Origin of the sequence: Psychrobacter nivimaris (genome assembly GCF_904846365.1) — a bacterium.
Taxonomy (GTDB): domain Bacteria; phylum Pseudomonadota; class Gammaproteobacteria; order Pseudomonadales; family Moraxellaceae; genus Psychrobacter; species Psychrobacter nivimaris_B.
The window spans coordinates 115,343-173,013 of sequence record NZ_CAJHAL010000003.1 but is presented as its reverse complement, the minus strand read 5'-3'; the positions used below and the strand labels follow the sequence as shown (position 1 = coordinate 173,013).

Annotated in this window: 52 protein-coding genes and 1 pseudogene (2 of these 53 running past the window's edge); 27 read left to right on the top strand and 26 right to left on the bottom strand. The window is 42.7% G+C overall.

Annotated elements, in window-relative coordinates:
- Positions 1 to 587, bottom strand: the 5' portion of a protein-coding gene (locus JMX63_RS02750) for a hypothetical protein (protein WP_227673216.1). It extends 523 nt beyond the left edge of the window; only the first 587 of its 1,110 coding nucleotides appear in the window; it begins with the start codon at positions 585 to 587; its stop codon lies beyond the left edge, outside the window.
- A 162-nt stretch (positions 588 to 749) separates the two neighbouring features.
- Here JMX63_RS02750 and ccmA point away from each other — a divergent pair, with 162 nt between their 5' ends.
- From ccmA to ccmE, 5 genes are all read left to right on the top strand, one after another.
- Positions 750 to 1,379, top strand: coding sequence for a heme ABC exporter ATP-binding protein CcmA (gene ccmA, locus JMX63_RS02745; protein ID WP_201570718.1), 630 nt, complete (start codon positions 750 to 752; stop codon positions 1,377 to 1,379).
- A gap of 84 nt (positions 1,380 to 1,463) precedes the next feature.
- Complete coding sequence (locus JMX63_RS02740; RefSeq protein WP_227673217.1) at positions 1,464 to 2,171, top strand: heme exporter protein CcmB; 708 nt, start codon at positions 1,464 to 1,466, stop codon at positions 2,169 to 2,171.
- Positions 2,172 to 2,457: 286 nt separating this feature from the next.
- Positions 2,458 to 3,246: a heme ABC transporter permease CcmC gene (gene ccmC, locus JMX63_RS02735; RefSeq protein ID WP_201570717.1), complete on the top strand. Its 789-nt coding sequence runs from the start codon at positions 2,458 to 2,460 to the stop codon at positions 3,244 to 3,246.
- A gap of 16 nt (positions 3,247 to 3,262) precedes the next feature.
- Complete coding sequence (gene ccmD / locus JMX63_RS02730) at positions 3,263 to 3,484, top strand: heme exporter protein CcmD (protein WP_160023571.1); 222 nt, start codon at positions 3,263 to 3,265, stop codon at positions 3,482 to 3,484.
- A gap of 243 nt (positions 3,485 to 3,727) precedes the next feature.
- On the top strand, positions 3,728 to 4,228 hold the full coding sequence (ccmE, locus tag JMX63_RS02725; protein WP_191114215.1) for a cytochrome c maturation protein CcmE: 501 nt from the start codon (positions 3,728 to 3,730) through the stop codon (positions 4,226 to 4,228).
- A 100-nt stretch (positions 4,229 to 4,328) separates the two neighbouring features.
- Here the strand turns inward: ccmE and JMX63_RS02720 are convergent, their stop codons facing one another.
- The 7 genes from JMX63_RS02720 to JMX63_RS02690 all read right to left on the bottom strand — a co-directional run bounded on the left by JMX63_RS02720 (position 4,329) and on the right by JMX63_RS02690 (position 12,821).
- Entirely contained in the window at positions 4,329 to 5,177 is an 849-nt protein-coding gene (locus tag JMX63_RS02720; protein WP_201570710.1) for an aldo/keto reductase, read from the bottom strand.
- Between the two features lie 326 nt (positions 5,178 to 5,503).
- Positions 5,504 to 6,481: a MetQ/NlpA family ABC transporter substrate-binding protein gene (locus tag JMX63_RS02715; protein ID WP_201570706.1), complete on the bottom strand. Its 978-nt coding sequence runs from the start codon at positions 6,479 to 6,481 to the stop codon at positions 5,504 to 5,506.
- A gap of 170 nt (positions 6,482 to 6,651) precedes the next feature.
- Positions 6,652 to 7,338: a methionine ABC transporter permease gene (locus JMX63_RS02710; RefSeq protein WP_114701591.1), complete on the bottom strand. Its 687-nt coding sequence runs from the start codon at positions 7,336 to 7,338 to the stop codon at positions 6,652 to 6,654.
- Between the two features lie 19 nt (positions 7,339 to 7,357).
- A complete protein-coding gene (locus JMX63_RS02705) occupies positions 7,358 to 8,128 on the bottom strand; it encodes a methionine ABC transporter ATP-binding protein (protein ID WP_057761581.1) in 771 nt (256 codons plus the stop codon).
- A gap of 256 nt (positions 8,129 to 8,384) precedes the next feature.
- The gene (locus tag JMX63_RS02700; protein WP_201570705.1) at positions 8,385 to 10,523 is read right to left on the bottom strand and encodes a sensor histidine kinase; all 2,139 of its coding nucleotides are present in this window, start codon (positions 10,521 to 10,523) and stop codon (positions 8,385 to 8,387) included.
- An 85-nt stretch (positions 10,524 to 10,608) separates the two neighbouring features.
- Positions 10,609 to 11,331 carry a response regulator transcription factor gene (locus tag JMX63_RS02695; protein WP_057761578.1) on the bottom strand — a complete coding sequence of 241 codons (723 nt, stop codon included), beginning with the start codon at positions 11,329 to 11,331 and terminating at the stop codon, positions 10,609 to 10,611.
- A 260-nt stretch (positions 11,332 to 11,591) separates the two neighbouring features.
- Entirely contained in the window at positions 11,592 to 12,821 is a 1,230-nt protein-coding gene (locus JMX63_RS02690) for an efflux RND transporter periplasmic adaptor subunit (protein WP_201570704.1), read from the bottom strand.
- Between the two features lie 686 nt (positions 12,822 to 13,507).
- On the opposite strand from JMX63_RS02690, the gene pilG reads away from it, so the two are divergent.
- The 9 genes and pseudogenes from pilG to JMX63_RS02645 all read left to right on the top strand — a co-directional run bounded on the left by pilG (position 13,508) and on the right by JMX63_RS02645 (position 26,665).
- The gene (pilG, locus tag JMX63_RS02685; RefSeq protein WP_057761576.1) at positions 13,508 to 13,885 is read left to right on the top strand and encodes a twitching motility response regulator PilG; all 378 of its coding nucleotides are present in this window, start codon (positions 13,508 to 13,510) and stop codon (positions 13,883 to 13,885) included.
- 179 nt (positions 13,886 to 14,064) lie between these two features.
- Positions 14,065 to 14,427 carry a response regulator gene (locus JMX63_RS02680; RefSeq protein ID WP_057761573.1) on the top strand — a complete coding sequence of 121 codons (363 nt, stop codon included), beginning with the start codon at positions 14,065 to 14,067 and terminating at the stop codon, positions 14,425 to 14,427.
- Positions 14,428 to 14,430: 3 nt separating this feature from the next.
- Entirely contained in the window at positions 14,431 to 14,961 is a 531-nt protein-coding gene (locus JMX63_RS02675; protein WP_160022438.1) for a chemotaxis protein CheW, read from the top strand.
- A 303-nt stretch (positions 14,962 to 15,264) separates the two neighbouring features.
- Positions 15,265 to 16,551 (top strand): annotated as a pseudogene (locus tag JMX63_RS02670) (methyl-accepting chemotaxis protein); the annotation flags it as partial.
- A 184-nt stretch (positions 16,552 to 16,735) separates the two neighbouring features.
- The gene (locus JMX63_RS02665) at positions 16,736 to 17,593 is read left to right on the top strand and encodes a CheR family methyltransferase (protein ID WP_201570696.1); all 858 of its coding nucleotides are present in this window, start codon (positions 16,736 to 16,738) and stop codon (positions 17,591 to 17,593) included.
- Between the two features lie 30 nt (positions 17,594 to 17,623).
- A complete protein-coding gene (locus JMX63_RS02660; protein ID WP_201570694.1) occupies positions 17,624 to 24,499 on the top strand; it encodes an Hpt domain-containing protein in 6,876 nt (2,291 codons plus the stop codon).
- Complete coding sequence (locus JMX63_RS02655; protein WP_201570692.1) at positions 24,489 to 25,484, top strand: chemotaxis protein CheB; 996 nt, start codon at positions 24,489 to 24,491, stop codon at positions 25,482 to 25,484. Before JMX63_RS02660 ends, JMX63_RS02655 begins: the two co-directional genes overlap by 11 nt.
- A 17-nt stretch (positions 25,485 to 25,501) precedes the next feature.
- On the top strand, positions 25,502 to 25,999 hold the full coding sequence (locus tag JMX63_RS02650; protein ID WP_201548093.1) for a hypothetical protein: 498 nt from the start codon (positions 25,502 to 25,504) through the stop codon (positions 25,997 to 25,999).
- A 138-nt stretch (positions 26,000 to 26,137) separates the two neighbouring features.
- The gene (locus JMX63_RS02645; RefSeq protein WP_201570691.1) at positions 26,138 to 26,665 is read left to right on the top strand and encodes a cytochrome b; all 528 of its coding nucleotides are present in this window, start codon (positions 26,138 to 26,140) and stop codon (positions 26,663 to 26,665) included.
- A gap of 85 nt (positions 26,666 to 26,750) precedes the next feature.
- Here JMX63_RS02645 and minE read toward each other — a convergent pair whose 3' ends face one another.
- The 5 genes from minE to JMX63_RS02620 all read right to left on the bottom strand — a co-directional run bounded on the left by minE (position 26,751) and on the right by JMX63_RS02620 (position 31,495).
- Positions 26,751 to 27,041 (bottom strand): cell division topological specificity factor MinE, encoded by a 291-nt coding sequence (gene minE / locus JMX63_RS02640; RefSeq protein ID WP_201570690.1) that lies wholly within the window; start codon positions 27,039 to 27,041, stop codon positions 26,751 to 26,753.
- Positions 27,042 to 27,043: 2 nt separating this feature from the next.
- A complete protein-coding gene (minD, locus tag JMX63_RS02635; protein ID WP_057761560.1) occupies positions 27,044 to 27,856 on the bottom strand; it encodes a septum site-determining protein MinD in 813 nt (270 codons plus the stop codon).
- Between the two features lie 289 nt (positions 27,857 to 28,145).
- Positions 28,146 to 28,970, bottom strand: coding sequence for a septum site-determining protein MinC (gene minC, locus JMX63_RS02630; RefSeq protein ID WP_201570689.1), 825 nt, complete (start codon positions 28,968 to 28,970; stop codon positions 28,146 to 28,148).
- An 83-nt stretch (positions 28,971 to 29,053) separates the two neighbouring features.
- Complete coding sequence (locus tag JMX63_RS02625; protein ID WP_224737783.1) at positions 29,054 to 30,151, bottom strand: hypothetical protein; 1,098 nt, start codon at positions 30,149 to 30,151, stop codon at positions 29,054 to 29,056.
- 390 nt (positions 30,152 to 30,541) lie between these two features.
- Positions 30,542 to 31,495 (bottom strand): acyltransferase, encoded by a 954-nt coding sequence (locus JMX63_RS02620; RefSeq protein ID WP_201570688.1) that lies wholly within the window; start codon positions 31,493 to 31,495, stop codon positions 30,542 to 30,544.
- A gap of 374 nt (positions 31,496 to 31,869) precedes the next feature.
- Between JMX63_RS02620 and JMX63_RS02615 the strand changes: the two genes are divergently transcribed.
- From JMX63_RS02615 to JMX63_RS02585, 7 genes are all read left to right on the top strand, one after another.
- On the top strand, positions 31,870 to 32,526 hold the full coding sequence (locus tag JMX63_RS02615) for an OmpA family protein (RefSeq protein ID WP_057761553.1): 657 nt from the start codon (positions 31,870 to 31,872) through the stop codon (positions 32,524 to 32,526).
- A gap of 355 nt (positions 32,527 to 32,881) precedes the next feature.
- Positions 32,882 to 34,342, top strand: a complete 1,461-nt coding sequence (locus tag JMX63_RS02610; RefSeq protein ID WP_160022417.1) for an imelysin family protein — start codon at positions 32,882 to 32,884, stop codon at positions 34,340 to 34,342.
- Between the two features lie 286 nt (positions 34,343 to 34,628).
- Positions 34,629 to 36,281 (top strand): di-heme oxidoreductase family protein, encoded by a 1,653-nt coding sequence (locus JMX63_RS02605; protein WP_406947808.1) that lies wholly within the window; start codon positions 34,629 to 34,631, stop codon positions 36,279 to 36,281.
- 69 nt (positions 36,282 to 36,350) lie between these two features.
- On the top strand, positions 36,351 to 37,502 hold the full coding sequence (locus JMX63_RS02600; RefSeq protein WP_102091839.1) for an imelysin family protein: 1,152 nt from the start codon (positions 36,351 to 36,353) through the stop codon (positions 37,500 to 37,502).
- 3 nt (positions 37,503 to 37,505) lie between these two features.
- Complete coding sequence (locus tag JMX63_RS02595) at positions 37,506 to 39,062, top strand: DUF1513 domain-containing protein (RefSeq protein WP_102091840.1); 1,557 nt, start codon at positions 37,506 to 37,508, stop codon at positions 39,060 to 39,062.
- A gap of 216 nt (positions 39,063 to 39,278) precedes the next feature.
- The gene (locus JMX63_RS02590) at positions 39,279 to 39,812 is read left to right on the top strand and encodes a M48 family metallopeptidase (RefSeq protein ID WP_320157859.1); all 534 of its coding nucleotides are present in this window, start codon (positions 39,279 to 39,281) and stop codon (positions 39,810 to 39,812) included.
- A 204-nt stretch (positions 39,813 to 40,016) separates the two neighbouring features.
- Entirely contained in the window at positions 40,017 to 40,619 is a 603-nt protein-coding gene (locus JMX63_RS02585) for a methyltransferase domain-containing protein (protein ID WP_201570686.1), read from the top strand.
- Here the strand turns inward: JMX63_RS02585 and JMX63_RS02580 are convergent.
- The gene (locus JMX63_RS02580; protein WP_102091843.1) at positions 40,597 to 41,268 is read right to left on the bottom strand and encodes an HD domain-containing protein; all 672 of its coding nucleotides are present in this window, start codon (positions 41,266 to 41,268) and stop codon (positions 40,597 to 40,599) included. The genes JMX63_RS02585 and JMX63_RS02580 overlap by 23 nt on opposite strands.
- Before the next feature lie 40 nt (positions 41,269 to 41,308).
- Positions 41,309 to 42,220 (bottom strand): hydrogen peroxide-inducible genes activator, encoded by a 912-nt coding sequence (locus JMX63_RS02575; protein WP_102091844.1) that lies wholly within the window; start codon positions 42,218 to 42,220, stop codon positions 41,309 to 41,311.
- 268 nt (positions 42,221 to 42,488) lie between these two features.
- Here JMX63_RS02575 and ahpC point away from each other — a divergent pair, with 268 nt between their 5' ends.
- Entirely contained in the window at positions 42,489 to 43,055 is a 567-nt protein-coding gene (gene ahpC, locus JMX63_RS02570) for an alkyl hydroperoxide reductase subunit C (RefSeq protein ID WP_057761534.1), read from the top strand.
- 169 nt (positions 43,056 to 43,224) lie between these two features.
- On the opposite strand, the gene JMX63_RS02565 is transcribed toward ahpC, so the two are convergent.
- Positions 43,225 to 43,473: a YdcH family protein gene (locus JMX63_RS02565; protein ID WP_057761532.1), complete on the bottom strand. Its 249-nt coding sequence runs from the start codon at positions 43,471 to 43,473 to the stop codon at positions 43,225 to 43,227.
- Between the two features lie 439 nt (positions 43,474 to 43,912).
- Here JMX63_RS02565 and ahpF point away from each other — a divergent pair, with 439 nt between their 5' ends.
- Positions 43,913 to 45,490 (top strand): alkyl hydroperoxide reductase subunit F, encoded by a 1,578-nt coding sequence (gene ahpF / locus JMX63_RS02560; protein ID WP_201570685.1) that lies wholly within the window; start codon positions 43,913 to 43,915, stop codon positions 45,488 to 45,490.
- A gap of 258 nt (positions 45,491 to 45,748) precedes the next feature.
- Complete coding sequence (locus JMX63_RS02555) at positions 45,749 to 47,197, top strand: alanine/glycine:cation symporter family protein (protein WP_102091846.1); 1,449 nt, start codon at positions 45,749 to 45,751, stop codon at positions 47,195 to 47,197.
- Between the two features lie 77 nt (positions 47,198 to 47,274).
- On the opposite strand, the gene JMX63_RS02550 is transcribed toward JMX63_RS02555, so the two are convergent.
- The 6 genes from JMX63_RS02550 to JMX63_RS02525 all read right to left on the bottom strand — a co-directional run bounded on the left by JMX63_RS02550 (position 47,275) and on the right by JMX63_RS02525 (position 52,437).
- On the bottom strand, positions 47,275 to 48,012 hold the full coding sequence (locus JMX63_RS02550; protein ID WP_102091847.1) for a glutathione S-transferase family protein: 738 nt from the start codon (positions 48,010 to 48,012) through the stop codon (positions 47,275 to 47,277).
- A 181-nt stretch (positions 48,013 to 48,193) separates the two neighbouring features.
- Positions 48,194 to 49,051, bottom strand: coding sequence for a bile acid:sodium symporter family protein (locus JMX63_RS02545; RefSeq protein ID WP_102091848.1), 858 nt, complete (start codon positions 49,049 to 49,051; stop codon positions 48,194 to 48,196).
- 375 nt (positions 49,052 to 49,426) lie between these two features.
- Entirely contained in the window at positions 49,427 to 49,759 is a 333-nt protein-coding gene (locus JMX63_RS02540) for a TIGR01244 family sulfur transferase (protein ID WP_057761521.1), read from the bottom strand.
- A gap of 67 nt (positions 49,760 to 49,826) precedes the next feature.
- Positions 49,827 to 50,153 (bottom strand): beta-lactamase hydrolase domain-containing protein, encoded by a 327-nt coding sequence (locus JMX63_RS02535; protein ID WP_057761519.1) that lies wholly within the window; start codon positions 50,151 to 50,153, stop codon positions 49,827 to 49,829.
- A gap of 246 nt (positions 50,154 to 50,399) precedes the next feature.
- The gene (locus JMX63_RS02530; protein WP_201570684.1) at positions 50,400 to 52,103 is read right to left on the bottom strand and encodes a SulP family inorganic anion transporter; all 1,704 of its coding nucleotides are present in this window, start codon (positions 52,101 to 52,103) and stop codon (positions 50,400 to 50,402) included.
- Positions 52,104 to 52,149: 46 nt separating this feature from the next.
- Positions 52,150 to 52,437 (bottom strand): ArsR/SmtB family transcription factor, encoded by a 288-nt coding sequence (locus JMX63_RS02525; protein ID WP_057761516.1) that lies wholly within the window; start codon positions 52,435 to 52,437, stop codon positions 52,150 to 52,152.
- A gap of 379 nt (positions 52,438 to 52,816) precedes the next feature.
- Here JMX63_RS02525 and JMX63_RS02520 point away from each other — a divergent pair, with 379 nt between their 5' ends.
- From JMX63_RS02520 to trxC, 3 genes are all read left to right on the top strand, one after another.
- The gene (locus JMX63_RS02520; protein ID WP_201570682.1) at positions 52,817 to 53,689 is read left to right on the top strand and encodes an MBL fold metallo-hydrolase; all 873 of its coding nucleotides are present in this window, start codon (positions 52,817 to 52,819) and stop codon (positions 53,687 to 53,689) included.
- A gap of 159 nt (positions 53,690 to 53,848) precedes the next feature.
- Entirely contained in the window at positions 53,849 to 54,469 is a 621-nt protein-coding gene (locus JMX63_RS02515; RefSeq protein ID WP_102091851.1) for a class I SAM-dependent methyltransferase, read from the top strand.
- A 159-nt stretch (positions 54,470 to 54,628) separates the two neighbouring features.
- Positions 54,629 to 55,066 (top strand): thioredoxin TrxC, encoded by a 438-nt coding sequence (gene trxC / locus JMX63_RS02510; protein WP_102091852.1) that lies wholly within the window; start codon positions 54,629 to 54,631, stop codon positions 55,064 to 55,066.
- A gap of 203 nt (positions 55,067 to 55,269) precedes the next feature.
- Here trxC and JMX63_RS02505 read toward each other — a convergent pair whose 3' ends face one another.
- The 4 genes from JMX63_RS02505 to JMX63_RS02490 form a co-directional block, all read right to left on the bottom strand.
- Positions 55,270 to 55,665, bottom strand: coding sequence for a hypothetical protein (locus tag JMX63_RS02505; protein ID WP_102091853.1), 396 nt, complete (start codon positions 55,663 to 55,665; stop codon positions 55,270 to 55,272).
- A gap of 165 nt (positions 55,666 to 55,830) precedes the next feature.
- On the bottom strand, positions 55,831 to 56,190 hold the full coding sequence (locus tag JMX63_RS02500) for a SirB2 family protein (protein ID WP_101205742.1): 360 nt from the start codon (positions 56,188 to 56,190) through the stop codon (positions 55,831 to 55,833).
- Positions 56,191 to 56,264: 74 nt separating this feature from the next.
- On the bottom strand, positions 56,265 to 56,585 hold the full coding sequence (locus JMX63_RS02495; RefSeq protein WP_201570681.1) for a BolA family protein: 321 nt from the start codon (positions 56,583 to 56,585) through the stop codon (positions 56,265 to 56,267).
- A gap of 316 nt (positions 56,586 to 56,901) precedes the next feature.
- Positions 56,902 to 57,671, bottom strand: the 3' portion of a protein-coding gene (locus JMX63_RS02490; protein ID WP_102091855.1) for a M48 family metallopeptidase. 43 nt of this gene lie beyond the right edge of the window; only the last 770 of its 813 coding nucleotides appear in the window; the start codon falls outside the window, past its right edge — the gene reads right to left on this strand; it ends in the stop codon at positions 56,902 to 56,904.

The following is a 57,671-nucleotide window of genomic DNA, read 5'->3' as shown; positions in this document are numbered from 1 at the left end:
GAGCTACGCCCAAGCTTCATCAATTTACCAACGCCACCTGCTTTATCGAGGGTGCTTTCCATAAAGTCATTGATAGCGTGATAAAGTGTTTGGGTCAATAAATTTGCAAAGGTTTCGTTACCGACCAACGTATGAATCAATATGTTACGCTGCTGCTCATGGCTACCGATATAGTTGGCCAGAGTTTCGACTTGGGCATCATCGACCAGCTCAGACAAAGGCACGTTGTCATTAACTGGGTGATAAATAATAGTATGCAAAATATCACGGATGTCGGTACGCATGACTTCGGTCATCGGCTGATTTAATAGCCAGTCTTTCATCAGCTGCTGTAAATGGTCACAGGTGATGTATTTGCTTAAGGGCTGCGCACCAAACCATTGCCAAGCTTCCATCGCTAGTGGCTCAGCTTGATTGTGCAACCACTGCTGCATAAAGTTGACTTGAGCATCAATCAAGCTATCTACTGTCAAACAGCTGGCTGATGGCTGTTTTGACAAGTTAGTGTCTGCGTTGTCATTTTTAGTTTCTGCAGCAGTATTAGGTTTTTGGCTATCTTGTGAAGTCGGCATAGGTTTTGAAGTCATATTTTAAAGTCGTATTTTTTTGAGGTCGTACTTTTTGAAGTCAGAGTAATCGACAATTTGTTATACTGTGTGTTTGTAGCGAGCATAGGGTATTATGCCATGAACATTGCCTTTGTTTGTGATGAATATTGACTACTGCTTGATAAATAACCAGAGGTTTTGATGACGGTTTTGGATACGCCTTTACTTGCACTTGATGAGCTGACAGTTCAGCGCGGTGAGATACCGCTGTGCGAAGGCGTTACGTTGCAGCTATCTGCGGGTAGTATTTGCCATCTAATCGGGGCAAATGGGACGGGAAAGACCACGTTACTCATGCAGTTGGCTGGATTGTTACCTGTTTTGTCAGGTGAAGTTACTTATCAACGACAATCGTGCCTGCCCATCCAGCCTTTATATGTCTCGCACCAGTTGGGCATTCATCCGAATTTGACAGTGGCACAAAACCTAACGTTTCTACTGAACTTATATGGCATCACGCCAAGCGCTGCTGATATTGACGATGCGCTCACATGGGTTGGGCTGCAAGGGTTTGAGACGATCAGCTCAAGTCATCTGTCCGCTGGGCAAACGCGGCGCATCACGTTGGCGCGATTGTACCTACTAACTCCTGATGTGACACCGCTCTGGTTACTTGATGAGCCTTTCACGGCACTGGATGTCGATATGGTGGCACGTATGGAAGAGCGGTTATGCGAGTTTGCACAGGCTGGCGGGTCGATACTAATGACCAGCCATCAGGCAGTTGGGGTCGCCAATCAGGTGCTCGATTTGTCAGATTACATGGTATAAGTTTGATTGCTATCAGTACCATCAGTATACGTGCAAGGACAAATAATGACAGACAGTCCAATACAAGTAGGATCAGTAGCAGCCATGAATAAAAGTACAGATGCTATTGTCGCAGTGCCTCGCAGTATTGGCTTCCTGCAGCTGTGGCGCCGCGAATGGCAAGTTAAGCAGCAAGGAGCGGTACAATGGTTGTATCCGTTAGTACTGTTCTTAGTGATTATTACTTTGTTTCCGCTGGCAGTCGGTAGTGAGCCTGCGCTATTGCAGCGTCTGGGCGTATCAGCAGTGTGGATTGCTGCGTTGCTGTCACTGGTAATGGGCGTTGATGGATTATTTAAGCCTGCGCTCGATAATGGTACGCTTGCGCAATTGGTCGTGGCCAAAGCGTCATTACCGCTATGGGTTCTTATTAGACTGGTCATTCATTGGATTTTTAGTAGTGGTATTGTGGCAGCGCTTAGCTTGCTTGCCGTACCACTATTTCAGCTTAGTTGGTTTGAAGCGTGGATATTGATGGCGTCCATCGTGACAGGTAGCCCAATGCTTTTGATGCTATCAGCAGTGGCCAGTAGCTTGACGCTATCGTTAAAGAATGGGGCAGTATTGGTGCCTTTGATTGCTTTACCGATGCAGTTGCCAGTATTGATTTTTGCTACAGGTGCGGTTGATTTATTTGCTTCTGGGCTGAACGGTTTGCCTATCTTAGCTTTATTACTAGCAGGAAGTATTATTTCTGTCTTAGTCATGCCTTGGGTGATTGCTACAACTTTAAAAATGTCATGGCTCAATTAAACGATTTGCTTGTCGCAATCCTAAAGTCCAATTGTCGAAATTTGGTCATCTAAACTCAGTTATCTAAACCTAGCCATCTAAATCCGGTCATCGAAATTTAGCTATCTGCATCACATGTATTAACATCGTGGTGAAAACTGGCAATTTTGCTATAATAGTTAATTGAATACGTAAACAGCTCTTTGTAGATTCTATCCAGTGTTTAACGCCAGCAGGTGAGTTGATAGTGGTGCTTTTATAGACCGCATCCTTTATCGCCAGTAAGCTGTGTAATAGGTTTCTTCCCATGCCCAACCTGAATAACGTCTCATCCCCTAGCTTGTGGCAGCGCATTTGGCAGGGTTTCTTGACCACTGTGGGTACCAAGCAGTTTTTTCGTATCTTTAGCCCTTGGGTTAAGTGGTTAGCGATATTAGCCAGTCTCTGTTTGCTCATAGGTAGCGTATGGGGCCTTGCTTTTGCGCCGCCTGATTATCTTCAGGGCAATAGCTATCGCATTATATTTATCCATGTTCCAGCGGCCAGTCTTGCCATTTCTATCTATTTTTCCCTTGCAGTTCTAGGGGGGATTTATTTGGTGTGGAAGATTAAGACGGCCAGTTTGGTCGCGCAGGCACTTGCCCCGATGGGGTTTTTGCTGTGTGTCATCAGTTTGCTTACAGGCTCTATCTGGGCGAAACCAACGTGGGGTACTTACTGGGTATGGGATGCACGCCTTACGTCAATGTTGATATTGGCGTTTTTATACGCGGGCGTGATGGCACTGTTTGCCGCTTTTGAGCATACGGCCAATCGTGGTAAAGCGGCCGCTATTTTATCTATTGTGGGCGCAGTGAACCTGCCTATTATCAAGTACTCAGTAGAGTGGTGGAATACCTTGCATCAAGGTGCGACCTTTAGTTTGACCGCCGCACCAAAGATGTCGGCAGATATGTGGATGCCCTTGCTACTGATGATTATCGGCAGCTATTTACTGGTTGCGACATTAGCGATTTATCGTACCAACACGCTGATTTTATACCGTGATCAAGGCAAAGCGTGGGTCAAAGAATACATTCGTGGTCAACACAAATAACGGCTAGGAAAATACTATGCAGCCTTACTTTTATAGCGTATCTGAGTTTTTCGCCATGGGTAAGCATGGGGTTTTTGTGTGGTCGTGCTGGGCGATAACGATTGGCGTGATGTTGGCATTTATTATCTATAGCCGCAGACAACGACAGTCACTTATCAAACAGCTGACCATCCAGCAAGCGCGTCAAGCACAACGGACGACCAAAACCTCAACGCCTGTAACCAAACAAGCTGAATAAAAATCATCTTAATATCAGGGTTTTAGCGTAAGAAACCGTATCCTTACACTGACAAAAATATGACCTTATAGGCAGTGATGAGGCTTATTGATTTGTCTGAAAAATGCTACCATATAGCGACTAGAAGAGTACGATTAGAAAGACATTTTTAGAACGTTTTTCTAATGGTGGTTTCTTCAAATTTTTCTGTTTTGTAGATTGATTATGTTTTATAAAACAGTGACTCATTAATGGGGTAGTGGTATGAATGCAGTTCGTCGGAAAAAACTGACGTGGGTTATGTTTACGCTGGCAGGTGCAGCAATAGCAGTTATGTTGGTTATCTATGCCATCGGGCAGCAAACTGATTATTATTTCGATGCAACCGCTATTGCTCAAGGTGAAGCGCCTCAAGACAAACGTATTCGTGCTGGTGGTATGGTGGTTGCCGGTAGTGTTCAGCGTGCAGCAGACAACCCATTAAATGTTGAGTTTGCGATTACTGATTTTCAATCGACAGTGCCAGTGACTTACCAAGGTATTCTGCCAGACCTATTTGCTGAAAACTCAGGTGTCGTGGCTACGGGTAAAATGCAGGGCGATACTTTCGTCGCTGGGGAAGTGTTGGCTAAGCATGACGAAAACTATATGCCGCCAGAAGTTGCCAAATCTATGAAAGAAAATAATCGCAGTGGAGCGATACCTACTTCTGAACAGTATAATCCTGCTGAAAAGATTCATGAGACCGAAACGCTACAACAGTAACGATTATAAGTTTTCATACGGTATAAAAAAGCCACCGATTATCGGTGGCTTTTTATTGAGCTTGGTTTAGCTAATCAGCTAATCGTACTTATTAACCCTGTTAGTCATCCCATACTGGACTATAGTCAGAATGTTCAATTTTACGACCGTCAGAGCTGGCTAAGTTACCGATTTTTTCTAACTCATCTGCACTTAACTCAACCTTGATGGCATCTAGATTGCCTTGCAAGTGATCAGGGTTAGACGTTTTCGGAATAGCCACACGATGCTTGTCTGATAAGATCCAAGCTAGTGAGATCTGTGCTGGTGTTACGTTATGCTTATCTGCAATCTCTTTAATCACTTCGTTATCAAATACATCACCACGTGCTAATGGCGAGTAGGCTTCTAGTAGAATATGGTGATTATTCAAAAAGGTCTGCAATGTGTTTTGCTTAATGAACGGATGAAACTCTACTTGGTTCACGACGATAGGTACATCAGCATATTTCTTGGCTTCAATGATATTAGCAATATTGAAGTTTGAAACACCAATATGACGCGTCAAACCTTGCTTTTGGAGTTCGCATAGCGCAGGAATGGTCTCAGATAACGGCACGCGGTCATCAGGCCAATGCAATAGCAATAGATCGACATAATCTGTACCCAAATCTTCCAAAGAACGCTTGGCTGCTGCGACCAGTTTTTCTGGTTCAAACTTCATATCATCTGGAAAAATCTTAGTAGTTAAAAAGAATTTATCGCGAGCCACGCCTGATTGTCTGATACCTTCGCCAACTTCTTTTTCATTGCCATAAGCTTGAGCGGTATCGATATGCTCATAACCCATTTCTAACGCTTTTTTGACCACGTCTACGCAATCTTGGCCAGTTGACTGCCAAGTACCTAGCCCTAGGATAGGGATATTTGCTTGTCCAGCCGTACGAATATTATAGTTTTTAGCGCTCATATTATTATCCTTGTTATGTGTATCTTATAATTTTTTACCAATTTTAAATATCATCAATAGTATGGTCTAACGAGTAAATTACTATTGAGCCGGTCTACTATAGGAAAAACCAAGGACAAGTGGAAGCGTGAGTGACGGTTTCCTACAAAGGACAAACAGGCTGTAACGTGATTTTTGATAGTTATTTAATGCACAGTTAGTCTTTTGATAACGGTATTGGAAGGTGGTACTCTCAAAATTAAAGACAAAAAACGCCCATCACTTTAAGTAATGGGCGTTTCTATTAATCATAACACCTAAAAAACTAGGTACTTTGATTTAAAGTCTTATTGAGCAGCAGCTTCTGCAGTTTCTGGAGCGTCAGCGCTTTCAGTTTTAGCAGCAGTGTCCGTATGTGCGCTATGATCAGTACCCCAGATTTTTGGGTACTTGTAGCCAGGGAACGTTTCATGAGCGTACTTTTTGAAAGCTTCTGAGTTATAAGCGTTGGTCACATCTTCAACCCATTTTTTACCAGTATCAGCAGATTTGATCGCTGACCAGTTTACATAAGCAAAGCTTGGCTCTTGGAACAGTGCTTCGGTCAATTTGATACCAGAGTCAGTAGCATAGTTACCGTTGATAACTGCGAAGTCAACTTCATCACGTGCGCGTGGTAATTGAGCAGCTTCTAGCTCAACGATTTCGATATCGTATTTGCTGTTATCAGCGATATCTGCTTTTGACGCAGTCAATGGATCGATGTCGTCTTTTAGGGTAATCCAACCAAGATCATCCATCATTACCAAAGCACGAGCAAAGTTACTTGGATCGTTTGGTGCAGAAACACTCATACCTTTGAATGCAGCGTCAAGGCTAGTCTTTTTACCTGAGTAGATGCCAAGTGGAGCCGTTGGTACTTGGAATACTTCAACCAAATCAAGGTTGTTTTCTTTTTTGAAGGTATCAAGGTAAGGCTTATGTTGGAAGATGTTGATATCCAAATCGCCTTCAGCCAATGCAAGGTTAGGACGGACATAATCAGTAAAAGCAATCAACTCAACTTCATAACCTTGAGCTTCAAGCGTGCTCTTCACTTGGTTACGAACCATATCAGCAAAATCGCCTTCAGTCGTACCGATAACAATTTTGGTATGGTCAGGATCGATATCGCTAGCGGCAGTTTCTGCAGTGGCACCCTCGGTTACTGGCTCTTTAGTCGCTTCTGGCGCTGATGAATTGCTGCAACCAACTAAGACTAGACCTGATACACCAACAGCAGCAAATGCGGTAGCTAACTGACGGCTGATATCTGTTAATTTCATAATATGTCCTTAATAATGAATGGGGTTGAGTAAAACGTTTATCGTCTGAACATTAAAAAAGCAACATTATAAATAGTAATGCTGCTTTTGTTGTAAGAGCTGAGATAAGGGTTGAGTGTTGCCAAAAATAAACCTAGTCGCTCGTAATGTCAAGTATTCTCTAAAGCGGTTTAACGTTTGTCTAAACGATTGGCGAGCCAGTTACCAGAGGCTTGAATCGAGACGACCATGATGGATAGTACAATCACGATAAAAATCATTACCTCGGTTTGATAGCGATAATAGCCATAGCGAATGGCCAAATCACCCAAACCGCCACCACCAATCATACCAGCCGCCGCTGAATAAGAGAGCAAGCTGATACAAAGAATAGTGACTGACAATACTAAACCTGAACGAGCTTCATTAAGTAGTACTTTAATAATGGTAAAAGGTCGTGCACCCATTGATTCAGTGGCTTCGATAATACCGCGCGGCACTTCACGTAAATTTTGCTCGACCAAACGCGCAAAATAAAACGAACCAGCGATAGCCAGTACTAGTGATGCAGCAATTGGTCCGATACCCGTACCAACGATGGCCTTGGTAAACGGACTCATCGCAATCATCAAAATCACGAAAGGGAAAGCACGCATAAAGTTGGTAATACCGCCAAGCACACCGTACAACGTCTTGTTTTGCAAAAACTGTCGATCACTAGACAAAAACAAGAATACGCCAAACAGTCCACCGATGACGATTGCGACTGTGGTTGAAATACCGAGCATCACAAACGTATCAATAAACGCGCTTGCGATCTCTTTGCGTAACACAAGTAGCTTGTCTATAGAGGCGGATAATTCAGTACCAGTTAACATATCTATTTCTCCTGCCTCATTAGTCCTCGACGACTAGGCCTTTGCCAATCGGGGTGGTTGCTTGAATCAGACCGTCTCGCACATCCGCAACTTCTAATAGTTGTCCTTGATGCAATAACGCTGCGCGATCACAAAGTCTACGAATCACACTCATCTCATGGGTCACGATGACGATAGTCACGCCAAGTTGCTCATTAATATCGCGTAGACAAGTTAGCAAACTACGGGTCGTTGCAGGGTCAAGCGCACTGGTTGGCTCATCGGCCAACAATACTTTTGGACTAGGGGCAATCGCGCGGGCAATACCTACACGCTGTTTTTGTCCACCTGACAACTGCGCAGGATAGTGACCAGCACGATCAGTTAAATCAACAATCGCAAGACAATCCATGACGCGCTTATGAATGTCGCGACTTGGATAACCAGAGATTTTTAAGTTAAATGCCACGTTGTCAAAAACCGTTTGATTAGACATCAGATTAAACTGCTGAAAAATCATACCGATATTATGACGGGCAATACGCAGCTCACTGGCAGACAGCGTGGTTAGGTCAGTACCGTCTATCACGACTTGACCCGAATCTGGACGTTCAAGCATGTTGATTAGGCGCAATAAGGTAGATTTACCTGCACCTGAATAACCCATTAGACCAAAGATTTCGCCTTGTTTGATAGTCAGAGATGTCGGCTCAACAGCGGTAAACCAATGTGGTTTGCCGTCTTTGTCTTTGATTGATCGGTCGCTTAAAAAACTTTTGGTCACATCGTTTAAGACAATCATGTCATTCATGGAGGGCTCAAAATTTAATAAATTTTTTAATGGTTAAGAACGCGTCATCAGGCCTCTTTCAATATGTAAGAAGCTTGTCAAAACGACAACAGTCAATAACCGTATAATAAGGGGCGGTAATATAGCATATTATCAGGCACTTTGGATATGCACATACGTGTCTGGCTTATGATTAATAGCTATTAAGAATAAGCAGTTAAAATGGCAAGTGTGAAGGTGACAGCGTGATAGCTATCTATATAACGATGGGGATTGATTACTCGTGATAGTTGTAATGAGGGTCATGATGAATTGGGATGGTCACCAAAAATCTAGTATGACCATTTAAGGTATCTGTAATAATACGCCCTTGATGAGCGGTAACGATTTGTGAGACTAAAGATAACCCTAGTCCAGAGCCTTTGTTTTTCTGCTGCAAACGTACAAATGGGCTAAAGACTTCTTCTCGCTTGCCTTCAGGGATACCAGTGCCTTCATCGATTACAGCCAGCACCGCATATTTTGGCAAAGGACGTTCAGGTTCAGTTTTGGCTTTTTTCATATGCTTAGCAAATAAGCCTTCTTTACGCACGACTGCACCTGAGTTCTCATTGTTTGAACTGTTAGATTTGGCGTCATCTTTCGTATTATTTGAGCCATTATTTTTAATAGCGGTATCAGTAATAGATTTATCTGATTTTTGAGCGCTATTATCGACGAGAGTGCCAGCATTCGCGCTTTCTACGTTGCTTATAGAGTTTGTTTTAGCTACTTCAATCAAGCCAGCGTTGTCAGTATTATTAATACTATTAGCATCGTTAGCAAGGTCAGTAGAATCTGGAACAGCTTTCCAAATAACTTTCTTAATTCTGTCAGTTAATTCACTGGTAAAGCTATAATAGTCAGCAAGTAGTGATGATTCGCCAATAGCAAGTTGGCGTTTGCTAGCATTGTCTATCAAGCTTTCATCTGAAAGGCCGTTATCAAGGCTGGCATCATCATCAGTCTCGTTATTCTCATTGTTAGCAGCTATATCTTCACCGTTTTTATAGATAGTCGGCGTTGGTAGCTCTGCTATTGAGTCAGTCATTTCTGATTTGTTTTTATCAATCGAACTAGTAGCTTCATGCTTAGAAGCTTGGTGCTCAACTACTTTGGCATCAGCGTTTTCTTCATAATCGTCAAAGTCTAAACTGTTGTAATCGACAAAGCTGCTGCATAGCACTGTTTGTAATAGATAGTCAGGTACAGTTCCGGCTTCTTCTATGCTCTGAACACCGTATAGCAATACCGTAACAGGCGGCTTGCCATGTAGCATAGCGTTGGTAAGTAAATTACGAATCAAATGAGTCAACATTGATGATTGACCATCTATCACGATGTGCTCACCAATCAGCGTGGCTTCAGGATAGTGCTGACGTTCTTGATTTACCAAATCGTATAAATCTAAGTTTTCAACTTGCTGTAAGGCATGTCCCGCATCCAAACGGCTAACCAATAATATGCTTTCTACTAAGTCATTAAGACCTGACAAGTCTCTGTTGATAGCCTGTGCCCGTTTATCAAATTTTGCTTTGGTATCAGTTGGTAGCGCACCAGCCAACATATCCATCATTTCAATCTGTAGACGGATACGCGTAATCGGTGTACGCAGCTCATGGGAGGCATGTGCCAGTAGCAAGTTATTGGCATCAATTAAGTGTTCAATTTTTTGTGCTGCTTGGTTGAATCCGCGTGCTAATGCAGCGATTTCATCATTACCACGTGCGTTCACTCGTACCGTAAAATCACCATCACCCAATTGAGTCATTTGTTGGCTTAACTGGTCAATACGCCATGTCATCGTCCGTGCAATCAACCATAGTACACCTGCCATAATGAGCAAGAGTAGTAGCGTACCAGTGAATAAGTTCAAGGCTGCAGAAAGGACAGGTTTTTTAGGCGTGAGACGTGATTCATACAGTAAGGTATAACCCGTACTGCTATACACTTGGGCTTGCTTGGTAGGTGATGTATCTGCAAGTGATGGAAAAACACGTGAGAATAAAGACGGAGTAGGGGGGAGTTCTAGGGGTAGGTCGCTATTGTCAGTTTGCATGAGCAGTCGACCTTCACTGTCATACAATCCCATTTTTGCTTGCAGTGATTCATCAAAAATATCGAAGCTTTTCTTAACGACAGCCAGCATAAAACGCGACTGCAAATGGTTGTCTTTGCTGATAGAAATATTCAATTCATGCAAGAATGGATCGATTTGACCCAAAATCTGCGTGGCTAATATCTCTGAGCGAATACCAGCGTCTTTGTCATGGACAAGTTGAGTCAACAGCACCATTGCCACAGCAAATAAAGTAAGTGCCAGCATGACGCTGGCAAATAGTTTGGCAAATACGGAACGAAAACCCAATTGCTGCATTAAACGATCTCTATTATTAAACGCTTGTACCGACTCATGGTATAGAGTTTACACCATGAGTCAGCTAATTAGGCGTCCTTTACGATTACACCTGATCAGTGGCAAATTGATAGCCGACGCCGCGTACGGTAATAATACGCTTTGGCTGGCGTGGATTGTCTTCGATCAAAGCACGTAAACGCGAAATATGTACATCAATTGCACGGTCAATATTGTCTGAACTGTCATCATTTGGCATCGCTTGCCAGAGTTGCTCACGATTCAACACCTTGCCAGAATGAGTGGCAAAGTAATGTAACAACTGAAACTGATGCGTGGTTAAACGTACTGGTTGGTCATCGATAGTGACTTCATGACTATCAGGGAACACACTCAAACGGCCAAAGGTTAAGCTGTCTGATTGGCTATCGGCTTGATTTGGTTGTTCATGACGACGAATAACCGCACGGATACGAGCTAAAAGCTCACGTGGCTCAAAAGGCTTGGCGATATAATCATCAGCACCCATCTCCAGCCCCAATACGCGATCGGTTGTATCACCTTTTGCGGTCAGCATAATAATAGGTACTTTATTGGTCATGTTATTTTTGTTGCCACGAATCTTTTGACATACTTGCATACCATCCATATCAGGTAGCATAAGATCCAATACAACCAAATCAATATCACGCTCTTTGGTGTCTAATAAGTCGAGACCTTCTTGACCAAGACCAGCATGATGCACATCATAATAGTTCATGGTCAAATAATCGCTGATCAGCTCAGCCAAATCTGGATCGTCTTCAATCAATAAAATCTGCTTACTCATGGGATGTCCTCTAATTGTTATTGTGATTTATAAAAAGTATAACGTTTCTGGTAATGATGAGCTGTTAGTAATGATGAATAGTTAAATTACTAAGCCTTTACGTTTTCAAATATACAGAATAGCGCATAATTAAATGTGAGTCGTATTTTAATACTCGGATAATGCTATATATAGTAGGGTCATATTGCCTAATTATGCTGTTACAAAACAAGAGAAGCTTTGTTAATGTTTCTACGCAATGTAACTGTCAACGTAAACTATTACGACACAATAACTTTTTTACCTTTAGAATCAACAGGTAAGTCAGCCAAACAAATTAAGCTATCATTGCTCACCCCTGCTATCAAATACTGCTGCGTAGTAGGATCGTATTCCACTACCTCAATAGGTTGGCGTGTTAAACGCTGATCTTGACCTATAATCCAAACATTCGCAGTCAATGGTTGTAGCGGCATATAAGGAGGAGTTTGCAACTCTTTCAGGTCTACATCATGTAGCGCTCGCTTAGGTACGATAGTACCGACATCTATTTGACCATAATTGACGCGCCCTGTGACTTTCATATTTGGCAATAACTTATCACGACTTACTTCATTATCGATGACATTAACATAGACCAAAAGCTTTTTGGGCTGACTGGTCGATACCAGTTTGCTGACCTGTCCCGTAAACTTGTCTGAGATACCTTCGGCGGTAAAATTGACTGTCTGACCAACGGAAAGCTGTGGTTTTGCTTGTATAGGCAGGGTAGCCATAAAGTGCAGCTTGGTCTCGTCACTGATCTGTAGTAGAGGTTCGCGCGCCGCTAGCTGTTGTCCTGCATCAGCAGATAAGTTTTCTACCCGACCCGAAAAGCTGGCGTGAATGGTAATCGAATTATACGGTGCACCTTGTTTAGCAGTATTAACGTCTGCACCCTGATTAGTAAAGGTATTGCTATCAGTATCTATCGCAGAGTTTGCTTCTAATGTTTTATCACTCTCACTATCAGTTTTTCTTACAACAGCGATATCTGCGTCTGGCGCAGCTTGTGTGGAATTAGCACCAGAATTCTGCGCGTCTTCTGGATTGGTTTTATTAACATCGTTTGATTCTACATTATCTTGGTCAGGCTTTTTCAAACCTTCAGCTTTGCTAGCCGTGCCCGTACGTCTAAAGACAAGCAATGGTGTGCCTTTTTCTACCCATTGACCTTCACTAACCAGTGTTTTTTCTATACGAATCGGATGTACCGCAACAAATGTGGTCTGCTTGATAGGTTCGATATTACCTTGTAATCCGAGACTCGGCTGATACCTTGAAGGTTTAATACTCAAGATATGTTCTGGCGTCATTGTGACACTGTCACTTGTGATGATCAGTGGCGTGTCAGCGGTCTCTTCTTCAGTATCAGTAACAGTCGATTCATTTATAGGTGACGGCTGACAAGCAGCGATAAATAGCACGCTGAATAAGTAGAGGCTTTTTCTTAAATGTCTAGAAGCTGTCATAGCAGTCACCATTGTAATCGTCATATCATTATATAGTGAATTGTAACTCGGTGGAACGACTGTAAGATATTTACTCAACTTAAGAAAGTTGATAACTCAGTATTGAGAAGAGTTGAAGTTATACCTTTAATAAATAAAAATAGTTATTTGTGATACTAATGAGTTCGAACATAATTTTGCTAATTACTGGAAAAGCAATAATAACTGTGCTAAAACAAACACTATAAAATATAGTGATACATTTTTATTACAAATGAAAATTATCCAGTAATATGATTGTCAGTTATATACAATACGAAAATATAACAACGATGTCTTATATTTAAATTTCAATCTATTTATATGTTAGAAAATGGATTTACAGTTAATTGGAATCGTTGTTATATTTGACTTTTCTATTAGATATTCGCGGGGTAAGTTATCTTATTCAAGGCACTCAAATAACGCTAGATTTTGTAAGATTAATAATAATAAAGTGCGTATAGTACGCTATATTGATACCGCGATTAGTCAGTAGGCATCAATTACAGAAGATTCGCTGTTATAACAAATTTCAACGCAGACAATGCAAATGTAGGTACTTATATCGATCTGACAAGAGATGATATAAAAGTTTAAAATAGCCAAGCAAATTTTGTATTGTTAGATAGCGTTACGAACAAATAGTCGTTTACAGGACAATGAGAATGGAAAATAATTTTGAAGGTTTAAAAGTAATGGTAATTGATGATTCAAAAACCATTCGCCGTACTGCAGAAACTTTATTACAAAAAGCGGGCTGTGAAGTAGTGACCGCTATCGATGGTTTTGATGCATTAGCAAAGATTGTAGATAACAATCCAGATATTATTTTTGTCGACATTATGATGCCACGTCTAGATGGATATCAGACTTGTGCGCTGATAAAAAATAACCCTGATTATGCCAATAAACCGGTAATCATGTTGTCATCTAAAGATGGTCTATTTGATAAGGCACGTGGTCGCATTGTAGGTTCTGATGAGTATCTGACTAAGCCATTTAGCAAAGATGAGCTTTTTGATGCCATTAATCAGTACCGTTAATCGAATAAATATAGACTTGAACGGAGTGATTGATATTATCGCTCCAGATTATTCAATACTGAATAATTATGATTAAAGAATGGCTACCAGTAGATTTATAAGTACTATTTTTAATCATTTTATCTGAACCATATATCAATGTATCTTCACAGATATTTTAGAACTTAAAGGAACCTCCTATGACTACCGTTTTAGTCATTGACGACTCGCCATCAGAAATGGCGAAATTTCGCGATATGCTTGCCAAAAATAACTTTCAAGTGTTGGAAGCGACCAATGGTGAGCAGGGTTGCCAGATGGCAGCTGAACATTTACCAGATGTGATTTTGATGGATGTGGTCATGCCTGAAATGAATGGTTTTCAGGCCACGCGCAAGATTACTCGCGGTAAAACCACTGCTCATATCCCTGTCATCATGATCAGTACCAAAAACCAAGAAACAGATAGAGTTTGGGGCAAGCGTCAAGGCGCTAAAGAATATATGAACAAACCAGTTGATGAAAGTGGATTGGTCAATATGATTCGCAAAGTGATGGAGTAACTTGTGGCTTCTAGAGGATTTATTGAGCTTCTGCGTTTAGCAGATTTGGCACGCGCGCGCAAAAGCGGTCGCCGCGGTGGCCAAGAGTTTGATTGGCAAGGTGTGGTATTTGAAATTGGTGGGCAGCGCTTAGTTGCCCCTATGGGTCAGGTATCAGAGGTATTATCTATGCCAGAATATACTAGCCTACCTCTAGTAAAGCCATGGATGCTAGGTATTGCCAACATTCGTGGGCGACTCTTACCTTTAACGGATTTGTCGCATTTTTTGCAAGTACCTAGTCGCTTGACACAAATGAGCCAACGGAAAGTTATCGTCATTGATTATGACAATAACTTTTCAGGACTGCTGGTAGATCAAGTACTTGGTATCGAACAGTTCACACAAGAACAGTATCGTCCAGAAGCCATAGATCCAGAGTCGCCATTTGCGCCTTATAACCATGGCAAGTTTTTCAAAAATGACCAAGACTGGTATGTATTTATGCCAAGTTTGCTCGCACAGGATCCTCAGTATTCAGATGCTGCGATATAGCTATTAACTATAAAATACCTGTCTATCAAGTAACGATAGAAGAATAGCGACTGACATAATAGGGTTCGATGTCAGCATTTATACAGGCTTTGCTAATCATTGTTTAGATAACAATACGATTGTCAAAGTCAGCCACAATTAGACTTTGATGACTGTTTGAAAGGAAGACGCAAGATGAGTGATGTGATAAAAAAACCTGTAGCTGGTATGGCTAAAACATCAGCAGATGGCAAAGACGCTGATAGTACTTGGAAGCTATTGTTAGGATTTTTTGTTCTATTAAGTTTGGCTTGTCTGATTTGGCTAGTTAACTCGCTATCATCGGTAAGTCAGTATTTCGATAGTTTCAATCAATCCGTTATCTTGCCAGCGGCTGTATTTGCAATCGGCGCATTAGGGATTGTGTTTGCTTTGTACCAGCTACTGAAACACCGTGGTGGGTCAGAGCGATCGCTTATTGAAAAAGAAACCTTGCGTCGTCGCCAAGAAGCAGAAGCTGAGTCTGAGCGAGCGCGTCAAATTCAAGAAGAAAACGAACGTAACCAGATCGCTATTTTACGTCTACTTGATGAGTTGGGTGATTTGGCAGAAGGTGATTTGACAGTCAATGCGACTGTATCAGAAGATTTTACAGGGGCGATTGCTGATTCAGTCAACTTTGCAATTGACCAATTACGACAGCTGGTACTGGTTATTAACAGCACTGCTGACCGAGTATCGCAATCTTCAGATCAAACGCAGATGAATGCTGTTGAACTGGCCGAAGCTTCTGAACACCAAGCACAAGAAATTGCTGGAGTATCAGCCGCTATTAATGAGATGACTGTCTCAATTGATCAGGTTTCAAACAACGCTGCAGAATCTGCAACGGTTGCCCAGCGTTCAGTTGCTATCTCTCACAATGGAGCAGAAGTTGTACAACGCTCTATTGAGGGTATGAACGTTATTCGTGATCAGATTCAAGAAACGTCAAAACGTATTAAGCGTCTTGGTGAGTCTTCGCAAGAGATTGGTGATATCGTTGGACTAATTAACGATATTGCTGACCAGACTAACGTTTTGGCATTGAACGCCGCTATTCAGGCATCGATGGCAGGGGAAGCGGGCCGAGGCTTCGCGGTTGTTGCTGATGAAGTACAGCGTCTGGCTGAGCGTTCAGCTAATGCTACTAAGCAGATTGAAACATTGGTAAAAACCATTCAGGCTGATACCAACGAAGCAGTTATGTCAATGGAATCGACAACTTCTGAAGTTGTACGCGGCGCACGCTTAGCGAAAGATGCGGGTGAAGCACTAGAAGAAGTACAGAGCGTTTCTAACACCTTGGCTGACTTGATTCAAAACATCTCAAATGCTGCATTACAACAGGCTGAGTCTGCTGGTCATATTTCTCACACCATGAACATCATTCAAGATATTACCTCACAAACTTCTTCTGGAACGATGGCAACAGCTCGTTCTATTGGTGAGCTAAGTGAAATGGCAGCAGCACTACAGGAATCGGTAACAGGCTTCAAAGTATCGAACGACGACGAGCTAGTAGATTATGAAGTGTTGGATACGGAAGGCGCATTGAAAGAAAGCGTTTAGTGATTAGGTATTCTTTTAGAGCAAGATCGATAGCATTTGGTTTTTCTGCATATTGGACAAGGTTGCTGCTGTAAGAGTGATAAAAAGAAACCGTAATCATAGTAGATGATTTATCTAGCATAGATGGTGTTAATAAGCCAAATCATCTGCTTATACAGTTGATCTGACATTAGGTAATACTTTGATGAAAGTCGACAGTTTGGATGTGCAACGATGGCAAAAGTACATAGAGCAGGAAACTGGATTTGTGCTGCCAGACATACAGCTACAGTGGCTAGCTAATGCAATTGACTGTACGGCGATGTCGAACGGATTGAGCGTTCAACAATTATGGTATCAACTATCGAAAAATGATGAGTTGCGTCAGCAGTTGCTGGATAAAGTACTCATTCATGAGAGTCGCTTCTTTCGACATAGACCCTCTATCGACTTTGTTACAGAGTATGCATTACAGCATCATAAAGCTGACAACATTGATAGTTTATTTCGTATTTGGAGTGTTGGCTGCGCAAGTGGACAAGAAGCTTGGTCATTGGCCATGAGCTTGGCTGCACAGCGATGCCAAGACTATGAAGTATTAGGGACGGACATCAGTGGAGAGGCTATTAAAAGCGCACGGTTGGGGCAATATGATAACAGGCAGCAAACTTTAATCCCGCAATCGTGTCAGCCGTTTGTTCAGCCGCTGCCATCTAAGAGTACATTAAACAGATTGAAGCCTAGCACATCAGAAGCGGCTAATAGTATGCAGGAAAATTGGCAGGTAGCACCTGTATTGCAGCCATATGTCAATTTTTCTGTACACAATATTATTGAACAAAAACCACCCACTACGCATCTTCAGAATGTGATTATTTGCCAAAACATGCTGCTATATTTTCGTAAATTTGATCAGCGTGATATTTTGGCACGGTTATCAGAGCAGTGCGCGTTAGAGGGATATATTATATTGGCTCCAGGTGAGGCGTTGTTCTGGCGTCCTTCAAATATGCGCCGCATTGCGCACCCACAGGTTAATGTGTGGCAAAAAATTAGTGCCTAAATTAGTGCATAGACGAGTTAGGATAAACCTATGAAAAACCAGCCCAATGACATCGTGACATTTCAGTGGTTGCTACCATTATTCAATCAGCAGTTAACACAGATGTCTGACGGTTGGCAATTAGGTGAATCTAGCATCGACCATGAGCAACTGACATCAAGTTATCATCAGATTAGTGGTGCGCTCATCATACTTAAGCTTCCCTTATTAGCGGGTGTTGCTAGTAAGTTGAGTCAACTCGCAGGATTACAAAGTTGTGACGATTTTTCTATTAAAGAGCGCCGTATAGGTCAGTTCTCTCATCGATTATTACAACGAGAGATTAATCAGTATGCGCGTACAGGAATCTATCATAGAGGTCTAATAAGTAGAGCAATTGATGAGTTGACCCAAGCTTTGTCCCAACGAGACATAGAAACTGACATTCTTGTAAATGTTAGTGATGTTCAGCATGAATACACGAATGATCATGCGAATAACGAAAATATTATCAATAACATTGAAGTGGCCGTGCCTACAGAACAAGCTACTGCTAGCTTGACAAGTGAACAGTGTCAGCAGTTGCTACTCGTATGGCGTCAGCAAGTACAAGCATTACTGATCACTAATACAAACCAGTCATCAGCACTCAGTACCTTAGAAAAAGCTAGCCAGTATCTCAGGCAGACAACACAAGATAGTGGTTTACAAAGACTATGGTGTTTGACTGAGTTATTGCTACGTGATCTGGCCCAAAATGAGACGCCACTTCCTGAGCGTTATGCACCATTATTAGGTCAGCTTGATCAAGTTATAGAGTACTACACCCAGTCAAATGAAGTACCTTCAACTATAGTTGTAAGATTGACAACCGCAATCTATGTTGAATTGAGTTATCTAGCGCACAGTAGTAAACGTACTCAGTCTATTTTGGATAAAGTATCTCAAAGTACCACGACAGCGTCTCGTTTTTTACCGCAATTATTAACTCAGCTTGATGCGCTTATTTTCAAACTGGATGAGCCAGATAGCTTGGTAGCTCCTTTACAACATATCAGAGAGCAGCTCAAAAACCGAGGCTGGACTTACTACGTGTCTCAGGTGGAATCCATCCTTGCAGATTTGAAACAGTCTCTTGTATCAGAAACGAGTTTTGCGCAAGAGCAGTGGCAAATTGAACGCAAGCTGCAAGAGCTATACAACGCTATTTATAGTACTGAGCAAACCATTTCTCTTAAGATTGGTGATGCGACCTCTTTCGCTACTATGCCTGAAGTGATAAATAGTAACGAGACAGAATTAACAAGTAAACATGACTCTATTCCTATCGATGATGGCCTACGTGAGCTTCGAATTGCAGTAGAAAAGATAAAGCAAAATTTCAACGATTATATACAACATCAAGATATAGGATTATTACCAGCGTCTACTGATTTTACCAGTATTGGTCAAGCTTTTGACGATATGGAATTGTCAGAAATTCGTCATACTATGGATGATATCGGTAGTCTATTTACACAGTTAACCACTCGTAATATTACTACCCCGAGCTGGAGTTTGGTGCAGACGTTGGCTGAGAGCTTAACGTCTATTGAGCTATTACTTGATTATCTTGCGCAGCAAGTTTTTGATCAGCAGTTGCTTACTTTAGCAAATGAACATACGGCCAGAGCAACACAGCTTCTTGATACTGATATCGAATCACCAGCAACGCTTAATGAAACTGTATTCGCTCAAGAGTCAGCTGCGACGAATGTTGTACGTTATGATGATAGTGGCGAAATTAACCCTGTTATCAATATAGACGATGCAAATATAGTTGAACAAGATAAGTTGAGTCTGTCCAACAATACTGAAAGTGATGCACTAAAGCAGGCTCGTGAACACGTGAAGCCTGATAACTTTGAAACAGATGAAGATGTCCACGATATCTTTATTGAAGAAGTGACTGAAATTATTACTGATCTTGAAGATTTTCTTCCTATCTGGGCGCAAGACTCACAAGACCTAACACCATTGACTGAAGTGCGTAGAGGTTTTCACACTCTAAAAGGCTCAGGTCGTATGGTTGGTGCCTTTAGTATCAGCGAGATAGCATGGTCAATCGAAAACCTACTCAATCGTTTATTAGATAAAACATTGCCAGTAACAGATGATGTTGTGAATCTAGTAGTTGATACCACAAAAATTCTACCAGCGTTGGTAGCAGATTTTTCAGCGCAGCGCCCACCAAGCTTTGATCCTGCTATTGCTATCTTACAAAGTAGTAATCTTATGAGCCAGCAGCCGGTCAACACTGGACTGACGCTAGCTGAACTTGCTCCTAAAGAGTTTATGTCAGATGATGCAGAATTAGAAAAATCGCTACTAGAAATCGATGATGCTGATAACGATTCTAATAACGATAGTACCGAGTTGGTTACTGACTCGAATAACAAGGAAGCAAATACCAACGAATATCTATCTACATTGGATATTCCAGAGAATCTTGCACCTTTTATTAAAGAGACTAATCAACTACCAGCTGATGCCGACGGTGCAGATCCTGATATCAAAGAGATATTTATAGAAGAGGCCAATGAAGTATTGGCAGAAATTGTGCCGTTGTACGAAAGCTGGCAGGAAAATTCGACCGATCTAGAGGGATTAAAGGATATTCGCCGTGGTTTCCATACCTTGAAAGGTTCGGGCCGCATGGTAGGCGCTAACTATACAGCGGAACTGGCATGGTCTATAGAAAACATGCTTAACCGTGTTTTAGATAACAGTGTCGCTATCTCAGCTGATATGCGTCAGTTGATTACAGATGTACTGGCAGCTTACCCCAAGATGCTTGTAGCATTTGAACAGGGTACTCAAGACTATCCAGCTGTTGTCCCAGTATGGATTGCATGTGCTGATGCGTATAGCAAACAGCAGGGTAATGGATTTAGTTATTCTGCGTTGTTTGCACAATCAGTAGATAGCTCTATAGATGAGATGGAAGAAAAGACACCATTGTCTGATACGGCTGAGACTGGCTATGTTTATGATGACAACAGTAATGAAGCAATAGACTCTACCTTGCAGACCTTTCATTCGGTCAATGAAAAAATGGCTGAGGCAGCGGTTGTCCTTACCCCTCAAACCGAAGAAGAAAAAGCATTTTGTAAGATATTTATTGATGAAGCAGAAGAGCTGCTTGATTGTATCGAACAGTTTGTCAAAGACAATAGAGAACAGCATCATATAGAAATCACAGATGAAATCGTACGCGCATTTCATACTTTGCGCGGTGCTTCGGGTTCTAGTGCTTTGGCCGCTATCAGCGAAGTCAGTGCGACCATCGAGCATAGCTTGGAGTCATTACAACAACAAGATATAGGCATGAATGCTCAGCATTTAGCAGCATTAGCCCAGTCAGCCACATTAATAGAGGGTTATCTAAATAATTATAAGCAAAATATAGAGCAGCACGATGTATCAACAGAGGACGATGGTTCGCAGAGTCAGCATGATATAGCGTCATTGCAGGCCATGCTTGGTGAGCAGTACGTAGCTAATGCCACTACCGTCATGACAAACAATAAACCGACGATAGAAGAGTTATTAGACAGTAATATTGATACGTTACTCGATGCTGAGTGGGAATTAGATGATGCGTTGAATCATACTGAGATAGAGTATATTCAAGGTTATATAGAGCAGCAAGTCTCTCAAATAGCTTCTCTAATGAAAAAAGCACAAGCATTCCCAAAATTCGTCATAATTTTAGATGAGCTAGGTAATGCGTATCGTTATTTGAGTAATCATATCGATAAAGCTCAAAATCAAGACATTCAAGCAATATTGCACGCAGGTCATGCTCAGCTGATAGGCTTGTTTGATGCTTTAGCTGGAAGTACCTCTTTAAAAATAGATAAACAAGTCATTGATGATCTACAGAGTATCTATCAAGAAAGGGATGAGAACGAGGACGTTGGCTTCACCGTTAGAGTTGTTCCAGCAACTGAGCTACAGTTTGAAACCATTGACACTGATATTGAGCTATTAGAAATATTTTTAGAAGAAGCACAAGAGCTTGATACTGCACTAGATGAAAGTTTCAATAAATGGCGTGCCGATATTACCAATATCAATGCGCTAAAGGTTCTACAGCGTCATTTGCACACGATTAAAGGCGGTGCACGGATGGCTGGTATCCGTAGTATTGGTGATTTGACTCACGAAGCAGAAAGTGTCTATGAGTCGTTTGTAGAGAGCCGAAGAGCGCCAACCGCGCAGTGGCTTGAAATCATGCAAATGGTGCAAGACACCATGTCACTACAAGTGATGCATATTGTGAGTCATAAGAAATCTTTCTTTACTCCAGAGCTGATTGAACAGTTGCGCCAGCTTGAAAAAGCAAAAACGTTACCAGAGGTAGTCGATCTAGTCATACCAGTACCAAAAAATCACTTTGAACCTACAGAGCGTAGCATTGCTGCCAATGTTGTTGACAGTAATAATGAGGTATTGAGTGCCCTAAGTCTGGATAGCATGATTAAACAATCATGGGCTAACGGACTCCCTGATCCTGATATATTAGCGGTATTTTTAGAAGAAGCAGAAGAGCTTACCAATCGTAATAAGTATCTGCACTTGTTCTTAAAAGACACGAGTAATACCACAGCGTTACAAGCGCTCCAACGTGACTTGCATACCATAAAGGGTGGCGCACGCATGGTCACTGCCTCTGGTATTGCTGACTTAGCTCACGAAATGGAATCAGTTTATACGGATTTTGTTAGTAATCGACGTCCAGCCACCAAAAAAGTATTAGAGTTACTGGTTGCAAGTCATGACTGGCTAGCTGATGCAGTATTTATTCTTCAACAACATGTTAATCCACCAACGCCTACGTTGTTGATTGAAGCGTTGGAGCAGTTTGGTAGAAACCCTGATAGCCTAAAAACGATACCTAAAGAGTCTCTACAAGCCCAGCGTGAAGCAATCCTAATTGCCAAAGAAAACCAAGATTCACAGTATCTTGCAAAAGATATCAGTGAAATGCCGTCTATGCTTAGAGATACTCATGAGGAAGATCAGAGCGCTAGTAGCAATGAGATGATTCGTATCTCGGGTGGTTTAATTGAGCACATGATTAATTTATCTGGTGAGTCAGCGATTAACCGTGCTCGTATCGATATGGGTATCAGTAGTCTAACAAACAGTATTGAAGAGATGGGTACGACAGTACAACGTTTGGCAGATCAGCTACGTCGTATGGAGATCGAGCTAGAAGCACAGATTCTATCTCAAATAGATGAGGAACTCATCGATAATGAAGACTTTGACCCTCTAGAGATGGATCAATACTCCTCTTTGAATCAGCTGTCTAAATCTTTAACAGAGTCGGCCTCAGATTTGGTTGATATTAATCATACATTATTAGAAAAGACACGTGATAGCGAAAGCCTGCTGCTACAGTTATCTCGTACCCAGACGGAACTGCAAGACGGTTTGATGAATTCACGTATGGTGCCATTTACGCGCTTGACACCACGTCTTGAACGTATCGTACGTCAAACAGCTAACGAGCTTAATAAGTCTGTTGAACTGACCATTGTTAATGCTGATGACGAGATGGATAGAACCATCCTAGAGCGCATTACTTCACCGCTTGAGCATATGTTACGTAATGCTGTCGACCATGGTATTGAAACCACATCGACCCGTCTAAAGTCAGGCAAAGAGCGTAGCGGCCGTATTACCCTTGAAGTGCATCGTGAAGGTAGTGAGATCGTCATCCAATTAACAGATGATGGGCGAGGCATTGATGTTGAAGCAGTACGTAGTAAAGCCATCTCTCAGGGTCTAATTGATGCAGACGATAATAGTCTGTCAGACCTTGATATTATGCAATACATCTTCAACGCTGGATTGAGTACTAGTCAGCAAGTGACTCAGATCTCTGGACGCGGCGTTGGTATGGACGTTGTTATTAGTGAAATTCGTCAACTAGGTGGCTCAGTATCCGTCGTTTCAGAGTTGGGTAAAGGCTCAAGTTTCACAATGCGCCTACCATTGACGGTAGCCGTGTCTGACGCATTGGTTGTTCGTGCTGCAGATCGCTACTATGCGATTCCATTGGTACAGATTGAGCGCGTGGTTCGAGTGAATCCAGAGAAGCTCTATGACTACTATCAATCAAATGATGCTACATTAAATTTCGAAGACACTGAGTATCGAGTACGCTATCTAAATGAAATCTTATCGGGTAATAAGTTAAATGAGTTGGTCGTAAATACCAATACTAGCTTACCGCTTATCATTATTAAAAATCGTACCGGACAGAATATTGCTTTGCAAGTGGATCAGATTGCAGGTTCGCGCATAGAAGTTGTTGTCAAACCTCTAGGCCAACAATTATCAAATATTCCAGGAGTTTCAGCTGCTACTATCATGGGTGATGGCTCGGTCATGCTCATCTTAGATCTGATTGCTCTTATGCGTAATGCGCAATTGGTCAAGAATATTACGAAAGCTGCTGATGCTAAGAGAGGACGTATAGAGTCTAAATCTACCATTCTAGTCGTCGATGATTCAGTGACAGTGCGTAAAGTAACCTCACGTTTCTTAGAACGCCAAGGGTTCAATGTGGCAGTCGCTAAAGATGGTATTGACGCAATTGAAATATTGCAAGATATGACACCAGACATGATATTGCTTGATATCGAAATGCCTCGTATGGACGGCTTCGAGGTCGCCACTCAAGTCCGACATAATAGTCGTCTAAAGCAAATTCCGATTATTATGATAACGTCACGTACTGGCGAAAAGCATCGTGAGCGTGCCTTGGAGATTGGTGTGAATGACTATATGGGTAAACCATTCCAAGAAAAAGAGCTGCTTGATAAAATGCAAAAATTACTAGGTGAAGGGGTCAGCCTGACTAATGAAGGATAATGCACGTGTTTTAGCGCTGCGAAAAAAAAATAGAAACGATATTAAAGTGATGGTGGTGGCAGAAGACCATCGCCAGCGCATGGCGTTTTCAGATACGGTACGTGGCTTCGGCTTTACGCTGGTCGGCTGTGTGTCACGAGCACAGTGGCGGGAAACAGGTGCGCTTTCTAACTCAGCTATCGATATTTGGCTGATAGACAGTGATTATGATGACAGTGTGGCAATAGCGACGGTGGCATCCAAACCAACAGCAGTACTAGTGGGCTTCAGTCAAGCACCGTATCTAAACGAATCACAAGAATATGCAAAGTGGCAACGTAAGTTAAAGCGTAAATTTGCCCAATTGCTTGACTTGCCAATATTGGTAGATGCTCCAGCTTACAAGAGTGCTGATACTGACTGGCAGTATGTCGTATTTTTGGGTGCTTCTATGGGTGGCCCTAGTGCGGTTAAAGAATTCTTAGATAATGTGCCAGCTACACTACCAATTTGTATTTTATTGGCACATCATTTCAATCAAGCCATGATTGGTACGTTGCCCCGCATACTTAACCGTCACAATGACTGGCGCTGTAAGATTATCGCCTCTTCACAGCGGCTACGTGCAGGAGAGTGTCTGATAGTTCCTATTGATAAGCAGGTTGTCTGTGATTCAACAGGTCGCGTGATACTATTGGAACAAGATTGGCATGGTGAATATAAGCCTGCAATCGGGCAGCTGCTCAAAAATACCAGTGATGTTCATGGTAGCGAGCTTATTAATATTATATTTTCAGGTATGGGTAATGATGGCTCTCAGTATCTAGATTTAATCCAAGATAATAACAGTCAATTATGGGCACAAGATCCGAGATTAAGCGCATGTCCAAGTCAACCTCAGGCTATCATTGACTCAGGGTATTGCAATTTTGTTGGTAGCCCTACCGATTTAGCAAAAAAACTAACCGATTACATTGGTGAAAGGGCAGATAGCCATTCACATTAACTTATTGCGAGTGACGTATGACACAAATTTTAAAACATTCGTTTGAGGCTGTGAGTCTGTTGACTACCAACAACGGTATGCTTGACGTTACTATTGTTCCAGCAGCTAACCAGCCGGACTGGATCATTCCAAGCAGCCTAATTTTGAGTGTGAATGAGTCCCAGCAGCAGGTTTCTAGATACGATTGGCAACAACAAGATTTGGCTGTATTTCATTTGCTACTGCAAGATCATGCTCCAGACAAAATGATTGTTTTGGAAGGTAATACGACTGATCACCGATTTGCCTTACAAACGGCAGGTGACTTGCGTCAGCTGCAAGCACGAATTTCTGAAGTGAAAGATGTAGAGACACCGGAACAATTTAGTGGTGCTAATATCGAAGGTAGGGAAGAGTATTTTGATAAAAATGACGTCTCATCCTACCTATATCAAACAGTGATGATTGATGACGAGCTATACTTAGTGCCAGATTTGGATAAAATTGCCCATCACCTGATTGATTCGGATAGCTAGATTCTTATCGTTATTTAAGGTATTCTCCATTCTATAAATAGTAAGCCAGTAATATTAATGACTTCATCTATTGAAGAGCATTAGCTGGCTTATAAAATCGATTAGAGATAATTCCTGATAAAGGTAGTAGAGTCACTCATGAATAATGCCAACTCGAATGTATCAAAGTGGTCGGTTAGTAGCCGTATTTTTCATTGGATTAGTGCAGCCTTACTGTTAACCACATGGATAATGATACTGCTATATGAGAATTTAGATAGCAATCTGTTTATTGGATATCATAAAGCGTTCGGCGTGAGCTTATTATTCTGGATGATTGCCCGAGTCATCAACCGCGTTTTTACCAAGGCACCACCACCGTTAGCCATGCCAAAATGGCAAATGCTCGTATCTCAGATGTCACATTTTGCTCTCTATGCCATACTGATTGCTATGCCAATGGTTGGCTTACTGATGGCGGTATATGGCGGTCGACCGGTTGATATTTTTGGTATCTTTCAGATCCCTGTATTCGTGACCCCAGATAGAAGTTTGGCTCGTTTTTATAATAACTTGCATACTGAGATTATCTGGCCAACGATTATTGGTTTTACGGTCTTGCATATAGCAGCCGCGTTATACCATCAGTTTGTCAAAAAAGACAATCTTATTGCCCGTATGAAATAATCTATAATCGATCAACATTAAAAAGCCCCAAGTATCAAACTTGGGGCTTTTTTTATTCATTGTAGAAATACGTACTGTTAGAACGTTATTTCTTATGCTCAGGCAAGTTGATATTCATCTCTAACACATCTAAGCTGTCTTCAGAACGATGGTTAATATTGACATCATCAATCTGCACACCGTTAACGTATTTGTTCACAACTTCTAAGATTTCACGTTTCATTTTTTCGATACGATCAACCGTTAAGCGATTGTTTAATCTGTTTTCGCTAGCAACGATAACTTTTAAACGCTCAGTTGCTAAATTTGCGCTACCTGCGTTATTGTTGTCGTCAGTACCAAATAGGCTACTCCAAAATCCTTTTTTCTTAGTCATCATTATCCTCCAAACCAGCGCTGTAATAGACTCTTTTTCTTCACGTCAATATGACGTAGTGGACGCTCTTCACCCAAGAAACGGGCGACAATGTCTTCATAACATTGACCAGCAACAGAGTCGGTATAATGAATAACTGGTTCGCCATGGTTGGACGCTTCAAGCACTGAATGGCTCTCAGGAACAACCCCAAGTAGTGGAACTTTTAGAATATCATTTGAGATAGTATCGATATCCATCATCTCATTGGCAGCCGCACGTTCAGGATTATAACGAGTGATAATCAAATGCTCACGAACAGTACCTTGGTTCTCTTCTACTTTTTTCGTCTGACTCTGCAGAATACCGATGATTCTATCTGAGTCACGCACTGAAGAGATCTCAGGGTTAGTGACGATAATAGCTTCATCCGCATGATACATCGCTAGCTGTGCACCGCGCTCAATACCAGCAGGCGAGTCACAGATGATATAGTCAAACTGTTTAGAGAGTTCAGCCATTACCTCTGATACCCCTTCGTCAGTCAATGCGTCTTTATCACGCGTCTGACTGGCTGGCAGGATATACAGGTTTTCAAGCTGTTTGTCTTTGACAAGTGCTTGCGACAAGCGCGCGTTTCCAGTGATGACATCTACGAAGTCATAAACAATTCTGTTTTCGCAACCCATGATTAAGTCTAGATTACGTAGACCTACATCAAAGTCGATAACAACCGTTTTATAGCCACGTAACGCCAAACCAGCGGCAAAAGAAGCACTTGTCGTGGTTTTACCCACACCGCCTTTACCTGAAGTGATTACAACTATCTTCGCCACAATGGCACACTCCTATGAATCAATGGGATATCTTTTATATAAATAGCAAAATTACATGTTATTCACCTAACATATATACACTATCTTCGAAGCTAGCCTAGCATAAATAAACAAAAAATTATAGCAGCTCGATACTAAAGCAGAAAAACAACCTATGTATCGCTCAATTAGCCTCTCTGCGTGGTATTAGTAGGGTCATAACTATGGTTTTTGGCTTGTCGAACAGAGCAGCTTAACTACCTTAGTTTTCTATAAAGTCACTTCACCGTGTATTATTTTTAATAGCGTCTTAAGCTTCATCCATCACGGTAAACACTAAGCCTTCGCCTTCTACAAATTTTACTTGCACGGACTTGTCGATGACATGCTCAGGTAAGTTGTCTCGTAAGCAATAGGTTCCTGCTACTGACACCAATGACGGATTAAAGGCTTGGCAAAATATACGGGCATCTTTATCCCCTGTTGCGCCTGCCACCAGACGCCCTTGTGCACGGCCATATACATGCAAGCTATTGTCAGTAATCGCTTCAGCACCGCTATTGATACTACTGGTCAAGATCAAGTCGCCGCCAACGTGATTGAGGCTTTGTCCTGAACGCAGCATTTGATCATAGATTAAGCTAGTAATATGCTGAGTACTTACCAACGTCTCGGTGGGCATATTAGATAGTGTGGTTTCAGTAACAGGTTCGCCCGTGGTAGAAGTATCATCGACGCTATTAGCATTAACTGCTTCGGCGTTGTTGTTCTCTACTGCCTTTTGAGTAGGAACTGGGGCTTTTTTACTTGGTAATATACGCTCAATACGCTTACCATCTGCTGGAAATATCGCTAAGCGCTGCTCACGTGCTTGCGCATCAAGCACTCCTGTTACCACGCCAATAGGCTGTAATCCCCATGCCCATAGCAGCTCTACTAGTGCTGATAAATCCTGCTCAACGTCACTATCAATAAGGATAGGGATATTGCTCGATTTATTGCTGAGCGTTTCAGTTAGCTGAGCTTCTATAGCTGCTAGATCGCTTGTACTAAACTGTACGCGTGAAAATGTCAGCATCTTGCCATAGAAAGCTAGCGCTGGTGCAGTCTGGTTATCGTTAGCTGAAACTGTCATATACAAACCCTTAAAAATAATTCTGTCACGGTATTATGTCTCTTATTATGTCTCTTATTACGTCATGCTATTAGATAGCTAAACTATAGGTTTAACATATCTTGGTGCTTCCATTGCTGCACTTTTACCTGCGCTTCAAACGCAGTCAAACTGTCATCAATGATACTAGAAATTAAGGTATCTAGCGCTGTATTATTGGTATCTATTTGCGCAATACCGCTAGCAATTTCCATCATCAATATATCCAAGCGCTTAGGGTCTAAAAGTCGCTTGTTTAATGCATTGACGACATTCTCACCGATATTGTGCCCGACGTGATGTAGCTGTGATTCAATAAGGCTGCCCGCGATCGGTATCATGCGTAGATAGCGGCGCAACTCAGGTGTGTTGGCCAATCCTTCTTCAATAGCATTACCCATTTCGCTCGCCAATATACTGCCGCCACCTGATGAGGCAGTCAGTTCCTGCAGCTTTGGTGCAAGCTCTGTACGCAGTACGGACAATACGGCCGCTTCAATCTCATTTCGATTTTTTGCAATCGTCGACTCAATGAATGATTTATGCGTGTCTGAACTGGTTAGCTCTTGTCGAAAGTTTTGTATCGCGGTCAAAATAACGCGATCGGAGAGCTCTTCTAACAGTAGGTCAATGTAGAATTTGATTCGGTTGATCCACGTCTGCGGCAGTACTTGGTAGCCAAGCTGATATAGACGTCGTCCAATAACCACCGCTCGCAGCAGTCGCAAAGCACGTAGCTGCGGAAAACAGCCTAATACTTCGTACCAATGAACGAATGGGAAAAAGAACCAGCGATAATAGACTTTTTGTTTGATGGCAATCGCCCAGCGCAATAGCAACTCAACGACCAAAAAGATAGTAAAAAATCCTCCAGCAGTACGTAGAGGATCATGTAGGGTTGTTTGATACCAATTGAGCGCTTCACTGATGGTTAGCCATTCTGCAGCATTACTACTAAAATTGCTCATCAAAATAGCGTCGATACTGATCAATAGCAGATCAATACTGATGGCAATAATCATGACAATATCGTAAGTGAGCTTAAAGCGACTCGGCTTTGGATGGTTCGGTTTTGGTGGCTCATCACTTATTGGATAAGGAGGCTGACTCAAAACAGATTCGGTAGCTAACGGCGAGCTAGTAGTAGAGGTGGGCACAGTCATACCTTATAAGTAATAAATGGCACAAAAAATGGGTAAGAATTCGATATTTACTACCATTTACTATCAAAGTAGACATCGAAAATCTATGAGTTCATGATTAGTCACATTATCAATGAATAAGGCTAAAAAACAACCCATCCTTGATTAAAATTTACTTATGATGCATGGCTGTTTTAACAGTAAACATCATAAGTAAGATATGACTATTGTGACATTTGTACCCGCAACTTTATTGCCCTATAACTTTTTATCTCGTGCTCGATACTTATTACATTAACGTTTGTTACATCGATATTTAGTACTTAGTACGCTTGCATAGACTGTGCTTGGTATTTGATAAGGTCTAACGGTCAGCCAATTTAGTATTGCTGAGCATTCTCATTAGGCATTTTACGTTTTAGGACTGGTTTCGAAATCTGCCAACATAGTGCTAATACGTTCATCTTTTTGACGCCACACCTGTTCAACCCAGTCGAACATTTGAGCTTTTGTATCTTCATCATTTTCGTAGCCACCTTGCTTGATACTTTCGAACAACGCATCTGGTATATCGATGTAGCGCAAGTCAACGCCCAAACGTTTAATATTGCCTTTCCAAAGGTCCCCGTAGCTTGGTACACCATCAGGATATACGATTGTCATGTCTAATATGCCATCGATATCTTCACCTAGTGCGCTGATAGCCAATGATAATCCGCCTGCACGAGGTTTTAATAAGTGCGTATAAGGCGATTTTTGCTGAGCTTGTTTGGCTTTGGTAAAACGAGTACCTTCCAAATAATTTAATAAGGTAAACGGTTTGTCTTTTAGTAGGGCGCAGGCACGTTTGGCTTCTTCGATGTCCTTGCCTTTTAGCGCAGGATTTTTGGCGATGGCTTCTTTTGAATGTCGGCGCATCATTGGAAAATCTAAAAAGTAAAAAGCTTGACCAACGATAGGGATGTAGATCAGCTCAAACTTAGTAAAAAATCGCGTGAGTGGTAAACGTTTTTCGCCAATATACTGCACGATGCTAGTATCGACCCATGATTGGTGGTTGCTCACCAGTAGGTATTTACCATTGGTATGAATATCGTCGGGTAGACTGATACGCCAATCTTTGCGAGGCAACATATTGTCGATTAAGGCACTGTTGCTACTGATCCAGTGAGTAGCAATTTTGATAACGGCTTTGTCTGCAATAGAGGCGCCAGTAATGACCTTACCAACACCCATTAACCACAAAGGAATACTACCACCGAAGCTATTGGCGGCGATGACACCAGTAGCTGTTGCAAGCGACACAGCTTTGCCTAATTTAGGCGAACGTTTATGCATTTTTCGAATGGTAGATGTCAATCGCATGCTCAATCCTTTTCAGTCTATCTGATTAATAATAAGCAGTATGTCGCTGAATCTGTCCTAGTCAAGTCAGGAATATCATGAACGTAAAGCTTTAAATCATGACTATTCAAAGCCGACAAATTCAGCAATATAATTTTAGCAGAAACATGTTGTAGTGTACGGTTGTAAACGTGACTAGTGGTAGCAAGGCGCGAAAATTTGACCTATAAAATCATTGAAATATAACCTGCACTTCTCATACATAGGTATGACAAAATATTACACAGAGATAGGTTGTAGTTGCCATAATAATAGGGAATGTAGATAAGTACTTAAAAAAGATTAATGGACAATCTTTATAAAAAGCACGATTTTTAAACTTAAGAGGAAATATTATGCGTAATACTTTAATGATTGCAGCAGTAGCATCAGGTCTAGCACTTAGCGGCTGTACAACAGATCCAAACACTGGACAACAGCGTCTAAACAAAGCTGCTCTAGGTGGTCTAGTTGGTGCAGCAGGCGGTGCAACTATTTCAAAAGCAACAGGCGGCGACAAAACTGGTCGTGATGCGGCTATCGGCGCAGCACTAGGTGCAGGCGTTGGTTACTACATGGAGCGTCAAGCTCGTCAACTTGAGCAGCAAATGGCTGGCACAGGCGTAACTGTTGAGCAGAACCCAACCACTGGTAACATTGATTTGGTTATGCCAGGTAGCATCACGTTCTCATTTGATGATGCAACCCTTAGCTCATCATTCAAGCCAACGCTTGATAAGCTTGCTTCAACGATGAACCAGTATAACCAAAACACAATTACTATCGCTGGTCACACTGATAGCAAGGGTTCTGCATCTTACAACATGGGTCTGTCACGTGATCGTGCTTACTCAGTTGCTAACTACTTAACAGCTCGCGGTGTTGCTTCAAACCGTGTAAACGTTGTTGCTTACGGTGAGTCACGTCCAATCGCAGACAACAACACTGAATACGGCCGTGGTCAAAACCGCCGTGTTGAGCTAACAGTTAATGCACCACAGAGCGTAAACTAATAAATAGCTATAACTAATAAATAGTTATATAGCTATTAAGTATGTGCTAGATATTTGAGCACATATATTTCAAAAAGAGTCAGCGATATGCTGGCTCTTTTTTTATGTTTTCAGTCTGAATAAAACATTGAGTATTGATAGATAAAGTTAATATTAAATTAAATATTGATAATGATTATCAATAACACTATAATTTGTCAGTGTTTGCTATCAATGCAATATTAAACGTCTTATCGTGCGCACTGAGAGTCAATGTGCATGGCTAAGATAGCCTGCTGTAACATGGCTTGATTATCAAAATAATTGAGGCTACTTAACTAAAACGAATTTTTTGCTATATTTCTTGAGGATATGTATGACGATTACCACAGTAACGAGCCGTAAGCTTTTACCAACTACTTTAGCTGTTGCACTTGCAGGATTGTTAATGGTGTCGGGCTGTACAAAGCAAGCCGATGAAGACACCAATGCTGCGACAGAAACGCAAACAGAAGTAGCAAACACAGAGACAACTGATAATACAGAGATGACTGCTGCCGAAAAAGCACATATTGATAGATTGATTATCAGTTATGCAAATATGGCACACGCCGCCTATAAAGACTCGTTGGACACTGCTAAAGCGCTACAAACTGCGGTAGAAACTTACGTGGCCACTCCAACACAAGAGAACCTTGATGCTGCAAAGGCTGCCTATAAAGCAGCACGCCAACCATATTCACAAACTGAGATTTTCCGTTTTGATGAAGGCTTTGTGACTGCCAATGATAAACGTGCTATCAACAGCATCGATAGCTGGGAAGGGCAGATCAATGCTTGGCCACTTGATGAAGCGCTGATTGATTATGTTGGTGACGACTACGAAGGCGAATATAACAGCCAAGAAAATATCATCAATAGCGACAGCATTACTGTTGGTAGTATCAAGCAAGATACCAGTACGATTACGCCTGAGCTACTCGCAGAAATGAATGAAATCGGTGGTAGTGAAGCCAACGTAACGACTGGCTATCATGCGATTGAATTTATGCTGTGGGGTCAAGACAACAATGGCGTAAAAGAAGGCGCAGGTAATCGCCCAATCACTGACTATGCGACTGAAGCCGGACAGTGTACTAGTGGTGAGACCGTCAATGAAGATGCCAGTATCTGTGAGCGCCGTGGTGAATTCCTAACCGCTGCAACTCAACTATTGGTTGATGATTTGACCGCGATGGAAGCTCAGTGGCAGCCCGACACTGAGAATACTTTGCGTAGTGATTTGATAGCGCGCAAATACGATAATGGTCTGCGCCAAATTATGTATCAAATGGGCAGCTTAGCATTAGGTGAGCTTGCGTCTGAGCGTATGCAGGTCGCTTTTGTTACGGGTTCTACCGAAGATGAGCACGAATGCTTTAGTGATTTGACTCATTTAAGCTATGCCAATAATGCGCGCGGTATCCAAAACGTCTTTAATGGTAGCTATACAACAGTCGCTGGCAAGACAGTGGGCGGCTACGGTATCAAAGACTATCTAACGGATAACGGCCACACAGAAGCTGCTGATAAATTGGCTGCTGAGTTCAACAAAGTAGAAGGCGCGTTCAACGTTATCGTTGAAAAAGGCGAAAAAGACGGCATCAAGATTGACCAGATGATTGCAACTGTCGGTCAAGCCAGCCAAGAAGGTATCTCTGCTGAAGAACAAAACGTCCGTCGTGGATGGGTTGAAGCGGGTATCACTAGTTTACAAGAGCTGACGGCCAGTATCGAAAACGCTGCAAAAGCAGTTGGAATCGATAATTTAGACGCAGATGCTGGGTCACAGTTTTAAGAAAAAATTTAAGCTAGCGGCCCTTATTTAAAAGCCTTTCATTGGCTTTGTGACGTTTTATTAGTCGTTATAGGTCAGTAACCGCTGTTTATTAGATACTTAGATTAGATATAATACGTGCGTTGTCAGCCACCGTTGGCAACGCATTTTTACGAGCATTAAATAAGCCAATTGGCCAGTGTACCATTTCATTATATGTCGATAAGCAATGATTGTGACGACATATAATGAGATGGTATGACAAAATTTTAATGGTTCTACTCTAGCGCTAAGGCAATTAATTTCTATGAACGCCAATTATGTTAACCCCTCTGATTCTCATCTTGCTACTCAAATCCTACGACATATACCCTCTAAGATTGCGCTAATTATCGCCAGTGCAATGGCTATCAGTGCGTGTCAACCATCTGACAGCGTTTCAGACGATACTTCAGAGCAGGCCTCAAGTAATGAAAGCGGCAGTGAAAACAGCCAATCGCTGTCGTCCGAACATGCCAAAAATATAGAAACCCTGGCAGGCATGCCGATGCAGCAACTGGTAAGCTTTGACCCTCAAGAGATCAAGCAGGGCGGTGACTCTGGTATTAGCATTAGCAGTGCTGAAAGCTACTCAAAGCCTTCATCGAATCTAGCAGCTTCTCGAAAAGGGTCGTTCTTTATTGGTAATGCGTTTTTCAAGCAGCCATGGGTCGTTGCACCTGCTAGTACTGATAGTCGTGATGGACTGGGCGCATTATTCAATGTGGCCGCTTGCCAGTCCTGTCATGTCAAAGATGGGCGAGGTCATGCGCCGATGACTGCCGATGACGATGCTGATAGTTTGTTAATTCGTCTGTCTATGCCAGCGACGACCGATGAGCAACGCCAACAGCTAAAGGATTCGCTAATTGAAAAGGTGGCTCATCCTATGTATGGTGGTCAGCTACAAGATCGCGGTATTCAGGGCGTGCCTGCTGAAGCGAGAATTGTGGTGCAGTGGAGAGACAAACCAGTTACCTTTGCTGACGGATATGTCGAGACGCTGCGTGCACCAACGTTTAATTTGACCAAACCTGGTTATGGTGCTTTTGACGATGATATGATGGTATCACCGCGTGTGGCGCTACCGATGATTGGGCTTGGGCTACTAGAGCAAATACCTGACGATGACATTAAAAAACAAGCTAGCGACAGTAGTGATAGCGATATCAGTGGTAAGTTTAACTGGGTCATGGATCCGCAAACGGGCAAGCGTGCGCTTGGACGATTTGGGTGGAAAGCAGGTCAAACCAAACTTATCACCCAAAATCAAAGTGCCTTTAACGAAGATATGGGTTTGACATCAAACATCCGTCCTCACGAATCCTGTATGCCAACGCAGACCGCTTGCCTAAATGCAGCGACAGGTGCTGATGAGCAGGGCAATGGTAAATCACCTGTTGAAGTAAACGATGAGGTCGCGAAATTTGTAGAGTTTTATACTCGAAATCTAGCAGTGCCGCATCGCCGTAATGCAGATGATAAGCTTGTGCTAGCTGGCAAAAAGCGTTTTTATGACATGGGTTGTCAAAGCTGCCATACGCCAAGATATCAGTTGCCAAAAACCGACGATGATCATCTTGAGCAGCATGGACAAGTGATTTATCCTTACACAGATTTGCTATTGCATGATATGGGCAATGATCTCGCTGATCGTACGATTGCCGGTAAGCTACCACCAAAAGATGCCCAAGTTGAGTTTTTAGCCAACTCTTATGAATGGCGTACGCCAGCACTTTGGGGCGTAGGACTTGCGCAGACAGTTGATCCTCAAGCGACGTTTTTGCATGATGGCCGTGCACGTACGTTGATGGAAGCGGTTTTATGGCATGGCGGAGAAGCCGAAAAGCAAAAGCAACAAGTATTGAAGTTGGACAAACAAGGTCGCGCAGAGCTTAATGCGTTCCTAAAGTCGCTGTAATAAAGTCGCTATTATAAAATCAGTATAAAAACGCTATAAATTACTACCTATAACATTACCGAGAAACCTATGAAAATAAACCACGCTTTGGCAATGGCGCTATCTGCATTGAGTGCTGGACTGCTGATCAGTTGTGTCAAACCTGCCGATGACAACAAAGCTGCAGATGTAGACAGCCAAAAAGTTGTGCAAGACAGTGCAGCTACTGACAGCTCAATAGAAAACAGCAAAGAAAGTACTGAGCAAATCGTTGCAGTAGATATCAGCCCTGAGACTGCAAAAACGTATTTGACGCATGTGGCAGACGATATCGTGATTCCTGCGTATGCTGATGCAGCCAAGCAAAGCGATCTGTTGAACGAACTGGCGCAGAAGCACTGTACCCAAGCTCCAGTAAGTGGCGATGAGCTACAAGCATTACGTGCACAGTGGCTAGTATTGGCACAAGCTTGGTCAAGTGCTGAGATGGTCAACTTTGGTCCTGCGACTGCTAGTATGAGCAATCTATACATCAACTACTATCCTGACGAGCGCGGACTTGTACACAGTGGCGTGGCTGATTTGATTGCTGCCAATCCAAAACTAACGCCAGAACAACTTGCTGGCGAGAGCGCTATCGTACAAGGCGTACCAGGGTTGGAAGAGGCTTTGTTTGCCAATGACAGTTTAGACGCTGGTCAGTGTGCTTATGTGATTAGCGCTAGTAGTGCGTTGAGCACGCGTCTAAAAGACATCGAGAAAAACTGGCAGCAAAACGCGACTGATTTATTGGCGATAGACAAAACAGCAGAGAGCGATAGAGGCCTAAATCAGTGGATTAACTCTCTACTGTCATTGATTGAGACCATGAAATCTAATGCCATTGATCAGCCACTCGGTCTGACAGGTAAGGCAAAAGGGCATTTGCCTGCTGCTACTGCTGGTCAAAGCCGCGCTATCATCAATGCTAAGTTAGATACGATTAATAAAGCCATGACTGACCCAGTACTGACAGCTATTCTTGGTAGCAATGATGAAAACAAAGTTTCGGATAATCTATCAACTGCATTGGCTGATACAACCGCATTATTAGCACAAATGCCAGAAGATTTATCAGAGGCTAGTAAGGACGATCAACAAGCGTTATACGATCATCTGACTGATGTCACTCGTCTGATTAAACGCCAGTTAATCCCAGCACTTGGTATTCGCGTGGGCTTTAACAGCACTGATGGCGATTAGACAATGTCTACTATCGAAGCGAGTACAGCAATGTCAGCAGCCCAGACTCATGACCAGATGAATAGGTCTAATCGGTCTGGGAGAACTTCGTCAACTCATGAGCTTTTGACGACTTCAGTGCTGACAGCAGTTGGTACGGCGGCGCTGGTCGGTATTCACCATCGTTATCGTAAGCAGCAGCATCCAGATGCCAGTCTACAAGATTATGTAGATGGTATTCGTACGCAGTTGCAAGCATTAAGTGCGGCACCTGTTTCAACGCCGAAGCTTTCGCGCTTACGTTATGCTTGTGAGCAAGCAGCGGTAACCTGGAAGCAGGCTTATCATGCTGTAGGTGATGATAAAAGTAACACGCCTGACTTTGCTGTCATGCATACGACAACGATGCTAGCGCGCCCAGTCAGCTGGGTCAGTGGCGTTGCATCACTGCCAAAAGATCAGGCTACATCAGGCCAGAGTGAGCACGACTTTGGCGTGGTAGGTATTGATGCTGACAGACAAATCGTTTGGCAGACAACTATGCCTGAGCGTGTCCACGACATCGTTGTTCAGCCTGTATCTGTCAATGTATCTGAAGTTCAGTATAGCAATGTTGAAAAAAGACGTGATGTCGTCGTCATGGGTCGTCGTCCAAGCGAAAAATTCTGGGTACTTAATACGTCAAATGGGCAAGTACAGCATGCGATTACAGCTGATGTAAACCGTCACTTTTATGGTCATGCTTGCTATAGCTTAGATGGCAGCTTGCTCTACGTAACTGAGAACGACACAGTGAGTTTGGCAGGTAAAATTGGTATCTATGATGCCCATGATGCTTATCAAAAAGTAGCAGAGTTTGACTCATATGGTATCGGGCCGCATGAACTGATTATGCATCCTGATAGCGAAACGCTCGTCATTGCAAATGGGGGTATCAAAACCGAGCAGGCCTCACGCGAAGAGCTAAATCTAGATACCATGCGACCCTCACTGGTTTATCTGAATCGTCACGATGGCACATTGCTTGAGCAAGTGACTCCCAAACATAATCAGATGAGTGTGCGCCATTTAGCCATGCACGATGACGGCACAGTGATGATCGGTATTCAGTTCCAAGGTGAAAAACATATCAATGTACCGTTAGTGCTGACTCATAAACGTGGTGATGCTAGCTTTACCCCACTCACTATGCCAAATAATCAATGGCAACGTTTTCACCAATATATCGCTAGCGTGGCGGTGGATAGTGAGCGTAACTTACTGTGTGTGACCACGCCAATTGGCGGCTGTGCGGCAATTTATGATTTGCATACTCGCGAGCTGATTGATGATGTAAGTCTGCCAGATTGTGCAGGGGCTTCGGTGTTAGCTAATTCTGGTGCTTCCATGAGTAAAGTTGATAAACATGCCGAGCCGACAGGATTTATCGTTAGTGATGGTCAAGGGCAGTTAACAGCGCTAAAAGTAACTGTTTTACCAGAAGTAAAATCGAACGTAGACGATGTTGAACCTCATGAGCGGATTATCAAAGACAGTCAACTGCATATGATGTCGTTTGACAACCACTTACAAGCACTGTGATACGTGACATTCAACAAGAGCGACAGCTGAACAGGCATGGCTATTAATAATGACTATTACTAGAATGGCGGTAATAGTCAGCCAAGGAGATAGAGCATTAGCTTAGACACCAATTTAGATACTGTCAGACAGCAGCTTGGGCAAGCAGGCATCGAGCTACACATCAGTAAAAAGCGTGTTAAAAATATCAATTTTCGCTTAAAGCCCCATACGTTGATGGTCTCTGCACCGATGCATGTCAGCGCATCACAAATATTGCATGCTGTGGCTAAGCGGGTGCCTTGGGCGATTGCAAATCACCCGCAGGTATTAGAACAGTATAGACGTAGACAGAATACATCGTCTGACCCTTCAGCTGTGAATAACTCAGTTTTATTATGGGGTACGGAGCAATCATTTACGCTAAGCCCCGATAAAAAAATCGCCTATTATCGGCAACAACTCTCCGAAGTCGCACCTGCACTATTTGAAAAGTGGCAGTCAATCGTTGGCGCTTACGCCAATGAAATACGGTTAAAAAAAATGCACACACGTTGGGGCAGCTGCAACACGCGCGCAAAACGAATTTGGCTATCAGTCTATCTTCCTGCCTATCCTATTGAATGCACCGAATACGTAATCGTTCATGAGCTGTGCCACTTGCATCATGCCAACCATAGCCGAGCGTTTTGGCAAACGGTTGCAACAGCGATGCCAGATTATTTGCAATGGCATAATACCCTAGCGGGCAAGACAGGGCAGATGGACTAAACCTATCATCTAAGTATCTAACTATCTAAATAGCCCTAATAAATATCTCGATATCATCTGCGTAACATTCATTATGCTGAGCAACAAGTCCTATTTTTATTATCATTTTTAAAATAAGGACACACCTGGATAAGCCTGATATTATAAGAAATAACGGTACAAATCGTGTCGTTTAATTAACAAGTTTATATACAGGGATGTCATATGGAAAACGTCAACCAGGCGGAGTTTTGGCAACAGCGTTATGAGAAGAACAGCATCGGTTGGGATATGGGGCAGGTATCACCACCGCTCAAAGCTTATATTGACCAGTTACCTGAGAGTGCAAAAAATCAGGCGATACTAGTGCCAGGTGCAGGTAATGCTTATGAAGTGGGCTACTTATATGAGCAAGGTTTTACCAATGTCACGCTGGTTGACTTTGCCCCTGCACCGATTGAGACGTTTGCAGAGCGCTATCCTGGTTTTCCTTCTGAACACCTGATCTGTGCGGATTTTTTTAGCTTGTCAGCTGAGCAACATCAATTTGATTGGATACTTGAGCAGACGTTTTTTTGCGCGATCAATCCATCGAGACGTGATGAATACGTGCAGCAGATGGCGAGGCTGTTAAAGCCACAAGGTAAGCTGGTTGGATTGTTATTTAACACGGATTTTGGACGAGAAGAACCACCATTCGGCGGCAGCAAGGAAGAGTATCAGCAGCGTTTCCAAAGCCATTTTGATATCGATATTATGGAGCCTAGCTATAATTCACATCCAGCACGGCAGGGCAGTGAGCTATTTATAAAGCTGCAAGGGAAGTAAGCTCATGCTTGATATTAGCTCGAGCTTGCGTTTCTAACTGATTATAGTAATGGTCAGTCAGATAGAGTTTGGGATGCGCTAGTAACCCTTGTAACACTGCAGTACGCCCATCACGGTAGCTGTCATCGGCGACATGCGTATATTCTTGGCGTATCGCCTTTGCATACTGTTCATATGCAGACCACGGCGCGCCCAAGATACTTAAATCCATATCTAAAAGATACGCAGCATCGTTATATTTGTCACTGTCTACCAACGTATCTATCTGATGATTAGCCGTCATCATAATGAGAGCGTAGATCTGCTGGCATTGCTTTGTGCTTAGATACGAGCTCAGGGTATCTGTTGCAAACTCTGCACTTTTTAGCTCATTGTCGGAGCATGTTGGGTCGTATATCACATCATGATAGTACAGTGCCAATGCAATGATATGCGGCTCAGACAGATGGTGCTTAATACTTTCAAACTGTACCAATAACTGCTCAATATGATCGAGCGTATGATAGGCACGTTGTGGTTCGCCATAGCGCGTCACGATATTTTGCCAAAGTCTATTTATTTGCTTTGGCGAGATATCGCTGGTCATAGCTGACAAATGCTGTGCAAAGCACTTGCCAAGCTCATCGTGCTTATTTGAGGCAGTTTTCATATGTCATTTTTTCACTATGACCGTGGCAAAGATGGTTTGATTATTCTTTGTTAGCTACCGCATCTTTAAATGCTTTATTAAATACATCTCCCAGCAGGCTGACATCGTCGACACGTGCATAATTTAAGCGGGTGACAAAGGCAATATGGCGATGCGGCCCTTCTTCAGCTAGTGGTATGGCGACGGCATTCTGGTTTTGCAGGTGTAGCTGATCGAGCGCCATTTCAGGCACTAGCGTTGTGCCCATATTGGCAAGTGCCATTTGAATCAAAGTGTTTAAACTGGCATCTGAGAAGCTTGATTTCATTTGTGCGCGTTCGAAATGACAAACAGACAGGGTCTGGTCAGTTAGGCAGTGTCCTTCACCAAGTAGCATGAGGTTGGCAGTTGCCAGTTCGTCAGCATTGATGGTCTCAAGCTTGGCATGTATGTCATCTTTTGGAAATACAGCAAAGAAGTCTTCACTCCAAAACTCAAAACTGTGTAGCCCATCTACCGCATAAGGTAGCGCAATAATAGCGGTGTCGATATGACCGTAGCGTACCTGTTCAAGCAAACGCTCTGTCTGTTGTTCGACGATGGTCATACGGAACTCTGGATATTGTGCACGCAGCGCAGGCAGTACTTTTGGCAGCAAATAAGGCGCAATCGTCGGAATGATACCGACAGTCATGGGATAGGCAAGCGGCGTCTGATGGCTATGAGCACGCGTGGTCAAATCGCTGACCTCAGAAAACACTCGCTGCGCCCGTGTGAGGATGTCTTGACCGATAGGGGTAATCAATACCTGTTTATTGTTGCGCTCAAAAATCTGAGTATCTAGCTGTTTTTCTAATTCTGCGATACCCAAACTTAGTGCAGATTGCGAGATATTGCAATCTTCAGCCGCACGTTTAAAATGACGATGTTTGGCGACGGCTAGGGCAAACTCAAGTTGTCGTAAAGTAATCATAAAACCTCTCTGTTAGTGGGTTTTTAATGCAATTTATTATGTTTGGTCAACCTTTATAAGGTAGCAAATTACCAATTAAGCACCAATGATAAAATGTAGAGATAATAGTTTAACAAGTTTAATAAAACAAAACATCACATTAAAAACTTTTAACTGGATTAACCGTAGAATTCGCGTATAGTTTGTCAGGTAGCCCAGAGAGCTAGAGGGCTAATTGAAAAAACCATATAAATAATTTCCAATTTACTTAACTATAGAGGAGCCAACCATGGCGTCTATCATCAATCAAGAAATCCCAGAATTTTCAGCAGATGCATACGTAAACGGTGAGTTCAAAACCATCACTTCAGAAGACGTAAAAGGCAACTGGGCGATTTTCCTATTTTACCCAGCTGATTTCACGTTTGTTTGCCCAACTGAGCTAGAAGACATGGCCGCTCATTATGACGAGCTAAAAGGCCTTGGTGTTGAAGTATACTCAGTATCTACTGACACGCATTTCACGCATAAAGCATGGCATGATTCTTCAGAAGCTATCGGTAAAGTACAATACCCAATGATCGGCGATCCTACTGGTAAAATCACTCGTGGCTTTAACGTCATGATTGAAGAAGCAGGTTTGGCTGAGCGCGGTACATTCTTAGTAGATCCTGATGGCTTGATCCAAGTCGCTGAAATCCATGCTGGCGGTATCGGCCGTAGTGCAAAAGACATGCTACGCAAAGTAAAAGCAGCACAGTATGTTCGTGAAAACGACGGCGAAGTTTGCCCAGCAGCTTGGGAACAAGGTGGCGACACATTAAAGCCAAGTCTTGACCTAGTTGGTAAAATCTAAGTAGATATTTCATACTTAGATAAAAGTAGCGCTGTATCTTAAACGTCTGATTTAAGTCAGTGCTACAAATAAAGACCCCATTAACATAAGTTGATGGGGTCTTTTTACGTCTTAAGCATAGATATTGTTAGTATTATTTTTCAGCATATCTCTAAGTATAGACGCAATATTAAGCGCGAGACTGTGCTTTATTTTTATCAATGGTTTTATAAATCTCGTCTTTAAGCTGTAGCTTTCGTCGTTTCATCTGTTCGATTTCTTCGTCGCGACTGGCATGCTTGACCACATCGTTTTCAAGCTTATTGATTTGCCTATCTAGAGTTGTATGCTCGTCAAAGATACTCGCAAAATGCGTGTCCTTTTGCTTGAGCTCATCGATAATATCACTGTGATCTTGCCATGTGTCTGTCATTGTCATGTTGTCATCCTTGTTATTTAGTGCAAGCTTAGGATAAGCGTAAGCACGTTATGGTTAAGACGCTTATGATGGTGAGATTTTTTTTGGAAGGGGTGAAAGTTTAATGGTAATAAAGATAGCTACTTCACGATATTGATAATGCATATTGCTATCAATACCATTCGATTGTAGCGAAAAAATAGACCATGTACCATCACTATCATTTGTTTGTGTATTTGTATTTAATTATTTAAGTTAATAAACGATTGGTTTTATAAAACATAAAGTTTGAGTTTCTCAGCTTGCCGAAACTCGCTAAACGCTTGATAATAGACACATCAAAGGGCAAGAGCCCATTATATATAACCTTTTATACAAAATTATTAACACCAATTATTTTATATTTAGACGTGTAGCATGATAGCTGCCGTTACATATTCAGTCATAATGAGGAACAAACATGATAGATCAGAATTTATTAGATGCCGTTAAGAGCTATAGCGAAAACATGACACGTCCAATTACCTTTGTATTGGGTAATGGTACACATGCAAAACGTGCAGAATTGGTAGATTTTTTGACCAAGATTGCTGGAACAACAGACAAAATCAACTTCGATGCAGAAGCAACTGACGATAGTTTGCCAAGTGCGATTAGTTTTAAAGTAGTCAGTCACATTGATGGCGCATCAAACGACACTGGTATCGTATTCAGCGGTATCCCAGGTGGTCATGAGTTTACGTCGTTGATTTTGGCGATTCTGCAAGCCGGTGGTCATACGCTAAAGTTGGATGAAGGTATCCAAAAGTTAGTTAAGCGCTTTAATAAGCCATTACAGTTCCAGACCTACGTGTCATTGTCATGCCATAGCTGCCCAGAAGTTGTTCAAGCATTGAACCAGTTTGCGCTACTAAACGATGGTATCAGCAATGAGATGATTGATGGTGCATTGTTCCAAGAGCAAGTAGAAGCGAACAAAATCCAAGGCGTACCAGCTGTATTTTTGAACGGTAAACCATTTGCTAATGGCCTAATCGACACCGCTAAATTGATCGGAAAATTGCAAGAGCAGTTCCCTGATTTATTGTCAGAAGTAGAAGATGATGCTGAGCAATTAGAGCAGCAAGACGTCACTATCATCGGTGCTGGCCCTGCAGGTGTGGCCGCTGCCATTTATACAGCGCGTAAAGGCTTAAAAGTTACGATGGTCGCTGACCGTATCGGTGGACAGGTAAAAGACACGCAAGATATCGAAAACTTGATTTCAGTACCGCTAACCAATGGTACAGATTTATCGACCAACTTTGTCAAGCACTTGGCCGAATATAACATTACATTAAAAGAGCATGTGAGTGTTAAAGAAATTGGCGAGACTGAAGAAGAGAACTACAGTATTCACCTAAATACTGGTGAGACTTTTAATACTCGTAGTATTATCTTAGCAACAGGTGCTCAGTGGAGAAAGCTTGGTGTACCGGGTGAAGAAGAAAATATCGGTAAAGGCGTGGCTTTCTGTGCGCATTGTGATGGCCCATTCTTCAAGGGTAAAGACATCTCAGTGATCGGCGGTGGTAACTCAGGCGTTGAAGCAGCATTAGATTTGGCAGGTATCGTCAATCACGTTACTGTACTCGAGTTCGCTGATGAGCTAAAAGCTGACCAAGTATTGATTAATAAAGCCAAAGAAAAAACCAACATTGAGTTCATTACCAGTGCAGCGACGCAAGAGATCAAAGCGACTGATGGTAAAGTATCGTCTATCGTCTACCAAGATCGCAGCACAGGTGAGACTCATGAGCGTGATTTATCAGGGGTGTTTGTACAGATTGGTTTAGTACCAAACACTGGATTCATCAAAGGCTTCGTTGATCTAAACCGCTTTGGTGAGATCGAAATCGATGAGCGCTGCCGTACAGATCGTAAAGGTATCTTTGCTTGTGGTGACGTAACCACCGTACCATTTAAGCAGATTAACATTGCGATGGGTGAAGGTAGTAAAGCAGCATTGTCAGCCTTTGAATACCTAGTCATGCAGTAAGCTGTTCAGTTTAGTTTCAGTACAAAAGGCCACCTCGGTTGAGGTGGTTTTTTTGTGCTATCGCATAAATACGTCTATATAAAAAAATCCTGATAATTAGAAAATAGCCACTTGCGTGAGCCAATAACGTGATTTCATTCAGAAAATATCAGTATTTACGTTACAAATTCGACATTTGCATTACAAACTCGTGTTGTTGATGCAATAATGTATGCAATAAAACCTATCATAGCGTCATGAACTATAAGGAAAATAGGCATGGAATACATTGAAGCTTTTTTTGCCCTAGTCGGGGATCTAACGTGGGGCTGGGCGCTCGTGCCTATGCTAATTATCTTTGGTTTATTATTTACCATCGTAGGTAGGTTCGCTCAGTTTAAATATTTTAAACGTATGTTCCGTGTGTTCAAAACGGATGAAGTAGGAGACGACGGAATTTCTGCTCGTCAGGCGTTGCTCGTTTCTATCGGTGGACGTGTGGGCGGCGGTAACATTGCTGGCGTTGCGGTTGCCATCTCTTTAGGAGGACCGGGAGCGGTATTCTGGATGTGGGTTGTGGCCTTAATTGGCATGATGACCAGTATTGTCGAGTGTAGCTTAGCGCAGCTTTATAAGCGTAGAGACACTGATGGTAACTTTCGCGGTGGCCCTGCGACCTATATTTTACATGGGTTAGGTAAAGACTATCGCTGGCTTGCCGTCATTTATGCGATCTCGCTACTACTGTCTTTTTCTATCGGATTTGTGGCGTTCCAGGGCAACACGGTAGCAGGCTCAGCGCTTGAAAGCTTTGGGATTGACCGCTGGATAACGGGTGTAGTACTGGTGATTGCGGGCGGATTCATTGTCTTTGGCGGTATTCAGCGCATTGCAAAGGTCGCCGACGTTGTCATTCCTGTTATGGCATTAATCTATATTGGTATGGCACTTGTTGTTATATTGCTCAATGTCACAGAGCTGCCTACGTTGATGGTAATGATTGTTAAAAATGCATTTGGTATTGAGTCTGTCGTGGGCGGTGGTATTGGTGTGGCGATTGAGCAAGGTATGAAGCGTGGTTTATTCTCTAATGAAGCAGGTCTAGGTTCTGCGCCTAATATTGCTGCCACCGCTTATGCCACTCATCCTGTGAGTCAAGGTATCTCGCAGTCATTATCTGTATTTATTGATACGATAATCGTATGTAGTGCCACCGCATTTATGATTTTACTGAGCGGCGTATATCAACCAGGTGCTGAAGTCGATGGTATTGTACTGGCACAGCAAGCGTTAACGACTCAGCTTGGGAACTGGGCGCAGTATATTCTGACTATATCGCTATTGTTATTTACACTAAGTTCTATCATGTATAACTACTACATGGGTGAAAATGCCATTAATTTCTTGATCAAAAAGAACATTAAAAAAGCGACCTTGGTTTTACGAATTGTCGTGATGGCGATATTATTCTTGGGCGCAGTGGCTCCTGCCGCTACTACAGTATTCTTCTTCGCTGATCCATTGATGGGCGTGCTAGCGTTAGCAAACTTATTGGCCTTGATAATGTTATTTCCGCGAGCCAAGCGTTTACTTGACGACTTTGCAAGTCAGTTAAAATCAGGGGTTAAAGAGCCGTTATTCGATGCAAAAGAGTATGAAAAGTTAGATCTCGATCTGAGCGCATGGGGTAAAAAAGCGGTAAAAGAGGCATTAGAGCAAAAGCAGTAAAACGTTATGCTCGAAGTCTTATCAAACAAAAAACCACTTTAGCTAAGCTGAAGTGGTTTTTTTATGCAAGATACTATTTATTCGCCAACGACAGACAGTATCTCGCCTGCTTCATCTTCTTCAATAGTTCGAGTTTCTGTCAGTGCTGATTGTTGCCATGCCTGTATGTACGGATGATTTAGCATAGTTTGGCAATACTGCTTGGTCAGTGGCTGCAAAGTAATATTGGACGCATCAGCATAAGTCTGTAATCGTAGCACCACTGGAGCAAAAAACACATCAGCTGCTGTGAAATCTCCGAATAAGAAACTGTCTGCTGAGCGAGTTTTTAAACAATCGGCAAAAATGTCTTCGATACGAGCGATATCTGCTAAGCAAGCACTACTTGGTTGTATCTTAGCCGTTGCTCGTATATTCATCGGCATCTCGTTACGCATGCCTGTCAATCCCGAATGCATCTCAGCCACGATGCTTTGGCAATAGGCGCTATTTATCCTACTTTGATTACTATTACGTTTTTCAGCGTTAGATTTATCATTGCCTGTCCAAATATCAATATCCGTAAAGTACTCATTAACATGAATAGCAATAGCTAAGGTGTCCCAAACGGTTACTTTATTATCTTTTTCACCATAGACTAAAATAGGTACTTTACCTGTTGGTGAATGCGCTTCAAGCGTTGGACGTGCTGATGGATGAAACAACTCAATAAGCTGCTCATCAAAATCAACATTGAATGCTTTGAGCAATAGCCACGCTCGTAGCGACCAAGAGGAGTAGTTTTTATTACCAATAATTAATAGCGGTTTTTGCATCATAGAGTCCTATTAAGCGATAACAGTAGCATTTTATTATGTACTCAATATTGAGTATTGACCAGTCTATAACCCGAGCCATATTTCTATCATTTAAATCCTATTCCAAAAAAACGCCCATCCAATATTTAGACGGGCACTTATTTAGAAGGACGCTTTTTATTTATTACATTCGCTATCATCAGTTCTTGTTTTTAATTAGGAAAATAACAGGCAGCGCAACGACATACATCAGCACACCGTACAAAGCAGCAGGCAGCGCGATGACGGGTAGTGTGCTCACACCCATGATGATAGGGGCTAAGGTAATAGCCGTCGTGCTATTTTGGATACTGGTTTCTATCGAGATGGTTTTGGTATCAAACCAGCTGAGCTTTAGTACTCTAGAGATTAGGATGCTAATAGCAAATAAAATAGCAATGATAAAGACAAGCTCTAAACCAATTTGAGTGAACTGTGATTGTAGTAGTTGCCAGTTAGAGGCAATAGCAGCAAAGACAATTAGTACAAAAAACACGCTGGCCAAGCCGTTTAGAAGACTGCTACGACGTACCATAAAGTCAGTAAATTTGTGGCGAGCAAGCATACCAAGAGACACTGGCAATGTGGTTAATAAGAACATGACTAAGCCAATCTTTATCGCGCTAATAGAGTTCGCCTGATCTTTCATAAAGTGATCAAAAGCCAACGTAATTAAGATAGGCAATGTAATGACCGATAGTATGCTGACCACACCGGTCAACGCGATAGAGAGCGCGACATTTCCTTTGGCATAGTAGGTCAGCATGTTGCTAGTGACGCCGCCGGGGCAAAAGCTAATCAGCATAATCCCAAAAGCAATCGCTGGTGGCGGAGCCGTCACTAGCACGACTGCTAGCGCAACCAACGGTACCAATACAACTTGATTGATTAAGCCGACACAGAACGCTTTTGGATATTTGGCAATGACCTTAAAATCACTAAGTTTTAGCCCTGCTCCTAGAGTGAACATAATGTAGGCAAGGGCTAGTGGCAGTAATGCTAGCGCGGTATTATTCATCAAACATTCCTTGTAAAACTAAATGCCATATCAAGATGGCGTTTTGAAAGTAAATAGCAGCGGGGCAACCTTGGTCACTATACAGCTGCTCACATTCCATGTGTTTTGGTATTTAATCGTCTAGCTAATGAGGTGTCTTAACCACCAAGCTAGATCAAGCCTATCAAATGATAATAGCGGTATTACGCTCGTATAGTAACCCACTTGTCGTGACTATTGAGGTTGGTCGAGGTTGCTGTACAGCTATCGGGAGGTGATTAGGCTGTTTGTGATTAATGACACTTTGAGCGTATTGAGCATAATGATAAGCGCAATAAAAAGCCCACAAGATTCTGTGGGCTAAATACGCTAACTGTCTAGTCTGTTCATGCTGTACTAGTCGTCTAGTAAATCCATTTGCTTAGCTGCTTCATAGATACCGTTTGAGCGGTTACCTGTGCGGCAAAAAATCAGCATTGGCTGCTCAGCTTGATTAAAGAAATCTGCAAACGTTTCGACATGAGTTTGGTTCAGCTCATTACCTGCAAAAGAAATCTCTTTATAAGCAAGTCCAGCTTCTTTGGCTGCTGCTTCGATTTCGGCACTGGTTGGCTGATTTGGCTCTTCACCGTCAGGACGGTTATTGATAATGGTTTTGAAACCATTTTCGGCAATCATAGGCACTTGGTCAGGCGTGATTTGTCCGGTAAAGCTAACTTCATGGCTCATAAGAGCTCCTTGTTTTTATTGGTGTTGTTGGGTTTATAAAACGTGTTAGTTCGAGCGACGGTTATCGTTATAACAGACCTTGCATCAATGCACTTTGGTACAGTAGCTTGGCGCGTGCCCCAGTGCCACAAAACATCAATATAGGCTTGGGCATGGAGTGATAGAAATCGGCAAACTGCTCGACCGTTAGCATACTTAGGCGCTCATCATCAAACGGTAGATGCTGATACGCTAGGTTTGCCTGTTCGGTAGCCGTTGCTAAATCGCAGCTATTAGGCTGTGTCTCAATTTCGGCATCTGGGCGAATATTAAGCACTGAGCGATAACCAAGCTCAGCAATCTTAACGCATTGGCTTGGGTATATTTGCTTATAAATCGTTAAATCATCGGTCATAAAATAGGTTCAGTTATATTTGTTAAAGTATATTTATTATTGATGGTTGGGCTAAGAATATCAAAGGACTATAAATCAGCATTTTTTAGGCCGATTTCTAGGTTAATTGATTCCCTATTTAGTGCGTCTAGCATAACACAGGCGCTACCATAGCGATATTGTGTTGTAGGCGACAATAGTAGTTGAGGTTGAATGAAAACTAATGTTATGGCTGTCGCAGCAATTTTGTTGTGGTCAAAATATAGATTATTTTAATGCATCGACAGCATCTAAAGTACTCAGATAGACTTGCCCTGATAGCTCGCTAATCAATGGGGTGTGACCGATGATGTCCATCACAGGACCTTTGATAAAGCTAAAGTGTAAGCGCTTGTTTTGTAACGCCAACTCGTGGTTTAAGGTACAAAGCATTTCTTGGGCGGTCAGATCTATATGGTTGACGGCAGCCATAATCAATATAATTTCATTGGCATCGGGATATTGCTGCATGGCATTGAGGATGCGTCGATGTACAGATTCACTATTACCAAAGAACAAACTCTCATCGATACGTAACATCAATAAATTGTTAAAAGTTACGACGTCATGGCGATTGATATTACGAAAATGTCCTGTACCGCCCAACTGTCCAACGACAGCCACGTGCGGCTTACTCGACTGCCAGATGAGACTGGCGAATGACACCATTAGACCAATGACCAGCCCCGTGTTTAGCCCAAATATCAGGACACCGACGAACGCTGCCAAAAAGCTAGCACCATCTAAGCGATCGCGCTGCCATGCAGATTTCAACGTCGCGATATCTATCAGGCCAATGATAGAGGCCATGATAGTTGCGCCCAGTAGTGCATAGGGTAGTGGAGCAAGCGCATTGCTGAAGGCTATGAGCGCGGCAATCATTACCAGTACGGTGACGAGACTGGCAAGTGGTGTCTTAGCACCTGAGTCGGCATTGATAGCCGTACGCGAAAAGCCACCCGCAACTGCAAAACTTTGGAACAGTCCACCAGACAGATTGGCCAGACCCAGTCCAGTCAGCTCGCGATTGGCATCAAAACTCTCACCACGCAAGCGAGCATAAGTACTGGCAACTGAACTGCTCGACACGAATACGATCAGTGCCATCAATCCTGCGGTCGGCAAGAGCTTCAGCGCCTCTTGTAGGTCTGAGATATGCGGTAACGTAAAGCTCGGCAGCCCTTGTGGAATACGACCGATGGTCGCTACACCATATGTGCTCCAATGCAGTGCCATACTGAGTACAATAGCGATACCGAGTAGTATAAGCGGGAATAAGCGCTCTGCCCATTTGGCATATGACGATGATAGCCACGTCTGCCATATCCATTCACTTGCATAGCGATTGGCAACCAATAGCGTAAATGCGGTCACACCAATCGCTAAGGTCAATGGATGCAGCTGGCTGGCATAGCGCTGCATAGTAGATAGATACCCAATCAAACTATTGCCAGTGACTGGAATGTCGGTCAGATATTTGAGCTGACTGACAAATATGAGGACCGCTGCACCGCTTACAAATCCTGCGGACACACCGCGACTGATAAACTGCATGATCCAGCCAAGTTTTAACCTGCCTGCTATCCATAGCAGTGCACCTACCATCAGTGCCAATAGGCTGGCCATCAGTGCGTACTGTTCAGTGCCTTGCTCAGCATAAGGCAGTAGACCACTGGCGGTCATGATGGCGGTGATGGCAACGGGACCTACGGCTTGTACGTTGCTAGAGCCGAGCCACGCATAAACGAGGACAGGTACGATCGCTGCATATAGGCCATAGACAGGCGGCAGTCCTGCAAGCACCGCATAACCTAGGCTCTGCGGTATGACCAACACGCCCACCACTATGCCTGCGACGAGATCAGTCGGTAACGCTGAGAGCTGGTATTGACGCAGCCAAGCTGGAATCAGACGAGCGACGATAGAGGACATATCAATCACCACAGTAGATAATACAAATAATTAGGCGAGGGCGGCGTTATTCTGCTTTGGCACAAAAACGTTGATACAGTAGATCGAGTACAGCTAGCGCATCCTCGCTTGCGATACTATAGTAAATTTGCTTACCTTCGCGGCGTGTGGCGACCAGCTCGTCTTTACGCAATATACCCAATTGCTGCGATAAGCTCGGCTGTCCAACCCCGACCAAATCCTCAAGCTCACCGACACAATATTCACCTTGGGTCAATTGACAGAGAAGAAGTAGGCGATCAGGATGCGATAGCGACTTTAGTAGTTGGCTGGCTTGTAGCGATGCTTGCTGCATTTGCTTAGCAAGATCGGCAGGTACTAAATCTGCAGTATCAGATGACCTATCGTCAGTGGTACTGCGAGTAGGTGTACCTTCGGCTGAAATAGAAGTAGTCAGAACAAATTCCTTACATTAGAGGGTAACAAATACCATGATGTTTTGAACAATATATAGTTGATTATCAATGATATCACGCCACATAGCAAGTTATCATTAATTACATTATATAAATTGATAAATTGTATGGTGATTGTTATATTGGTGGCATCAGATAAGTCGTAGGAACGCATTATATACGACTGAATATCATACTTAAGGGTTAATTAAAGATAAAAATCCCTATGACCAAAATATGTATAAATAACTTAATGTATAAATAATTAAAGAGGCCGCCATGCAAGTTCATTCTTTTTTAGACAGCGACACAGAAACTTATACCCACGTACTTGCTGATACTGAGCAAAAATTATGCGCCATTGTCGATCCTGTATTGAACTTCGATGCTAAGTCAGGCAGAACCAATACCAGCAGTGTCGATGAAGTGATTGAGTTTGTACGTGAGCAGGATTGGGCGCTCAAGTACATTATTGAAACCCATGCGCATGCAGATCATTTGTCAGCGGCCATTCATGTAAAAGAAAGCCTTGGCGGAAAGTTAGTCATCGGTCAGCATATCACCGAAGTACAAAAAATCTTTAAGCAAATTTTTAACTTTGACACCAGTTTCCGCACTGATGCCAGCCAGTTTGATATTTTGACAGACGAAGGCGAGACCTTAGAGCTTGGCAACATTACTATCACTGCGATGTATGTACCCGGTCATACGCGTGCCGATATGGCCTATCTAGCCGCTGATGATGAAAAAACAGTGGTATTCGTTGGCGATACGTTGTTTGCGCCTGATGTCGGTACAGCGCGTTGTGATTTCCCGGGCGGTGATGCTAAAACACTCTATCAGTCTATTCAGAAGCTGCTAGCACTCCCTGAAGATACCGTCATGTATTTGTGTCATGATTATCCGAGCAAAGGTCGTCAGCATTGCCCAACGACGACAGTAGCCGCGCAAAAACTAGAAAATATTCATGTCAAAGACAGTATAAACGAAGCAGAGTTTGTGCAGATGCGTGAGCGCCGTGATGCGACTTTAGATATGCCCCGCCTTATCATTCCTGCTGTACAAATCAATATCGATGCCGGACATTTTCCCGAGCCAGAGGACAATGGTACGCGCTATCTAAAAGTACCGATCAATGTCCTTGGTGGATAAGTTAAACAGTGCAATAACTGAAAGTCATTACCTGATGCAGCTCTACGTAAGTATCGTATGATTGATATCTATAAGAATGCTAACCTGTAGACTGTCCGTTTTTAGATACTGTGTATGACCAACTGCAAGCGCTAAAGGCGGCAATAACTGGAGAGAACAATGAACCCTTACGAGCGCTATGTGTTGCCAAAGATGATAGATATTGCCTGTAGTACGGGCAATGTCATGAAAGCACGTTCCAAAATTGTTCCGCAAGCGCTCGGTAAGGTGTTGGAGATTGGCATTGGCAGCGGTTTGAATTTGCAGTTTTATGATGCTAATAAAGTCTCTTCTATTATCGGTGTGGATCCAGCAGCTCAGATGCAGTCGCTGGCTCGTGAGCGTGCAGCTGACATTGGCATTCCGGTTGAAGTGATAGCTGTCGATGTACAAGGTATTCATGCTGATACAGATCAATTTGATACGATTGTAATGACTTTTACCTTGTGCAGTATTGATGACCCAGTAGCCGCGCTCCGAGAAATGGCGCGCGTGCTAAGACCTAGCGGTCGCTTACTATTTTGTGAGCACGGACTGGCACCAGATTCTTCTGTTGAGCGTTGGCAGCATCGATTGACGCCTTTTTGGAAGCCTATAGCAGGTGGGTGTCATTTAAATCGCGATATTCCGGCGCTTATTAGAGAAGGTGGTTTTGCTATTGATGAGTTGAGCGAAGCGTATTTGCCCGGTCCACGGCCGATGAGCTATGTGTATAGCGGTGTGGCACAGAAACTCGCATAAAGGATAAGCCCAATTAACTATGCTAAAATTATTCATGTAATCAATCAACGCAACGACGACTACAGCTATAACTACAGCAAGCAACGTAAATAGCCTTTAGATAAGAGCGTTCATGAACAGTATTTGAAATAACAAAATAATTATAATAGGAATTAAATAATGAGTGAGCAAAGTTTTCATCTAGTATGCCCACATTGCCAAGCAACCAATCGTGTACCTGCTGCACGATTAAGCGCTGCGCCAAAATGCGGTAAATGTGGTCAGCCATTATTGACTGCCAGTCCACATGAGCTAAATGCGCAAACAGCTAATAAGGTTATCCAAAAGAACGATGTACTGACTATCGTGGATTTTTGGGCGAGCTGGTGTCAGCCTTGCATCATGATGGCGCCAGAGTTCAAGAGCGCTGCTAGCCAATTGCCACAGGTGGTCTTTGCCAAGGTACAAACGGATAAATACGAGCAGGCAGCCGCTCCTTACAATATTCGCAGCTTGCCAACGATGGTTGCTTTTAGAAACGGTAAAGAAGTGGCGCGACAATCAGGCGCGCTACCAAGTCATCAAATCATTCAGTGGGTACAAAGCTTACAGTCTTAGTATTAGTCAGGCTAGATTATTTTTTCTCCAAGCTATCTAAACGCTCATGTTTTCTTATAAAAAACCGTAGCAATAAAAAAGACAATATGCGATCTGCATATTGGCTTTTTTTCTATTTCATGTACTATTTTATGGTGTCATACACTATTTTACGGTATCAGGCACTATCTTAGTCGTGCAGATAGCATTGCAATTTCTTAAGCTTACTCACCATAAATCTTGATACCATTGGCAAAGCTACAACGCTGAATGCGGGCAGATTGGACAATTGCATCACGCTCACCGTAGAGACGCGATAATTTTGCATCACGTGCTTTGGTATTGTTACTTTTGCCTAGACCAAAGCTGATATTCGGCGAGATACCCCAGCGTCCTGCAGAGACACCAACACCGACGCCTGATGCCGATAGGGTAGACTGCTCATTGCGTGCCGCTTCGACATAGCGGTTGACACGAGTATACTCTTGGCCAAGTGCTTGGCAATTATAATTTTGATAAGTACTTGGCGGTACATATTGCGGGGTGATGTTACCAGTAGAGGCACAGCCTGAGAGCGCAAAAATGCCAGCTAGTAGTGTCGCTGTCGTAAACGTTTTCATAATGGCTCCAGTGGCTAAGTGATTGTATTTATATCTATTTAAGATAGCAAAAATAGCGCAATTAAGATATTGAAAATCCATCGATGATTAAAAATTTTCGCATCATATCATCAACACATCGACAGCTTTCTAAAACGGTTGCTTATTAAAATAGAAAATCGCCTATTAAAATAAGTTTGCTGGCTTGGCAAAGGCAAGTATCACGATACCAATATAGGCAACGGCAGCGATAAGAATGCCTGTTTTTCTTTGCACAGGTGTCGCATCAACCTTAAACGCTTTAATGCTTGAACTAATAGCAGCGATCAGTAAGATAATTTTGGCAAACACCCACTGTACAGGAGCGTTGGCACCCATCAATTGCATTAGCATCATTGCACCTGACAGGATAAGCAGGGCATAGATAATATGCGTGGCTATTTTGACCACACGTGGTGCGCGGCGGTCTGCGCTGAGTACTAAGTAACTTTGATATAAAAATAGCACAACAGTCAGCGCTGCCATCAGCATATGTAGATGTTTCATTGAATATTGCTCCCTCTAAAACTGCATTATATAGGCTAATTTAAAATATGTAGTTGCGATGCAAACATAATCGGCTATTTGTTTTGACCGGCACATAATGGACTCGCAGGGCTTTGACCTTGCCATTCTGTCGGAGTATAGGCATGGATAGCGAGGGCATGTACTTGGCCGCCTTGTGAAGTGAGTAAAGGCGTGACTAAGCCATATATCAGCTGATGACGCCCGACCAGTCTTTTGCCGTCAAATGCATCGCTAACGATAGTGAGCTTAAAGTGGCTTTCTTTACCTTCAAAGTAACCGGCATGAGACATTGACTCATTAATCAGTTCGATATGCTGCGGCGCAAGCGCCTGTAATTCGGCATGAAGTGCGTCGGCAGTAGGTGTGGTATTCATAACAATCCTTCAATGTATTTTGCGCAATTTGATTGAGCAATCTGCAAATAATATTTATCGGCATTATAACAGACACGGTAAGTGGTATAGCGTGCGATTGCCAAATCGATCAACTGCAAACCCTGCTGATTACAGTGCTTATCAACTACAGTGCTTATCAACTGCAATGCTTATCAACTGCAATACTTGCCAATTATAAAACCTGCAATATCTGGCTATAACTAAAAAAGCAAAGCACAACACTTTGGCTGTACTTTGCTTCTCTGATATCTAAACACGCATTGATAAAGCGTAAAGGTAGATAATTAGCTACTTATTAGCGGCGCGACTGTTGATATAGAGGCGTAACTTTTGGCATCAATGACTGTAACTCTGCGATACGGCTGCTGCTCGTTGGATGAGTGCTAAGGAACTGTGGTGGCTCACCCTGGCTTGCTTTTTGCATTTTTTGCCATAGGGTAACAGCCGCCTGAGGGTTATAACCTGCACGTGCCATCAGCTCAAGACCAATCTGATCAGCTTCGCTTTCTTGAGTGCGACTGTGGGGTAGGCTCAAGCCTAAATTACCAGCAGTACCAGCTAACTCAGCCTGTCCTTGTGATAAACCAAATATACTGGCGGCCAGACCGATACCAGTTTGGGTTGCATACTCACGTGACAGACGCTCACGTGAATGCTCACGCAATGCATGAGAGATTTCATGACCCATAATGGCAGCAATCTCATCATCAGTAAGGTTCAGACGATCGATGATGCCTGAATAGAACATAATCTTACCACCCGGCACCACAAATGCATTTAGATCGTTAGACTTGATGGTGTGTACTTCCCATTGCCACTTGGCTGCATCTGCGCGATAGACGCCAACTTGACCAACCAAACGGTTCGCAATATTTTTTAAGCGGTTTAGCTGAGCGGTGTTGGTATCTAGCACACCTTTTGATTTTGCGTCTTGTATTGTTTTGGCATAGCTTTGGGCAGATAGCGCCAATACTTGCTCACTAGACACTAATAGCAACTGCTGACGATCAACACCAACCGCGCCAGTACTGGTCGTACTGGTACAGCCAGTCAAGGTCAGGGCTG

Bases quoted from the DNA above. Each gene is read 5' to 3' on its own strand.
- ccmA (WP_201570718.1), top strand. From the start codon at position 750: ATGACGGTTTTGGATACGCCTTTACTTGCACTTGATGAGCTGACAGTT.
- JMX63_RS02740 (WP_227673217.1), top strand. From the start codon at position 1,464: ATGAATAAAAGTACAGATGCTATTGTCGCAGTGCCTCGCAGTATTGGC.
- ccmC (WP_201570717.1), top strand. From the start codon at position 2,458: ATGCCCAACCTGAATAACGTCTCATCCCCTAGCTTGTGGCAGCGCATT.
- ccmD (WP_160023571.1), top strand. From the start codon at position 3,263: ATGCAGCCTTACTTTTATAGCGTATCTGAGTTTTTCGCCATGGGTAAG.
- ccmE (WP_191114215.1), top strand. From the start codon at position 3,728: ATGAATGCAGTTCGTCGGAAAAAACTGACGTGGGTTATGTTTACGCTG.
- JMX63_RS02720 (WP_201570710.1), bottom strand. From the start codon at position 5,177: ATGAGCGCTAAAAACTATAATATTCGTACGGCTGGACAAGCAAATATC.
- JMX63_RS02715 (WP_201570706.1), bottom strand. From the start codon at position 6,481: ATGAAATTAACAGATATCAGCCGTCAGTTAGCTACCGCATTTGCTGCT.
- JMX63_RS02710 (WP_114701591.1), bottom strand. From the start codon at position 7,338: ATGTTAACTGGTACTGAATTATCCGCCTCTATAGACAAGCTACTTGTG.
- JMX63_RS02705 (WP_057761581.1), bottom strand. From the start codon at position 8,128: ATGAATGACATGATTGTCTTAAACGATGTGACCAAAAGTTTTTTAAGC.
- JMX63_RS02700 (WP_201570705.1), bottom strand. From the start codon at position 10,523: ATGCAGCAATTGGGTTTTCGTTCCGTATTTGCCAAACTATTTGCCAGC.
- JMX63_RS02695 (WP_057761578.1), bottom strand. From the start codon at position 11,331: ATGAGTAAGCAGATTTTATTGATTGAAGACGATCCAGATTTGGCTGAG.
- JMX63_RS02690 (WP_201570704.1), bottom strand. From the start codon at position 12,821: ATGACAGCTTCTAGACATTTAAGAAAAAGCCTCTACTTATTCAGCGTG.
- pilG (WP_057761576.1), top strand. From the start codon at position 13,508: ATGGAAAATAATTTTGAAGGTTTAAAAGTAATGGTAATTGATGATTCA.
- JMX63_RS02680 (WP_057761573.1), top strand. From the start codon at position 14,065: ATGACTACCGTTTTAGTCATTGACGACTCGCCATCAGAAATGGCGAAA.
- JMX63_RS02665 (WP_201570696.1), top strand. From the start codon at position 16,736: ATGAAAGTCGACAGTTTGGATGTGCAACGATGGCAAAAGTACATAGAG.
- JMX63_RS02660 (WP_201570694.1), top strand. From the start codon at position 17,624: ATGAAAAACCAGCCCAATGACATCGTGACATTTCAGTGGTTGCTACCA.
- JMX63_RS02655 (WP_201570692.1), top strand. From the start codon at position 24,489: ATGAAGGATAATGCACGTGTTTTAGCGCTGCGAAAAAAAAATAGAAAC.
- JMX63_RS02650 (WP_201548093.1), top strand. From the start codon at position 25,502: ATGACACAAATTTTAAAACATTCGTTTGAGGCTGTGAGTCTGTTGACT.
- JMX63_RS02645 (WP_201570691.1), top strand. From the start codon at position 26,138: ATGAATAATGCCAACTCGAATGTATCAAAGTGGTCGGTTAGTAGCCGT.
- minE (WP_201570690.1), bottom strand. From the start codon at position 27,041: ATGACTAAGAAAAAAGGATTTTGGAGTAGCCTATTTGGTACTGACGAC.
- minC (WP_201570689.1), bottom strand. From the start codon at position 28,970: ATGACAGTTTCAGCTAACGATAACCAGACTGCACCAGCGCTAGCTTTC.
- JMX63_RS02625 (WP_224737783.1), bottom strand. From the start codon at position 30,151: ATGACTGTGCCCACCTCTACTACTAGCTCGCCGTTAGCTACCGAATCT.
- JMX63_RS02620 (WP_201570688.1), bottom strand. From the start codon at position 31,495: ATGCGATTGACATCTACCATTCGAAAAATGCATAAACGTTCGCCTAAA.
- JMX63_RS02615 (WP_057761553.1), top strand. From the start codon at position 31,870: ATGCGTAATACTTTAATGATTGCAGCAGTAGCATCAGGTCTAGCACTT.
- JMX63_RS02610 (WP_160022417.1), top strand. From the start codon at position 32,882: ATGACGATTACCACAGTAACGAGCCGTAAGCTTTTACCAACTACTTTA.
- JMX63_RS02605 (WP_406947808.1), top strand. From the start codon at position 34,629: ATGAACGCCAATTATGTTAACCCCTCTGATTCTCATCTTGCTACTCAA.
- JMX63_RS02600 (WP_102091839.1), top strand. From the start codon at position 36,351: ATGAAAATAAACCACGCTTTGGCAATGGCGCTATCTGCATTGAGTGCT.
- JMX63_RS02595 (WP_102091840.1), top strand. From the start codon at position 37,506: ATGTCTACTATCGAAGCGAGTACAGCAATGTCAGCAGCCCAGACTCAT.
- JMX63_RS02590 (WP_320157859.1), top strand. From the start codon at position 39,279: ATGGTCTCTGCACCGATGCATGTCAGCGCATCACAAATATTGCATGCT.
- JMX63_RS02585 (WP_201570686.1), top strand. From the start codon at position 40,017: ATGGAAAACGTCAACCAGGCGGAGTTTTGGCAACAGCGTTATGAGAAG.
- JMX63_RS02580 (WP_102091843.1), bottom strand. From the start codon at position 41,268: ATGAAAACTGCCTCAAATAAGCACGATGAGCTTGGCAAGTGCTTTGCA.
- JMX63_RS02575 (WP_102091844.1), bottom strand. From the start codon at position 42,220: ATGATTACTTTACGACAACTTGAGTTTGCCCTAGCCGTCGCCAAACAT.
- ahpC (WP_057761534.1), top strand. From the start codon at position 42,489: ATGGCGTCTATCATCAATCAAGAAATCCCAGAATTTTCAGCAGATGCA.
- JMX63_RS02565 (WP_057761532.1), bottom strand. From the start codon at position 43,473: ATGACAATGACAGACACATGGCAAGATCACAGTGATATTATCGATGAG.
- ahpF (WP_201570685.1), top strand. From the start codon at position 43,913: ATGATAGATCAGAATTTATTAGATGCCGTTAAGAGCTATAGCGAAAAC.
- JMX63_RS02555 (WP_102091846.1), top strand. From the start codon at position 45,749: ATGGAATACATTGAAGCTTTTTTTGCCCTAGTCGGGGATCTAACGTGG.
- JMX63_RS02550 (WP_102091847.1), bottom strand. From the start codon at position 48,012: ATGCAAAAACCGCTATTAATTATTGGTAATAAAAACTACTCCTCTTGG.
- JMX63_RS02545 (WP_102091848.1), bottom strand. From the start codon at position 49,051: ATGAATAATACCGCGCTAGCATTACTGCCACTAGCCCTTGCCTACATT.
- JMX63_RS02540 (WP_057761521.1), bottom strand. From the start codon at position 49,759: ATGAGCCATGAAGTTAGCTTTACCGGACAAATCACGCCTGACCAAGTG.
- JMX63_RS02535 (WP_057761519.1), bottom strand. From the start codon at position 50,153: ATGACCGATGATTTAACGATTTATAAGCAAATATACCCAAGCCAATGC.
- JMX63_RS02530 (WP_201570684.1), bottom strand. From the start codon at position 52,103: ATGTCCTCTATCGTCGCTCGTCTGATTCCAGCTTGGCTGCGTCAATAC.
- JMX63_RS02525 (WP_057761516.1), bottom strand. From the start codon at position 52,437: ATGCAGCAAGCATCGCTACAAGCCAGCCAACTACTAAAGTCGCTATCG.
- JMX63_RS02520 (WP_201570682.1), top strand. From the start codon at position 52,817: ATGCAAGTTCATTCTTTTTTAGACAGCGACACAGAAACTTATACCCAC.
- JMX63_RS02515 (WP_102091851.1), top strand. From the start codon at position 53,849: ATGAACCCTTACGAGCGCTATGTGTTGCCAAAGATGATAGATATTGCC.
- trxC (WP_102091852.1), top strand. From the start codon at position 54,629: ATGAGTGAGCAAAGTTTTCATCTAGTATGCCCACATTGCCAAGCAACC.
- JMX63_RS02505 (WP_102091853.1), bottom strand. From the start codon at position 55,665: ATGAAAACGTTTACGACAGCGACACTACTAGCTGGCATTTTTGCGCTC.
- JMX63_RS02500 (WP_101205742.1), bottom strand. From the start codon at position 56,190: ATGAAACATCTACATATGCTGATGGCAGCGCTGACTGTTGTGCTATTT.
- JMX63_RS02495 (WP_201570681.1), bottom strand. From the start codon at position 56,585: ATGAATACCACACCTACTGCCGACGCACTTCATGCCGAATTACAGGCG.